General features: G+C 65.0%; 48 protein-coding genes (1 of these 48 cut by a window edge). 19 read left to right on the top strand and 29 right to left on the bottom strand.

The window, feature by feature from the left end; genetic code table 11:
- A protein-coding gene (locus tag CAG34_RS25390; protein ID WP_025338781.1) for a cupin domain-containing protein crosses the window boundary here: on the top strand, positions 1-571 show its 3' portion. Its footprint begins 23 nt before the window's first position; the window shows 571 of its 594 coding nt (coding positions 24-594); the start codon falls outside the window, past its left edge; its stop codon occupies positions 569-571.
- 295 nt (positions 572-866) lie between these two features.
- Complete coding sequence (locus CAG34_RS25385; RefSeq protein WP_025338780.1) at positions 867-1,796, top strand: DMT family transporter; 930 nt, start codon at positions 867-869, stop codon at positions 1,794-1,796.
- A 221-nt stretch (positions 1,797-2,017) separates the two neighbouring features.
- On the opposite strand, the gene CAG34_RS25380 is transcribed toward CAG34_RS25385, so the two are convergent.
- Complete coding sequence (locus tag CAG34_RS25380; protein WP_025338779.1) at positions 2,018-2,722, bottom strand: NUDIX domain-containing protein; 705 nt, start codon at positions 2,720-2,722, stop codon at positions 2,018-2,020.
- 138 nt (positions 2,723-2,860) lie between these two features.
- Here CAG34_RS25380 and CAG34_RS25375 point away from each other — a divergent pair, with 138 nt between their 5' ends.
- Positions 2,861-3,511, top strand: coding sequence for an isochorismatase family protein (locus tag CAG34_RS25375; RefSeq protein ID WP_085593130.1), 651 nt, complete (start codon positions 2,861-2,863; stop codon positions 3,509-3,511).
- Entirely contained in the window at positions 3,508-4,707 is a 1,200-nt protein-coding gene (pncB, locus tag CAG34_RS25370) for a nicotinate phosphoribosyltransferase (protein ID WP_085593128.1), read from the top strand. Before CAG34_RS25375 ends, pncB begins: the two co-directional genes overlap by 4 nt.
- 114 nt (positions 4,708-4,821) lie before the next feature.
- On the opposite strand, the gene CAG34_RS25365 is transcribed toward pncB, so the two are convergent.
- The gene (locus CAG34_RS25365; RefSeq protein ID WP_085593126.1) at positions 4,822-5,709 is read right to left on the bottom strand and encodes a LysR family transcriptional regulator; all 888 of its coding nucleotides are present in this window, start codon (positions 5,707-5,709) and stop codon (positions 4,822-4,824) included.
- 111 nt (positions 5,710-5,820) lie between these two features.
- On the opposite strand from CAG34_RS25365, the gene CAG34_RS25360 reads away from it, so the two are divergent.
- A complete protein-coding gene (locus tag CAG34_RS25360) occupies positions 5,821-6,882 on the top strand; it encodes a YeiH family protein (RefSeq protein ID WP_085593124.1) in 1,062 nt (353 codons plus the stop codon).
- A 209-nt stretch (positions 6,883-7,091) separates the two neighbouring features.
- Positions 7,092-8,465 carry a nucleotide 5'-monophosphate nucleosidase PpnN gene (gene ppnN / locus CAG34_RS25355; protein WP_025338773.1) on the top strand — a complete coding sequence of 458 codons (1,374 nt, stop codon included), beginning with the start codon at positions 7,092-7,094 and terminating at the stop codon, positions 8,463-8,465.
- Between the two features lie 417 nt (positions 8,466-8,882).
- On the opposite strand, the gene CAG34_RS25345 is transcribed toward ppnN, so the two are convergent.
- Positions 8,883-10,025, bottom strand: coding sequence for a GGDEF domain-containing protein (locus CAG34_RS25345; RefSeq protein ID WP_085593119.1), 1,143 nt, complete (start codon positions 10,023-10,025; stop codon positions 8,883-8,885).
- A gap of 165 nt (positions 10,026-10,190) precedes the next feature.
- Positions 10,191-10,334: a hypothetical protein gene (locus CAG34_RS28920; protein WP_155951618.1), complete on the bottom strand. Its 144-nt coding sequence runs from the start codon at positions 10,332-10,334 to the stop codon at positions 10,191-10,193.
- On the opposite strand from CAG34_RS28920, the gene CAG34_RS25335 reads away from it, so the two are divergent.
- Positions 10,333-10,680 (top strand): hypothetical protein, encoded by a 348-nt coding sequence (locus CAG34_RS25335; protein ID WP_178076942.1) that lies wholly within the window; start codon positions 10,333-10,335, stop codon positions 10,678-10,680. The genes CAG34_RS28920 and CAG34_RS25335 overlap by 2 nt on opposite strands.
- A 256-nt stretch (positions 10,681-10,936) precedes the next feature.
- Entirely contained in the window at positions 10,937-11,941 is a 1,005-nt protein-coding gene (locus tag CAG34_RS25325) for a DMT family transporter (RefSeq protein WP_085593114.1), read from the top strand.
- Positions 11,942-12,023: 82 nt separating this feature from the next.
- Here the strand turns inward: CAG34_RS25325 and pssA are convergent, their stop codons facing one another.
- Positions 12,024-13,352: a CDP-diacylglycerol--serine O-phosphatidyltransferase gene (gene pssA / locus CAG34_RS25320; RefSeq protein ID WP_085593112.1), complete on the bottom strand. Its 1,329-nt coding sequence runs from the start codon at positions 13,350-13,352 to the stop codon at positions 12,024-12,026.
- 210 nt (positions 13,353-13,562) lie between these two features.
- Positions 13,563-15,821, bottom strand: a complete 2,259-nt coding sequence (gene katG / locus CAG34_RS25315; protein ID WP_085593110.1) for a catalase/peroxidase HPI — start codon at positions 15,819-15,821, stop codon at positions 13,563-13,565.
- A 451-nt stretch (positions 15,822-16,272) separates the two neighbouring features.
- Here katG and CAG34_RS25310 point away from each other — a divergent pair, with 451 nt between their 5' ends.
- Positions 16,273-17,178, top strand: coding sequence for a LysR family transcriptional regulator (locus tag CAG34_RS25310; RefSeq protein ID WP_085593108.1), 906 nt, complete (start codon positions 16,273-16,275; stop codon positions 17,176-17,178).
- A gap of 99 nt (positions 17,179-17,277) precedes the next feature.
- Positions 17,278-17,874 carry a hypothetical protein gene (locus CAG34_RS25305; RefSeq protein ID WP_085593106.1) on the top strand — a complete coding sequence of 199 codons (597 nt, stop codon included), beginning with the start codon at positions 17,278-17,280 and terminating at the stop codon, positions 17,872-17,874.
- Between the two features lie 106 nt (positions 17,875-17,980).
- On the opposite strand, the gene CAG34_RS25300 is transcribed toward CAG34_RS25305, so the two are convergent.
- Positions 17,981-18,859 (bottom strand): DMT family transporter, encoded by an 879-nt coding sequence (locus CAG34_RS25300; RefSeq protein ID WP_015270753.1) that lies wholly within the window; start codon positions 18,857-18,859, stop codon positions 17,981-17,983.
- Positions 18,860-19,106: 247 nt separating this feature from the next.
- On the opposite strand from CAG34_RS25300, the gene CAG34_RS25295 reads away from it, so the two are divergent.
- Positions 19,107-19,931, top strand: coding sequence for an aldo/keto reductase (locus CAG34_RS25295; RefSeq protein WP_085593104.1), 825 nt, complete (start codon positions 19,107-19,109; stop codon positions 19,929-19,931).
- 173 nt (positions 19,932-20,104) lie between these two features.
- Here the strand turns inward: CAG34_RS25295 and CAG34_RS25290 are convergent, their stop codons facing one another.
- From CAG34_RS25290 to CAG34_RS25270, 5 genes are all read right to left on the bottom strand, one after another.
- Positions 20,105-22,201 carry a bifunctional diguanylate cyclase/phosphodiesterase gene (locus CAG34_RS25290; RefSeq protein ID WP_085593102.1) on the bottom strand — a complete coding sequence of 699 codons (2,097 nt, stop codon included), beginning with the start codon at positions 22,199-22,201 and terminating at the stop codon, positions 20,105-20,107.
- A gap of 128 nt (positions 22,202-22,329) precedes the next feature.
- A complete protein-coding gene (locus tag CAG34_RS25285; RefSeq protein WP_085593100.1) occupies positions 22,330-22,824 on the bottom strand; it encodes a GNAT family N-acetyltransferase in 495 nt (164 codons plus the stop codon).
- A 221-nt stretch (positions 22,825-23,045) separates the two neighbouring features.
- The gene (gene catA, locus CAG34_RS25280) at positions 23,046-23,981 is read right to left on the bottom strand and encodes a catechol 1,2-dioxygenase (RefSeq protein WP_085593098.1); all 936 of its coding nucleotides are present in this window, start codon (positions 23,979-23,981) and stop codon (positions 23,046-23,048) included.
- A 43-nt stretch (positions 23,982-24,024) separates the two neighbouring features.
- Complete coding sequence (gene catC, locus CAG34_RS25275; protein ID WP_013973066.1) at positions 24,025-24,315, bottom strand: muconolactone Delta-isomerase; 291 nt, start codon at positions 24,313-24,315, stop codon at positions 24,025-24,027.
- A gap of 150 nt (positions 24,316-24,465) precedes the next feature.
- Positions 24,466-25,587: a muconate cycloisomerase family protein gene (locus CAG34_RS25270; RefSeq protein WP_085593096.1), complete on the bottom strand. Its 1,122-nt coding sequence runs from the start codon at positions 25,585-25,587 to the stop codon at positions 24,466-24,468.
- Positions 25,588-25,722: 135 nt separating this feature from the next.
- On the opposite strand from CAG34_RS25270, the gene catR reads away from it, so the two are divergent.
- Entirely contained in the window at positions 25,723-26,595 is an 873-nt protein-coding gene (catR, locus tag CAG34_RS25265) for an HTH-type transcriptional regulator CatR (protein ID WP_085593094.1), read from the top strand.
- A gap of 213 nt (positions 26,596-26,808) precedes the next feature.
- Complete coding sequence (locus CAG34_RS25260; protein ID WP_085593092.1) at positions 26,809-28,143, top strand: D-serine ammonia-lyase; 1,335 nt, start codon at positions 26,809-26,811, stop codon at positions 28,141-28,143.
- 178 nt (positions 28,144-28,321) lie between these two features.
- Here CAG34_RS25260 and CAG34_RS25255 read toward each other — a convergent pair whose 3' ends face one another.
- Entirely contained in the window at positions 28,322-29,233 is a 912-nt protein-coding gene (locus tag CAG34_RS25255; RefSeq protein ID WP_085593090.1) for a LysR substrate-binding domain-containing protein, read from the bottom strand.
- Between the two features lie 97 nt (positions 29,234-29,330).
- Between CAG34_RS25255 and CAG34_RS25250 the strand changes: the two genes are divergently transcribed.
- The 5 genes from CAG34_RS25250 to CAG34_RS25230 all read left to right on the top strand — a co-directional run bounded on the left by CAG34_RS25250 (position 29,331) and on the right by CAG34_RS25230 (position 35,834).
- Positions 29,331-30,422, top strand: coding sequence for a tartrate dehydrogenase (locus tag CAG34_RS25250; protein ID WP_025338756.1), 1,092 nt, complete (start codon positions 29,331-29,333; stop codon positions 30,420-30,422).
- A gap of 194 nt (positions 30,423-30,616) precedes the next feature.
- Positions 30,617-32,215, top strand: a complete 1,599-nt coding sequence (locus CAG34_RS25245) for a BCCT family transporter (RefSeq protein ID WP_025338755.1) — start codon at positions 30,617-30,619, stop codon at positions 32,213-32,215.
- Positions 32,216-32,354: 139 nt separating this feature from the next.
- On the top strand, positions 32,355-33,476 hold the full coding sequence (locus CAG34_RS25240; RefSeq protein WP_085593088.1) for an aromatic ring-hydroxylating dioxygenase subunit alpha: 1,122 nt from the start codon (positions 32,355-32,357) through the stop codon (positions 33,474-33,476).
- A 77-nt stretch (positions 33,477-33,553) separates the two neighbouring features.
- A complete protein-coding gene (locus CAG34_RS25235; RefSeq protein WP_085593086.1) occupies positions 33,554-34,525 on the top strand; it encodes a PDR/VanB family oxidoreductase in 972 nt (323 codons plus the stop codon).
- A 229-nt stretch (positions 34,526-34,754) separates the two neighbouring features.
- Positions 34,755-35,834 (top strand): helix-turn-helix transcriptional regulator, encoded by a 1,080-nt coding sequence (locus tag CAG34_RS25230; protein WP_085593084.1) that lies wholly within the window; start codon positions 34,755-34,757, stop codon positions 35,832-35,834.
- Positions 35,835-35,972: 138 nt separating this feature from the next.
- On the opposite strand, the gene CAG34_RS25220 is transcribed toward CAG34_RS25230, so the two are convergent.
- From CAG34_RS25220 to CAG34_RS25145, 16 genes are all read right to left on the bottom strand, one after another.
- Positions 35,973-36,839, bottom strand: coding sequence for a helix-turn-helix transcriptional regulator (locus tag CAG34_RS25220; protein WP_256573578.1), 867 nt, complete (start codon positions 36,837-36,839; stop codon positions 35,973-35,975).
- 53 nt (positions 36,840-36,892) lie between these two features.
- Positions 36,893-38,305, bottom strand: a complete 1,413-nt coding sequence (locus tag CAG34_RS25215) for an aminotransferase (RefSeq protein ID WP_085593080.1) — start codon at positions 38,303-38,305, stop codon at positions 36,893-36,895.
- Positions 38,306-38,339: 34 nt separating this feature from the next.
- A complete protein-coding gene (locus CAG34_RS25210; RefSeq protein WP_025338749.1) occupies positions 38,340-39,443 on the bottom strand; it encodes a polyamine ABC transporter substrate-binding protein in 1,104 nt (367 codons plus the stop codon).
- Between the two features lie 236 nt (positions 39,444-39,679).
- The gene (locus tag CAG34_RS25205) at positions 39,680-40,381 is read right to left on the bottom strand and encodes an NAD(P)H-dependent oxidoreductase (RefSeq protein WP_025338748.1); all 702 of its coding nucleotides are present in this window, start codon (positions 40,379-40,381) and stop codon (positions 39,680-39,682) included.
- A 43-nt stretch (positions 40,382-40,424) separates the two neighbouring features.
- A complete protein-coding gene (locus CAG34_RS25200; protein WP_085593078.1) occupies positions 40,425-41,840 on the bottom strand; it encodes an aldehyde dehydrogenase family protein in 1,416 nt (471 codons plus the stop codon).
- Positions 41,833-43,023, bottom strand: a complete 1,191-nt coding sequence (locus tag CAG34_RS25195; protein WP_085593076.1) for a pyridoxal phosphate-dependent aminotransferase — start codon at positions 43,021-43,023, stop codon at positions 41,833-41,835. The genes CAG34_RS25200 and CAG34_RS25195 overlap by 8 nt, the downstream gene beginning before the upstream one ends.
- A gap of 24 nt (positions 43,024-43,047) precedes the next feature.
- Positions 43,048-44,277 (bottom strand): alanine racemase, encoded by a 1,230-nt coding sequence (gene alr, locus CAG34_RS25190; protein ID WP_085593074.1) that lies wholly within the window; start codon positions 44,275-44,277, stop codon positions 43,048-43,050.
- Between the two features lie 34 nt (positions 44,278-44,311).
- Positions 44,312-45,919 carry a 5-guanidino-2-oxopentanoate decarboxylase gene (locus tag CAG34_RS25185; protein WP_085593072.1) on the bottom strand — a complete coding sequence of 536 codons (1,608 nt, stop codon included), beginning with the start codon at positions 45,917-45,919 and terminating at the stop codon, positions 44,312-44,314.
- Complete coding sequence (locus tag CAG34_RS25180; protein ID WP_085593070.1) at positions 45,912-48,029, bottom strand: acetate--CoA ligase family protein; 2,118 nt, start codon at positions 48,027-48,029, stop codon at positions 45,912-45,914. The genes CAG34_RS25185 and CAG34_RS25180 overlap by 8 nt, the downstream gene beginning before the upstream one ends.
- Before the next feature lie 17 nt (positions 48,030-48,046).
- The gene (locus CAG34_RS25175; RefSeq protein ID WP_015270769.1) at positions 48,047-49,207 is read right to left on the bottom strand and encodes an acyl-CoA dehydrogenase family protein; all 1,161 of its coding nucleotides are present in this window, start codon (positions 49,205-49,207) and stop codon (positions 48,047-48,049) included.
- Positions 49,208-49,240: 33 nt separating this feature from the next.
- Entirely contained in the window at positions 49,241-50,035 is a 795-nt protein-coding gene (locus CAG34_RS25170; protein ID WP_013973080.1) for an enoyl-CoA hydratase/isomerase family protein, read from the bottom strand.
- Between the two features lie 355 nt (positions 50,036-50,390).
- Positions 50,391-51,797, bottom strand: coding sequence for an amino acid permease (locus CAG34_RS25165; protein WP_085593068.1), 1,407 nt, complete (start codon positions 51,795-51,797; stop codon positions 50,391-50,393).
- A 217-nt stretch (positions 51,798-52,014) separates the two neighbouring features.
- Positions 52,015-54,267 carry an ATP-binding protein gene (locus CAG34_RS25160; RefSeq protein ID WP_085593066.1) on the bottom strand — a complete coding sequence of 751 codons (2,253 nt, stop codon included), beginning with the start codon at positions 54,265-54,267 and terminating at the stop codon, positions 52,015-52,017.
- Positions 54,264-55,040 (bottom strand): ABC transporter substrate-binding protein, encoded by a 777-nt coding sequence (locus tag CAG34_RS25155; protein ID WP_085593063.1) that lies wholly within the window; start codon positions 55,038-55,040, stop codon positions 54,264-54,266. Before CAG34_RS25155 ends, CAG34_RS25160 begins: the two co-directional genes overlap by 4 nt.
- Positions 55,037-55,753 (bottom strand): response regulator, encoded by a 717-nt coding sequence (locus CAG34_RS25150; protein WP_012271826.1) that lies wholly within the window; start codon positions 55,751-55,753, stop codon positions 55,037-55,039. The genes CAG34_RS25155 and CAG34_RS25150 overlap by 4 nt, the downstream gene beginning before the upstream one ends.
- Positions 55,754-55,828: 75 nt before the next feature.
- Positions 55,829-56,473, bottom strand: a complete 645-nt coding sequence (locus tag CAG34_RS25145) for a TetR family transcriptional regulator C-terminal domain-containing protein (RefSeq protein ID WP_015270774.1) — start codon at positions 56,471-56,473, stop codon at positions 55,829-55,831.
- Positions 56,474-56,575: 102 nt separating this feature from the next.
- Here CAG34_RS25145 and CAG34_RS25140 point away from each other — a divergent pair, with 102 nt between their 5' ends.
- Positions 56,576-57,322, top strand: coding sequence for an enoyl-CoA hydratase (locus tag CAG34_RS25140; RefSeq protein ID WP_085593061.1), 747 nt, complete (start codon positions 56,576-56,578; stop codon positions 57,320-57,322).
- The last annotated feature ends 180 nt before the right edge of the window (positions 57,323-57,502 follow it).

The raw sequence follows: 57,502 nt of genomic DNA, 5'->3' as shown, positions 1-57,502 counted from the left end.
CCTTCGCCTGGAGCAGTACCTGGGCCTGCAGATCAAGCGCCAGCGCCAGGCCCAGTCCCTCAAGCTCGCCGACGTGGCGCGCATCGCCGGCATCAGCCAAGGCATGCTGAGCAAGATCGAGAACGCCCAGGTGTCCACCAGCCTCGACACCCTCAGCCGCCTGTGCGATGTGCTGGGCATGCCGATGGCCAAGCTGTTCAGCCAATATGACCAGCCCGACGGCAATGCCTTGTTGGTGAAAGCCGGTGAAGGGCTGGAGGTGGTGCGCCGCGGTACCGAAAAAGGCCACACCTACCATTTGCTCAATCACGCCAGGGGGCCGAAGAAGAACTTCGAGGCGTACATGGTGACCATGGACGACGCCAGCGAAGAGTTCCCGACCTTCGCCCACCCCGGCACCGAGTTTCTCCACTTGCTGGAGGGTGAACTGGTGTACCGCCACGGCAACCAGCTCTATCACATGCAGGCCGGCGACAGCCTGACCTTCGACGGCGAGACCCCGCACGGCCCCGAGCAGCTGGTGCAGGTGCCCATCCGCCTGTTGTCGATCATGAACTACGGCGACGAGTGACGCGGCGCAGCAAGGCAACAACCGATGTCGCGATCAGACAAGCACACGTCGCCCGCGATCGGCTTCAGAACTGTGTCTACAAAAATAATACACACATCGACCAGCCCCGCGCCGTGGGCTGATCGGTGCGGTATTCGCGAGTAAAACAGCCTCGCTTCACAATTCCAACGCTGTGGCGCCTTTTTGCACCGGGCAGTTCGTCCGGGCTCATAACGATAAAACTCCCAGTATTAGAGACCCGCGCCGCGCCAGCCGGGAGTGTTTGCGCGCGCCACATTGTGAAGACTTGACTGCCATGATCGCGACTTCAATCCCCGTAGCCGGTGCTGCCACCGGCCACCGTAACGCCCTGTGCGTTGCCCATATCGCCGCTGTGCTGTTCGGCCTGACCGGTATCCTCGGTCACCTGATCGAGGCCGACGCCAGCATCATCACCTTCGGCCGCGCCACCTTCGCCTTCATCGCCCTGGGCTTCGTCGCCGGGCTCAAGGGCACGCGTCTGCTCGACGCCCTCACCCTGCGCAACCTGCCGGTGCTGGGCCTGACCGGCGCCCTGCTGGCTGCCCACTGGGTAACCTTCTTCATCGCCGTGAAGGTTGGCGGCGTGGCAGTGGCCACCCTGGGCTTCGCCAGCTTCCCGGCGTTCATCGCCATGATCGAGCGCGGCGTGTTCGGCCAGCGTATCGGTGCCGTGCAAGGTTTGCTGCTGCTGATGGTCACGGCCGGTCTGGTGTTGGTGGTACCGACCTTCGACCTGCTCGACAAAGGCACCGTCGGGCTGCTCTGGGGCCTGGGCTCGGGCCTGGCGTTCGCCCTGCTGACCGTGGCCAACCGCCGCAACGGCTCGAGCATGAACGCGATGCAGGTGGCGTTCTGGCAGAACGTGGTGGTGGCTGCGCTGGTGGCGCCGTTTGCCTTCACTCACCTGGGCAACACCAGCCTGGCTGGCAGTGACTGGGTCAACCTGGCGCTGTTGGGCGTGTTCTGCACCGGGCTGTCGCAGTTCCTGTTCGTCAAGAGCCTGGAAGGCCTGGAAGCGCGCACGGCCGGCATGATCATCGCGCTGGAGCCGGTGTACGCGATCATCGGCGCCTGGTGGTTGTTCGGTGAACAGCCAAGCCTGCGCATGGCCGCTGGCGCTGCGCTGATCGTGCTGGCGACCATCCTGGCGGCGGCGCGCAAGGCACCAGCGGAACAAGGCGATACCAGCCGCTGCGCGCATTGATGAATGTGCTTGCCTGAACGGGCCTCATCGCCGGCAAGCCGGCTCCCACCCGGCCGCTTAGACCTCAAGCATTGTGCAGTACCTGTGGGAACTGGCTTGCCGGGGATGAGGCCAGAACAGGCAGCACAAGACAGTTACTCCCACAGGGTAAACACAGGGCTCTAGCCTGATGCTTTACCTGTGGGAGCTGGCTTGCCGGCGATGAGGTCGGGTACAGGCGACTAAGCGCCCTCAGGCAGCAGGCTGCGGTCAAACATGAACGCCCGCTCCCCCTGTGGTGTGTACTGATACAACTGCTGCGGCCGGCCCAGCCTGGGCTGGTTCTTCTCCCCGGTATCCCTGACCCACCCCAGCTCGCGCAAGCGCTCCAGGCGTTTGCGCAGCGAGGTGTTGTTCACCGCCTGCCCCAGGCACGCCTGCACCGCACCTAGCGCATCCAGCACAGTGAACTTCTCCGCCAGCAGGTACAGCGGCAGGCTGCTGTACACCGTCTTCGCCGCCAGCCGCTCACGGGCCCGCTCCACCAACAGGTTGTGATCAAAGGGCAACAGCACCTTGCGCGCCAATACGCTGTCCAAGTCGAAAAACGCCAGTTGCTCGCCCTCGACGACCTGCCCGGGTTCGAGCAATGCCAGGTAATAGGTGCTGAGTGACCACCCACGCGGGTCGCGGAAAGCATTGCCCTCGGTGCCTACCTGTTCCATGTAGCACGGTACGACCTGGGTTTTCTCGCGCAGCGCGCGTTCGGCAGCAGCTTCCAGGCTGGTGTCGGGGGTGCGGCCATTGACGATCACCCCGGGCAAGGCCCACTGGCCGGCATGCGGTTCACGCTCACGACGGTGCAACAGCACCTGCAGATGCTGAGCTTCGGGGGCCATGCGCAGGGCGACGATATCGACGCTGGCCAGGACTTCGACTGCATTCACCGGGCGACTCCTTGTTCAAGCTCACCATAATCCACCAGAGCATCTAAGTAAGGCAAGCAGAAAGCCCGTTTCAAAAGCTGCTTGACACACTTAATACACCAAGTGAATTATGTATCCATTCCAGCGAGGAGAACCGCCATGAAGATCGCCAGTTTCGATGTCGACGCCCAGAACGGCTTCACCAGCAACGTGCCGCAAGAGCTGCCGGTTCCCGAAGGCAATGAAATCGCGGTAGATCTTAATACCATGGCCTTGCGCGCCGACCTGCGCCTGGGCAGCAAGGACGCCCACCCGGCCAACGCCGCCTGGGTGGTCGCCGACCCCGCGCACATGCTGCAGCCCCTGCAACTGGCCAACGCCGACCTGACCTGGGTCAGTCACTGCGTCCCCGGCACACCCGGCTTCGAGTTGCTGCCCGGCCTGCCGGCCCCCATCGATTACGACTATTTCGTGTGGAAAGGCGTCGAGCCCGATCTGCACCCCTACGGCGCCTGCTACCACGACCTGGCCGAACGCCGCTCTACCGGGGTGATCGAGTACCTCAAGGTGCAGCAGGTGGGCGCGGTGATCGTCGGCGGCCTGGCCCTGGACTATTGCGTCAGGACCACCGCGCGCCAATTGCGCCAGGCCGGTTTCCAGGTGCTGTTGTACCTGCCGGCCTGCCGCGCCCTCACCCAGGCAAGCGCCATCGAGGCGTGTGGCGCCCTGGCCGCCGACGGCGTGATCCTCTGCGGCGACGAAGCCGCGCTCGACCACCAGCTCTCTCTGATCAAGGAGGACCGCCCATGAGCGACAGCGTTTTCGGCCCACGCATCATCCAGAACCTGCTGGACACCGACTTCTACAAGATCACCATGATGCAGGCGGTGCTGCACAACTACCCCAACGCCGAGGTGGAGTGGGAGTTCCGCTGCCGTAACGGCGAGAACCTCGCACCTTACCTGGCGGAAATCCGTTACCAGGTCGAGCAACTGGCCGATGTCAGCATCACGCATGACCAGCTCGCCTACCTGGAGAAGATCCCGTTCATCAAACCGGACTTCATCCGCTTTCTCAGCCTGTTCCGCTTCAACCTGCGCTATGTACAGGTAGGCCTGGATGATGCCGGGCAACTGGCGATTCGCGTGCGCGGGCCGTGGTTGCACGTGATTCTCTACGAGATCCCGCTGCTGGCGATCATCAGCGAGGTGCGCAACCGCTACCGCTATCGCGAGGTGGTGATCGAGCAGGTCCGCGAGCGCCTGTATCAGAACCTCGACTGGCTGAAGGCCGAGGCCAGCGCCGAAGAACTGGCCGGTTTCCAACTGGCCGACTTCGGCACCCGGCGGCGCTTCTCCTACCGGGTGCAGGAAGAGGTGGTGCACATTCTGAAGCGTGACTTCCCGGGCCGCTTTGTCGGTACCAGCAACGTGCACCTGGCCCGCGAATACCAGCTCAAGCCGATCGGCACCATGGCCCACGAGTGGTTCATGGCCCACCAGCAACTCGGCCCGCGCCTGGTCGACAGCCAGGCTGCCGCGCTGGAATGCTGGGTGCGGGAATACCGGGGGCTGCTGGGCATCGCCCTGACCGACTGCATCACCATGGACGCGTTCCTGGGCGACTTCGACCTGTACTTCGCCAAGCTGTTCGATGGCCTGCGGCACGATTCGGGCGACCCGCTGGCCTGGGCGGAAAAGGCCATTGCCCACTATGAGCGGCTGGGGATCGACCCGAAGAGCAAGACCCTGATCTTTTCCGACGGGCTGGACCTTGCCAAGGCGCTGGGGCTGTACCGGGCGTTGCATGAGCGGATCAATGTGAGCTTTGGCATTGGCACCAGGCTGACCTGCGATATCCCGGGGGTGGAGCCGATGAACATCGTGATCAAGATGACGGCCTGCAATGGGGCACCGGTGGCCAAGATTTCCGACAGCCCGGGCAAGACACAGTGCCGGGATGAGAACTTCGTGGCCTATCTGAAGCATGTCTTTCGGGTGGATTGAGGTTGCCTGTGCAGGCCTATTCGCGGGCTCGCCCGCTCCCACAGGTACTGCACCGCATTCAAGAACCGTGAGAAACCTGTGGCAGCGGGCAAGCCCGCGAAGAGGCCTGCACAGTCACCCCACCTCTTGCAGGCCAACACACAACTCCAGGAACCGCGCCGCAGCCCGCGACGGGGTGGCTGCATGCGGCACCAGAATGGAAAACCGCCGCACCAACGCCTGCGGCACAACCTGCAACCGCTGCAACGCCCCATCTTCATGCCGGATCGACATCGCCGACACAAAACCAATCCCCATCCCGGCCCGCACTGCCTCCTTCACCCCCTCCACCCCGGCAATCTCCAGCGCCACGCGCATCGCCACGCCGCTGCGGGCAAATGCCCGCTCGACGATCTGCCGCACACCCGAGCCACTCTCGCGTAATACCAACGGGTAAGCCCCCAGCGACGCCAGCGTCTGTCGCTCACTGCCAGCCAGCGGATGACCACGCGGCACGATGGCCACGATCTCGTCCTCCCGCCACGCCGTCACCGCCGTGCCCAATGGCAGTTCCTGCCCAGGCGGCCCTTCGATCAGGGCGATATCGACGCTGTCCAGCGCAGCGACGATTTCTGCCGTATTGCCGTTGGAAGTGCTCACCAGCACCTCCGGGTAGCGGGCATGGAAATCGGCAATTAGGTAAGGCAGCAGGTAGCTGGCCGGCGTGGTACTGGCGCCGATGCGCAAGGTACCGCGCTCCAGCCCGCGCATGGCCTCGCGCAATGCCTGGGCCTGACGGAAGGTTTCGCGCAGGCGCTCGGCATGGGCCAGCAATTGCTCGCCGGCTGCTGTCAGCCGCACACCACGGCCGGCGCGCTGATACAGCGGCTCGCCAAAGGCCTCCTGCAGCAGCTTGAGCTGGCCAGACACCGCCGGCTGCGACAAATGCAGGGCCTGGGCCGCATGGCTGATGTTGCCGTGCTCGGCGACGGTGGCGAACGTTATCAGTTGTTCTGGGGTCATGAATGAAAAATATCAGATAAACGGATATTTGCCATCCTAAATTACGATTTTTTATAAGCTTATAACCAGATTAACGTAAGCCATGTCGAAACACCTTTCCGGAGGACTCACATGGCCACGGCTCCGTCCAACCCCGCCTTTGCACCTACCCTCTCTACCCGAGGGCGGCTCAATGGCATCCTGTTCGTCGCGCTGTTCGCACTTGCGGTCACCCAGTTGGCCGCCCTGCCCGCCATCGCCAACCTGGGTATCAGCCCGCTGATCGTCGGTATCGTCGCCGGTGCGCTTTACGGCAATGCACTGCGTGACGGTGTACCGGCAAGCTGGGCGGCGGGTATCAACTTTTCCGCCCGCGGCCTGCTGCGCATTGCCGTGGCCTTCTTCGGCCTGCGGGTAAGCCTGCAGGAAATTGCCGAAGTCGGCTGGTCCGGGCTCATCGTGTCGTTGCTGGTGGTGTCCAGCACCCTGCTGATCGGCCTGTGGTGCGGCATGAAGCTGTTCAAGCTGGACCGCGATACCGCCTTGCTGACCGCGGCCGGCAGCGCCATCTGCGGCGCCGCCGCGGTTCTGGCCTTCGAGTCGGCGCTGCGCAGTGCACCGCACAAAAGCGCCATGGCGGTTGGTAGCGTGGTGCTGTTCGGCACCCTGTCGATGTTCCTCTACCCATTGGCGATCAATGCCGGCTGGCTGCAGCTGGACGCCATGGGCGCCGGGCTGTTCCTGGGTGGCACCATTCACGAGGTGGCCCAAGTGGTCGGTGCGGCCAGCAACGTCAGCCCCGAGGCCACGCATATCGCCACCATCGTCAAGATGACCCGGGTGATGCTGCTGGTACCGGTGCTGCTGGTGGTGGGCCTTTGGATCAGCCGCGCGCGCCAGCCGGGCCAGGCACAGGGCAACGGGCGCATCGCCATGCCCTGGTTCGCCTTTGGCTTCCTCGCGCTGGTACTGGTGAATTCGCTGCAGGTGTTGCCGGGCAGCGTGACCCAGGCGGTCAACAGCCTGGATACCTTCGCCCTGACCATGGCCATGACCGCGCTGGGGATGGAGACGCGCCTCAGCCAGATTCGCCAGGCCGGGCCGCGGGCGCTGGCCACCGGGGCGATTCTCAACCTCTGGCTGGTGTTTGGTGGCGTGGCGATTACCCTTGGCGTGCAGAAGCTGTTGGGATGACTTGAGACCGAGTCGCCTGCTTCGCGGGCTTGCCCGCTCCCACAGGTCCAGCGCAAGCCTGAAAGCAGCGCGGCCCCTGTGGGAGCGGGCAAGCCCGCGAAGAAGCCAGCCTGGTCTCAAGCTTTTTCCACTCCCCCCTCGTTGCCGTCCACATTTCTCGGTATGGTGTTGTCAAAGAAGGATGTTTTACCCGCACAGGAAAGACTTAGATGCCTCAACGCAATGTCATCAATGCATCCGTCAGCCCCAAAGGCAGCCTGGAGACGCTGTCACAACGTGAAGTGCAGCAACTGAGTGAAGTCGGTACCGGTAGCCTTTACACCCTGTTCCGCCAGTGCGCCCTGGCCATCCTCAACACCGGCGCCCATGTCGACAATGCCAAGACCATCCTCGAGGCCTATCAGGACTTCGAGGTGCGTATTCATCAACAGGACCGCGGCGTGCGCCTGGAGCTGCTGAATGCCCCGGCAGACGCCTTCGTCGATGGCGAAATGATCGCCAGCACCCGTGAAATGCTGTTCAGCGCCCTGCGCGACATCGTCTACACCGAAAGCGAGCTGGCCAGCCAGCGCATCGACCTGGAAAGCTCCCAGGGCATCACCGACTATGTCTTCCACCTGCTGCGCAACGCTCGCACCCTGCGCCCGGGCGTGGAGCCGAAGATGGTGGTGTGCTGGGGTGGCCATTCGATCAGCAGCGAGGAATACCAGTACACCAAGAAGGTCGGCCACGAGCTGGGCCTGCGCAAGCTGGACGTGTGCACCGGCTGCGGCCCGGGTGTGATGAAGGGCCCGATGAAGGGCGCCACCATTGCCCACGCCAAGCAGCGCATGCACGGCAGCCGCTACCTGGGCCTGACCGAGCCGGGCATCATCGCCGCCGAAGCGCCCAACCCGATCGTCAACGAACTGGTGATCCTGCCGGACATCGAGAAGCGCCTGGAAGCCTTCGTCCGTGTCGGCCACGGCATCATCATCTTCCCGGGCGGTGCCGGCACGGCCGAGGAGTTCCTCTACCTGCTGGGCATTCTCATGCACCCGGACAACCAGAACCTGCCGTTCCCGGTGGTACTCACCGGCCCGCGCAGTGCCGAGCCGTACCTGCAACAGTTGCACGCGTTCGTCGGCGCTACCCTGGGTGAGGCGGCACATCGCTTGTACGAGATCATCATCGATGACCCGGCGGAAGTTGCCCGACACATGGTCGAAGGGCTCAAGGCGGTCAAGCAGTTCCGCCGCGAGCGCAACGATGCCTTCCACTTCAACTGGCTGCTGAAGATCGAGGAGAGCTTCCAGCGGCCGTTCGACCCGACTCACCAGGCCATGGCCGACCTCGACCTGCGGCGCGAGCTGCCAGCCCACGAACTGGCTGCCAACTTGCGCCGGGCGTTTTCCGGTATCGTCGCCGGCAACGTGAAGGACAAGGGCATCCGCCTGATCGAGGAACACGGGCCGTATCAGATCCGTGGCGACAGCGCCGTGCTTGACCCACTGGGCCGGTTGTTGCAGGCGTTCGTCGACCAGCATCGGATGAAGTTGCCTGGCGGCGCGGCGTATGTACCGTGCTACCAGGTGGTGACCTGATTCGCCATTCTTGCTGACTTGCTGAGGCCCCATGGATGGGGCCTGCAGCTATTTGGCTTTTTGGATGTGGGCATTTGCATCGAGTAGACATTCATTCGCGATGGTGGCGCCAAGTCACCTTTCCGCCCTTACGGCGGGTCCCTTTTTGTCGTGGCAAAAAGGAACCAAAAACCGTCGGCTCCCATCATCCGGCCCCTACGCTTCGCTCCGGGGTCCCCTCGCTATGGGCCTGCTCCCGGGAGTACGCGCTGCAGGCCCCATCCATGGGGCCTCAGCGCTTGACGGGCATCCATGCCCGTCACCTCCCTCCGCAGTCCCTTCGCTCGGCCTCCTGAAGTCGCAATAGGCGGCGCCTGAACTATCGCGCGCTTAGAAGCAAAAGCAAAGGCAAAGGCAAAGGCAAAGGCAAAACTGCTACTAACTGAGGTCGGCCATCGGTCGTTCGACGAAGCGGATGCTGTCGCGCCCACCGCGCTTGGACTGGTACAAGGCGACATCCCCCTGCTCGATCAAGGCCGCAAGGCTCGTCGGCGGTTGGTCGAACAGGTTGGCGCCGATGCTAAGTGTGACCGGCTGCGGCGTAGGTACCGTCTTGCTGGCATACTGCTGGAACTGCTCGCGCAGCAGTCCACCCAGCTCCATGACCCGCTCGCTGCTCGCACCACACAGCAGAATGACGAACTCATCACCGCCCAGCCGCGCCGCCAGCGAGCGCTCGGGCAACACCGTACGAATCATCTCGCTCAGGGCAATCAGCAAGCGGTCCCCTGCAACATGCCCGTGCAGGTCGTTGACCAGCTTGAAGTTGTCGATGTCGATCAGTAGCAAGGCCCCGGGCTGCGCCGGATCCACTGCCTTGAAGAAAGGCCCCGCCCGCACCTCCAGTGCGCGTCGGTTGTACAGCGCCGTCAACGGGTCACGGGCCGCCAGGCGGGCAATCCGCTCCTCGCGCCGGTAGCGCACGGTGCCGGTCATCGACAAGGCAATCAGCATGATCGCCATCGCACCTTCGACCAACGAAACCTGAATGATCAGCCCGCCGAAGGTGGCCAGGTCAATCAGCGTACCCGGTGTGATCGCAATGATCGCCTTGGCCACATAGAACAACCCATGCACCAGCAACACATAGCGCAACTGCACCGCGCCAACACTCAGCGACTTGCCATGCGGCCGCAACAGCCAGCTGGCCTTGAGCGTCAACAGCGCCACCAGCAACGAGTTGACCATCAACATCACCTTCGACCACTGCGGCCCAACAGGCAACAGCAGCAAGGCAAACCACACCAGCACGACCGATAACCAGATACGCGACAGCCGCACCTGGGTGAAGCGCAACACCCCCACCAGGAAGAACCAGTGCGCCACCACCAGCAAGCCGTTGGCGAACCAGATACCGATCAGCAAAAAACCGATGCCACGCAGCAAGGCCAGGGTGGAACCAATCGTGATGGTGGCAAAGCCTGCGCTCCAGAACAGCAGCGACGGCTCGCGTACGCTGCGCCACTCGATCGCCAGGTACAACGCAGCCGCGGCAGCCAGAGCGATCGAGATAGTGAGCATCGTGGGTGGATCAAGCGCCATGAACGGTTTGGCCTATCTGGTTGACGAGGAAAAGGCCCGATTGTATGCGCTCGTGATGACTTTTCAGAGGAGCCTTACACCACCAGCCTGCAAATGATAGCCCAGCCCTGGCCAATACCCGTGCGAGTGAATGTCATATTGACATCAGCCTGTCATTTGCACCACAAAAACCGCTGTCGTTATGACAACACACCAGCGCAACACGCCCATCTGCAAGGGCTGCCCAGCTGGCACGAAAGCTGAACCATTCTCTTTCGCCACTACCTGCCTTGCGGAAATAACCATCATGAAAAATATCCTCCTCCCTCTGGTGATGTCCCTGTCCATCGCCCTGCCCGCCTGCGCCGACGAGGTACTCTCGGAAAGCCCCGACAACACGCTGGGCTATGGCGCCGGCGGCGTCAGCGGCCTGATGGTCGGCGCCGCGCTCGGTGGCCCGTTCGGCGCCATCGCCGGTGCAGCCCTGGGTGCATTTGGCGGCGCCGCCGTGCAACAAGGCAGCGGGCACAGCGACGCGGCCTACGTGGTACGCCATGACGACGGCAGTACCCAGCGTTATCGCTCGCCCAATGCCCGCTTCAAGCCCGGTGATCAGGTGCAGGTGAGTGGTATTCGCCTGGCCCCGGCGCAGTAAGCCATTGCCCGGACAAAAAGCTCACCAGTTGCCGCCCATGTGAGCTCAGGCGCTCCCAGTCGCGGAAACACAAACGTAGCTCCAGGGTGGCCCAGCTTTCCGCCAGGGCCACCCGACACATCGGCAGCTCCTGCACGCGCACGGCGGCTGTTCGGGCAGCATGGCCAGGTTCATCGCCAATTCCTCGATAAAGCGCTGCTAGTAGGGCTGCCTTCAGTTCAGAATAACCCTGTCTTTCTTCTGCCGCGGGTGCCCCATGAACGCATTACGCAGCCTGATCCAGCGCCAACTGCAAAGCGGCGCCCTGTACGCCGTGCTGGCGGCCCTGGGTTTCAGCTTCAAGGCCATCTTCGTCAAGCTCGCCTATGCCGCAGGGCCGGTGGACGCCATCAGCCTGCTGGCATTGCGCATGGGGCTGTCGCTGCCGATGTTCGCCTGGCTGGTATGGGCCAGCCGTGGTCAGGGCAGCGCACCGCTCAACCTGGGCGATGGGCTGCGTGTCGCGTTGCTCGGGCTGCTGGGCTACTACCTGGCCAGCCTGTTCGACTTCTATGGGCTGCAGTACATCAGCGCCGGGCTGGAGCGGCTGATCCTGTTCACCTACCCGACCCTGGTGCTGGTGTTCCAGGCCATCGCCCTGCGTGAGCGGCCAAGCCTGCGCACCTTGTCGGCCATGGGCCTGTGCTACCTGGGGCTGGGCATTGCCTTTGTCCACGACGTCAGTCTGGCCGGGGCTGGCCAGCAGGTGGTGCTGGGCTCGCTGTGGGTGTTCGCCAGTGCGGTGACCTACGCGCTGTATTACTCCGGCACCGGCATGATGCTCAAGCGCATGGGCTCGATGCGCCTGGCCGGGCTGTGCGGTACTGCGTCCTCGCTGATGGTGCTGGCGCATTACCTGGTGGTGGCACCGGTCGGGCAGTTGTGGGAGTTGCCAGGCGCAGTGTGGGCCAATGCCGGGTTGATGGCGGTGTTTTCCACGGTGTTGCCGATCTACTGGGTGGCGCTGGCGATACAGCGCCTGGGGCCGACCCATACTGCCGCGGTGGGCAACCTGGGGCCGGTGCTGACGGTGCTGGCATCGTGGGCGATCCTGAGCGAGGAGATTTCGCTGTATCAGGTTGTCGGGTTGGCGGTGGTGCTGTTTGCGGTGTCGCGACTCAAGCCGCGGGGCAAACAGGGAACAAAGGTGGCACAGCCTGGCGCGGACTCTGTAGGAGCGGCCTTGTGTCGCGAAAGGGCTGCAAAGCAGCCCCAGCAATAGCGGCGGTGACGCTGAAATCGAGGGGCCGCGTTGCGGCCCTTTCGCGACACAAGGCCGCTCCCACAAAAACGCTTGAATTCCCTCAGAGCACCCGCTTGATCAGCGGCTCCAGCCGGCTATAGCGCAGCCGCCGCAGGAACTTGCGCACTTCCTTGGGGTGCTCGGCCTTGACCCCCAACTCCTCTGCCGAGCCGATCTTCGGCGCATGCCGGCGCAACTCGGTCAACTCTGCCTCCCGTGGCCCCAGCCATTGCCCTTGCGGGTCATCGATCAGCAGGCCGTTCTCCAGGTCCAGGTTGAAGCCGCGCGGGTTCAGGTTGTTACCGGTCAGCAACGAATAGCGCTGGTCTACCCACACGCCCTTGGCATGAAAGGTATGTCCGGGGTCATTCCAGATCCGCACCTGCAGCTGGCCGCTGGCAATCGCAGCGTGGCGACGTCGGGTGAAGGCGCGCAGGTTGTCTTCGTACAGGTAGGGCAACGCGCCGCTGGCACTGAACGGCTCGCCGGGGGCGATATAGAAGTCGTTGGCCGTGCGGTCACCAACGATCAGCTCCACCCGCACGCCACGCGCCAGGGCATGGTCGAGCTCGCGCATCAGCACCCGGGGCGGGTTGAAATACGGCGTGCTGATGATGACCTGCGAGCGCGCCGCCGCCAGCAAGGCGCACAGTGCCCGGTTCAGCGGGTTGCCACGGCCCACACCCAACAGCGGGATCACCCGCAGGCCCTGCCCCGCTGCGCTGGCCGGTGCCTCATAGGCCATGCGCCGCAGCCGCGCACGCAAGCGCCGGATGTCGCCGCGCAGGCTGCGGGTGGAGGGTGGCGCCGGCAGGTCGAGGCGCGGCGTGGCGGTGTGGTGCAGCAGGCGCCGCACCAGCCCGACCATCGCGTCGGCCAGCTCTGGTGACTGGAACAGGTGGTAGCGGTCCAGGCGATAACGATCGAAACGGTGCAGGTACACGTTGTTAAGGCTGGCGCCGGTGTAGATCACGCAGTCGTCGATGATGCTGCCCTTCAGGTGCAACACGCCAAACAGCTCGCGGGTCTGCACCGGTACGCCATGGATGACGATGTCCAGCCCATGGTGCTGGCGCTGGGCCTGGTACCAGGCGGCGTTACCCGGCTGGCGCCCGGCGCCCAGCAGGCCGCGGCGGGCACGGAACCAGTCGACCACGATGGTGATTTCCAGCCCCGGCCGCGCGGCCTTGGCCTGGTACAAGGCATCCAGCACTTCCTGGCCGGCCTCGTCTTCCTGCAGGTACAGCGCAACGATGACGATACGCCGGGTTGCGGCGCGGATGCGCTCGAGCAGGCAGGCGCGGTAGGCCTTGGCATCGGGCAGCACCTGTATCGACTCGGCCGACATGGCGTAGCCTGGCAATGCCGCCAGCATGGTTTCGGGGTTCACGAACGATCACCTTCTGTGTGCAATCACTGTCGTGCATCAGCTTGCACAGGAAGATTGAAATGGTCCAGCCCTCGGAGAGCATGGGGCTGCTTTGCAGCCCTGTCGCGACACAAGGCCGCTCCTACAGGTTCGGCGCCGCATTCGGCGGTGGCTTGTAGGAGCGGCCTTGTGTCGCGATAGGGGCGCAAAGCGCCCCCATTTCTGACGAAGCTATTTCAGGTCAAAGCGATCCAGCTCCATCACTTTCTCCCAGGCCGCGACAAAGTCCCGCACGAACTTGTCCCGGCCATCACTGCTGCCATACACCTCGCTCAACGCCCGCAACTGGGCATGGGAGCCGAACACCAGGTCAACCCGGCTACCGCTCCACTTCACCTGCCCGGTCTTGCGGTCGCGCCCTTCGAAGGTTTCGTTATCCGCCGAGGTCGGCTTCCACTCAACGCCCATGTCCAGCAGGTTGCGGAAGAAGTCGTTGCTCAGGGTACCGACCTTGTCGGTGAACACGCCCTGCTGGCTGCCGCCATGGTTGGCGCCGAGCACGCGCAGGCCGCCGATCAGCACGGTCATTTCCGGCGCGGTCAGGGTCAACAACTGGGCCTTGTCCAGCAACAGCTTCTCGGCCTTGACGCTGTAGCGGGCCTTGGTGAAGTTGCGGAAGCCATCGGCCAGCGGCTCCAGCACGGCGAACGACTCGACGTCGGTCTGCGCCTGGGAGGCATCGGTACGCCCCGGGCGGAACGCCACGCTGACGTTGTGCCCGGCGTCCTTGGCAGCCTTTTCCACTGCGGCGGCGCCAGCCAGGACGATCAGGTCGGCCAGGGAGATTTTCTTGCCGCCGGCATTGAACTCGGCCTGGATCTTCTCCAGCGCCGCCAGCACCTTGCCTGTGCCCTGGTTCGCCGGCCAGTCCTTCTGCGGCGCCAGGCGCAGGCGGCCACCATTGGCCCCGCCACGCTTGTCCGAACCGCGGAAGGTCGACGCCGCCGCCCAAGCTGTGGCCACCAGCTCGCCAACGCTCAGGCCCGCCGCGAGCACCTTGGCCTTGAGCGCGGCAATGTCCTGCTCACCCACCAGTGGGTGGTCGACTTTTGGCAGCGGGTCCTGCCACAGCAGCTCTTCGTTGGGCATTTCCGGGCCCAGGTAGCGCGCCAATGGGCCCATGTCGCGGTGGATCAGCTTGTACCAGGCGCGGGCGAAGGCGTCTGCCAGCTGCTCAGGGTTGTCCTTGAAGCGGCGGGCGATCGGCTCGTAGATCGGGTCGAAGCGCAGCGCCAGGTCGGAGGTGAGCATGGAAGGCGCGTGGCGCTTGGCCGGGTCATGGGCATCCGGCACGGTGCCTGCCCCCTTGCCCTCCTTCGGCCGCCACTGGTGGGCACCGGCCGGGCTCTTGGTCAGTTCCCAGTCGAAGTTGAACAGATTGTTGAGGTACTCGTTGCTCCATCGGGTGGGGGTCGAAGTCCAGGTCACTTCCAGGCCGCTGGTGATGGTATCGCCACCCTTGCCGCTGCCGAACTTGTTGGCCCAACCCAACCCCTGCAGCTCCAGGCCTGCAGCTTCCGGCTCCGGGCCAACGTTGTCGGCAGGGCCGGCACCGTGGGTCTTGCCGAAGGCGTGGCCCCCGGCGATCAGCGCCACGGTTTCTTCATCGTTCATGGCCATGCGGCCGAAGGTGTCACGGATGTCCTTGCCCGAGGCTACCGGGTCGGGGTTGCCGTCCGGGCCTTCCGGGTTCACGTAGATCAGGCCCATCTGCACAGCAGCCAAGGGGTTTTCCAGGTTACGCTCGCCGGACAGGTCCCGGCTTTGCTCCTCTGGGTGCTTGGCTGGCTCTGCTACCAGGTCACCCTGGCCTGGCGGCTGGGCCTTGACCTGCTCATTGCCATAACGAATGTCTCCGCCCAACCAGACCTTTTCCGAACCCCAGTACACATCTTCGTCCGGCTCCCACACGTCGGCACGCCCGCCGGAGAAGCCGAAGGTCTTGAAGCCCATGGATTCGAGGGCGACGTTGCCGGTGAGCACGATCAGGTCGGCCCAGGAAATCTTGTTGCCGTACTTCTGCTTGATCGGCCACAGCAGGCGCCGGGCCTTGTCCAGGCTGACGTTGTCCGGCCAGCTGTTGAGCGGGGCGAAGCGCTGCTGGCCAGAGCCTGCACCACCCCGGCCATCGCCGATGCGGTAGGTACCGGCGCTGTGCCAGGCCATGCGGATGAACAGCGGGCCGTAGTGGCCGAAGTCGGCGGGCCACCAGTCCTGGGAGTCGGTCATCAAGGCGGTCAGGTCTTTCTTCAGGGCCTGGAAGTCGAGGCTCTTGAACGCCTTGGCATAGTCGAAACCCGGGTCCATCGGGTCGGACTTGGAGGAATGTTGGTGAAGAATTCTCAGGTTGAGCTGGTCAGGCCACCAGTCACGGTTGGTGGTGCCGCCACCTGCGGTTTGATGGAACGGGCATTTCGATTCGTTCGACATCTGCGGGTACCTTTGGGTCGGTTATCCAGATTTCCGGTCTTTGCCAGGTGTTCTTTCAGCCGAGCGCGTGGGCTCGTGCTACCCCTCATCAGGTCTACACGGGGCTTGCGAAGCTGTCACGACGGGGTTGGTGCGGTCTTGCACGCAAGTGCTGACACGCCGCCCGCTCGCGGAATTCGCGGGGCCAGGGGAAAGACTAGCCGAGCTTGGACAGAGTTCTAATAGAGTGGCTATTGAGGGGTGATAGGTTGGCTCTGTCAGGGTCATGCCTGTACTGGCCTCTTCGCGGGCGCGCCCGCTCCCACAGGACCTGCGCAGGTCTCGAGAACTGTGCAGTACCTGTGGGAGCGGGCATGCCCGCGAAGAGGCCGGCACATCCATACAAGGCAATCAGGCTGGCCACATGCTTCAATACACCGCCACCCCCTCTACTCCGGAACCCGCCCCCCTCATGAACCGCAACGACCTGCGCCGCGTCGACATGAACCTGCTGGTACTGTTCGAAGCCCTGATGATCGAACGCAACCTGACCCGGGTCGGCGAAAAACTGTTCATCACCCAGCCCACCGTCAGCGCCGCCCTTGCCCGCCTGCGCGAGCTGTTCGACGACCCGCTGCTGATCCGCAATGGCCGGGCCATGGAGCCCACGCCACGGGCCATGCAGATCTTCGCCGAGCTGGGGCCGGCCATGGATGTGATTTCCGCTGCCATCAGCCGCGCGCGCGAATTCGACCCGGTCCACAGCTGCAACGTGTTCCGCCTGGGCCTGTCGGACGATGCCGAGTTCGGCCTGTTCCCGGCCCTGCTGCAGGCCCTGCGCGAAGAGGCCCCGAACATCAGCGTGGTGGTGCGCCGGGCCAACTTCCTGCTGATGCCGGGGCTGCTGGCCAGCGGCGAGATCTCGGTGGGCGTGAGTTACACCACGGACCTGCCGGCCACCGCCAAGCGCCGCAAGCTGCGCAACATCGGCGTGCGAGTGCTGCGCGCCGATGACCGCCCGGGCCCGCTGACCCTCGACGAATACTGCGCCCGCCCGCATGTGATGGTGTCGTTCTCGGGCGACATGAGCGGCAATATCGACCTCGACCTGGCGCGCATCGGCCGCTGCCGCAAGGTGGTGCTGGCGGTGCCGCAGTTCGGCAGCCTGCGCGCCCTGCTGCGCAACACCGAGCTGATCGCCACGGTGCCGGACTATGCCGCCTGCGCCCTGGCCGACGACGGCAGCCTGCGCGCCGACCCGGCGCCGTTCGACATCACCGAGGCCGAACTGTCGATGGTCTGGAGCGGCGCCCAGGACAATGACCCGGCCGAGCGCTGGCTGCGCGAGCGCATCCTGCAGTTCATGGCCACGCAGTGATGCATCGACCTCATCGATAGCCACCATGAATGCCATCAAGTTCCGCTGCGGCCAGCCCGGGCGGAAGATGGCGGCATTCGCTGATTGATGAGGCCTCCCATGAAAACCGGCATGATCGCTGCCCTGCTCGCCTTGCTGGCCGCCCTTGGCGGTTGTGCCAGCCCTGCCGCTACCGACGCGCAGCCCTACGGGCACTTCTATTCGGCCACGGCCATTTCCAGTGTCGCCCTGGCCCCCGGCCAACGGGTGGCGGTGCTGCTGGGGCGAGACGCCGAAGCAACCCTCGAATACCTCGGCAGCCATCGCACCCAGGCAGCCGCGCCGACCCAAGGCCAGCGTGCCCCTGTTGCGCCCCTGGGCAGCGAGAGCCAGGCGTATGACTGGCTGGCGCGGTCACTGGCGCAGCAGTTTGCCGAAGTGACTTTCTATGACGACCTGGACACGCTGCTGGGTGACCACCCGGATGTGATCGTGCTGCTGGACACCGAAAGCCGTTTGGCCAGCGCGGATATCGAAAGCCGGGTGGTAGCGCGCTTTTTCGATGACCAGCTGACCTACATCGGCCGCGCTGAAGGGCGAGCCAGCAAGCGCCTGGACGATGTGGCGCGGGTGGCCGAGGATGAACGGGCGGTGCAGGCGGATGCCTTGCGCGACTTTGACGATTCGTTGCAGGCGTTGTTGAAGGGTCGCGTTTGAGGGCCCTTTCGCGGGTGAACCCGCTCCCACAGGTACAGCGCCCTGTCCACGGGCTGCGCTGTACCTGTGGGAGCGGGTTTACCCGCGAAGAGGCCACTACAGGTTGTCACTTACCCCGCTGCATCCACGCCGCCCCCAGCCCACTGAGGCAGATCACCGAGATGCCCACCAGGCTCAGGGTATCCGGCACCTGGCTATAGACAACCAACCCAAGCAACCCGGCAAACACGATCTGGCAGTAACTGAACGGCGCCAGCAAGGCCGGTGCCGCATGGCGGAAGGCCTGGGTCAGCAGCAGGTGCGCAGTCATGCCAAAGCCACCCAGCGCCAGCATCAGCAGCGCATGGTCCCAACGCGGCATCTCCCAGAAGAACGGCACCAGCGCACTCATCGCCAGGGTGTTGCACAACCCCGCATAGAAGTTGCTGGTGGTCGGGCTGTCATGCGCGGCCAGGATGCGCGTCAGCAACTGATAGAAGCAGAAGCCCAGCGCCGAACCGAACGGATACAGGATGGCCGGGGTGAACATCGCCCCGCCCGGGTGCACCACCACCAGCACACCGATGAAGCCCATCACCACCGCCACCCACTGCCCCACCGTCACCCGCTCCTTCAGCAACGGCGCCGACAGCGCGGTGACCAGCACCGGGGCCAGGAAGTTGACCGCCGTGGCCTCGGCCAGCGGCAGGTACTGCAGGCCGGTGGTGAACAGCAGGCTGGTGCTCAACAGGCTCAGGGCACGTAACGTCTGCAACAGCGGGCGGCGGGTGCGCAGCACGTTGAGGCCGGCCTTGGGCAGGAAGATGCCGGCCATCAGCAGCGTGTGCACCACATACCGCGCCCACACCACCATGATGATCGGGTACAGGCCGCCGAGGAACTTGGACAGGGCATCGTGACTGGCGAACAGGAACGTCGCCACCACCACCAGGGCGATGCCGCGCAGGGGTTGGTTGACTCCGGACAGCGGTGTGCTGGAACTCATGGCACTCTCGATGACGGCGCGGCTGGATGCGGCGCCCAGGGAAGGCCGCGCAGGCGTTGCCTGGCGGATGCAACAGCTCGGATTCTAGAAGAGATGCCAAAGAATAAGGAAGTTCAATTGCCGCCAGCCAAGGCCGACTGCAATTTCTGTTCGCTGATCGACCACTTTCCGCCCCGTGCGCATGGCCCGTGCCGTGCTGATCGCCGACCATCGAATGCGAACCCTGCCCACCCTACAAGGAATTTACATGCAAAGGCTCACCACCCGAAACGGCCTGGACCTGCCCGCGATCGGCCTGGGCACCTGGCCAATGACCGGAAGCGAGTGCACCCAGGCCGTGCGCCAGGCGCTTGAAGTGGGTTACCGGCACATCGACACCGCCACTGCCTATGACAACGAAGCCGCCGTCGGCCAGGCCCTGCGCGACAGCGATGTACCGCGCGAGCAGATTCACCTGACCACCAAGGTATGGTGGGATCGCCTGGCGCCCAAGGCCATGCGCCAGTCGCTGGAGGACAGCCTGCGCGCGCTGGGTACCGAGCAGGTCGACCTGTTCCACATCCACTGGCCCGGCCAGGACTGGGACCTAGCCCGCAGCATCGAAACCCTGGTGGCCCTGCGTGACGAGGGCAAGGCGCGCAGCATCGGCGTGGCCAACTTCCCGCTGGGGCTGCTGCGCCAGGTGGTGGAAACCCTGGGCGCACCATTGTCGGCGATCCAGGTGGAATACCACGTGCTGCTCGGCCAGCAACCGCTGCTGGACTACGCCCGCCGCCACGACCTGCTGCTCACCGCCTACACCCCGCTGGCCCGTGGGCAGGCGGCGGCGCAGCCGGTAATCCAGGCGATCGCCCGCAAGCATGGCGTACTGCCCAGCCAGGTGGCGCTGAAGTGGTTGCTGGACCAGGACGGCGTGGCGGTGATCCCCAAGGCCGGCAGCCGCGAGAACCAGCTGGCCAACCTGGCGGCGTCGAACGTGCAACTGGATGACGAGGACCGCGCTGCGATCGCCGGGTTGCCGAAAGACCAGCGGGTGGTGAGCCCGGCGTTTGCGCCGGACTGGAACAGCTAAGCCTTGATCAAGCCTTGAAAGCTTGCACGGCCCATGTGGGAGCGGGTTCACCCGCGAACACCGGCGCAGCCGGTGCCAGCCACCGTGTCGCCTGCTTCGCGGGTGAACCCGCTCCCACAGGTACTGCGCCGGGCCGATCGGCTGCGGTGATTCTGCAGGCCCGCGCAAGGGCACTATGCCGGCGTTATGACCTGCTTCAACCGCTCGTTCGCCGGTGCCGGTCGCCCGTACAGGTAACCCTGGAAGTGCGAGCAACCCTCCGCCGCCAACCGGCGCATCTGCTCCTCCGACTCAACCCCCTCGGCCGTGGTCTTGATCATCAGGCTGTTGGACAGGTCGGTAATGGCGCGGATGATCGACATCGCCTCGCGGCTGTCGCACATGTCATGCACGAACGACTTGTCGATCTTGATCCGGTCGAACGGGAACGAACGCAGGTAGCCCAGCGAGGAATACCCGGTGCCGAAATCATCCAGCGAAATGGACACGCCCAGGTCCTTCAGTGCACGCAGGGTACGCACGTTTTCCTCGCTGTTGCCCAGCAGCACCGACTCGGTGATCTCCAGCTCCAGCCGCTGTGGCGGCAGGCCTGAGTCGGCCAGCGCCAGGGCCACGGTGTGCACCAGGTTGGCATTCTTGAACTGCACCGCCGACAGGTTGACCGACACCGTCTGCTCACTGTCCCAGCTGGCCGCCTCCTGGCAGGCCAGGTTCAGCGCCCGGTTGCCCAGTTCGTGGATCAGCCCGGTTTCCTCGGCGATGGGGATGAAGTCCATGGGCATGACCATGCCGCGGGTCGGGTGCTCCCAGCGCAGCAACGCCTCATAGCCGGTAACGCTGCTGGTCTGCTGGTCGACCACCGGCTGGTAGTGCAGCTGCAACTGGCCCAGGTGCAGCGCGGTGCGCAGGTCGGTTTCCACCAGGCGGCGCTGGCGGGCGGCGACGTCCAGTTCGACGTTGAAGCACTCGTAGCGGTTGCGGCCATTGCGCTTGGCCTCGTACAGCGCCATGTCGGCGTAGCCCAGCAGTTGCTCGGCCTGGTCGCTGTCATCAGGCGCAATGGCAATACCGATGCTCACCCCCACCGTGAACTGGTGCCCCTCGATCTGGAACGGTGGGCAGATCGCGTTGATCAGGCGCTGCGCAGTGTTGCATGCGGCCTCCCGGCCCTCCAGGCCGGTCAGCACCACGGCAAACTCGTCGCCGCCCAGGCGGGCCAGGGTGTCGTGTTCGCGCAGTTCGCGCCGCAGGCGCTTGCCCAGCGCGCGCAGCAGCTTGTCGCCAAAGGCGTGGCCCAGCGAATCGTTGATGTTCTTGAAGTTGTCCAGGTCCAGGCACAGGGCGGCGGTCAGCTTGGCGTGCTCGCTGTCACGCACCAGCGCCTGGCGCAGGCGTTCGTTGAACAGGGTGCGGTTGGGCAGCCCGGTCAGCGCATCGTGGTGCGCCATGTGGTGGATCTGCGCGTGGGCGGCCAGCTCTTCGGTGGCGTCTTCGGCAACGAACAGCAGGTAGTCGGCCTGGCCTTCACGGTTCTGGCTGAGCAAGGTGCGGCTGCGCAGGGTGCGTGGGCCGCAGGCCGTGTCGACCCGGGTTTCGGCGGCATGGCCCTTGGTGCTGCGGGCGCCACGGGCCAGTTGCTGTTCCAGGTAACCGGCAACACCCGGTGCCAGGCATTCGCCGGGCAACTGCCCGGTCATGCTGCGCTGCGGCCCGCCGAACAGGCGCTCGGCCTGCTGGTTGGCCAGCAGGATGCGCTGGCTTTCGAGGTCCTGGACAATGACGCTGGCGGGGATGTTGGCAATCACCGAATCAAGAAACTGCGACAGCTTGGTCATTTCCTGGCTGTACTGCTCGGCCAGTTCCTTGGCCTGCAGCAGTTCCAGCTCTTGCCGGTGGTGCTCGGAAATGTCGCGGGTGACCTTGGCGAAGCCCACCAGTTGCCCGGCATCGTCGTACACCGCGTCGATCACCACATGGGCATGGAAGGTCGTGCCGTCCTTGCGCAGGCGCGAACCGGTCTCTTCGAAGCGCCCGGTGCTGCGCGCCTGCTCAAGGTTGAGCGCGGGCAGCCCGGCGGCGCGCTCGGCATCGGTATAGAACAACGAGTAGTGCTGGCCGACGATTTCCTCGGCCAGGTAGCCCTTGGCGCGCTGGGCGCCGGGGTTCCAGTTGGCGACGATTCCTTCGGGGGTGAGCAGGTAGAAGGCATAGTCCACCACACTCTGGATCAACAGCCGGTACATGATGTCGGGGCTTGCGACTAGCGACATGAACTTTACCTGGGCCTTCGAAAGGCGTGAAAAGGATTGGTGGCATTATGCCTCCGATGACGATTTTGTGAAGTAGCTCACAAAAAGCCACGATCCCTTCAATTTGCGAACGAAGGCTGGCAACCCCCTCAATGGCGGGCGCCCGTCACCAGGAAATTGAGCAAGCCCGCTTCGTCATCCAGGGCTATGGGCTGCGCCGGGCGCGACAGCTCGGCCAGCACGGCATTGCAGAAGGCCACGGCAGGCATGTCCTGTGTGTAACAGCGCATCAGCCAGTCGCCCTCGCCGCCCAGCAGTTGCAATGCCACCGCCCGGCCGATGCCCTGCCGGCGGTACTTTTTCAGGATGAACAGGTCGGCCAGTTCGAACGCGTCGATGCCCGGCAGCTCGCTGCGTTCGACCAGCACGAAACCGGCGATGAAACCATCTGCCAGCACCAGGTACGCGCCCCAGCCATCGGCCTGCCAGTAACGTTGCAGGTGCTCGTCATGGATATAGAAGCGGCCGTCCACTTCGACGTCTTCCTGCTCCCAGTCCGAGGACTCGTAGGCATAGAACTGATAGAGGTTGCGAATCAGCGGGGCCTGGTCGGCAGTGGTTGCCAGCAGTTCGATGGGCAGCATGGTGCGTGGGCTCGGGTAAAAAGGCGGATTCTAGATCAACAGCCCCTGGCAGCAAAAAGCCCAGGCCCTCCCCGCACGGAAAGGCCCAGGCCAAAACCAGTCATCGATTGCTAGGCGCCCCTGTGGGAGCGGGCATGCCCTCGAACACCGGCAAAGCCGGTGCCATACACCGCGGTGCCTCTTCGCGGGCACGCCCGCTCCCACAGGGATCCCTTCAGGGCTCAGCTGTTTTGCAACGCACGCGGGCGGTGGCTGCGCGCCTCGGCGTCCGGCGCCTTGGCCGCCTGCAGGTGGAAGTCGAACGCCAGCTCGGCAAAGCGTTCGCCCTCTACGCCGCGATCACGCGCCGCCGCCGCATCCTCGACAAAGCGCAGCTCGCCGACCAGTCCGTCACGGGTGGCATAGGCAAAGTCATCCCACAGGTACTTGTCCCCGGCCAGGTTTATCTGCGTGGTCAGATGGCGGTGCCCCGGCGCCGAGATGAAGAAGTGCACGTGCGCCGGGCGCTGGCCGTGACGACCAAGCAGGTCCAGGCATTCCTGGGTTGGCCCCTGCGGGTCGCAGCCGTACCCCGACGGCACGATGGAGCGCGCACGGTAGCGCCCTTCGGCATCGGTGATGATGCGCCGGCGCAAGTTGTACTCGGACTGGGTGGAGTCGAAGTACGAATAGGTGCCCTGGGTGTTGGCGTGCCACAGATCAACGGTGGCGCCGGCCAACGGCTTGCCTTCGGCATCGAACACCTGGCCCTGGAGGAACATCACCACGCCTGGGTCGCTGCCGTCGTCCATGCGCGCTTCGCCCTGCGCCAGCGGCGCCCCCGCCACATACAGCGGGCCTTCGATGGTGCGCGGGGTGCCGCCAGTCAGGCCGGCCTCGGCGTCCTTGGCATCCTGCAGCAGGTCGAGGAAGTGCTCGATGCCCAGCCCCGCCGCCAGCAGGCCGGCTTCGTTACGGCCACCCAGGCGGTTGAGGTAGTCGACGGCATGCCAGAACTCGTCTTCGGTGATTTCCAGGTCTTCGACCAGGCGTGCAGTGTCCTGCAGCACACGCAGGATGATCTGCTTGAAGCGTGGGTTGCCTTCGGCATGGCCCAGGCCGGCCACTTCCTTGAAGAACGCCTGAACATCGGCAGTATGGGAAATTTTCACGGTCATCGTGCTTGCCTCATCTTGTTCTTGTCAGGTAGACAGGTGCGACTCAGCGGTCGTCGCTGTGAATCGACGAGGGGTGCCGGCACAGGCCGTCGACCTCGATGTCCATGTACGGGAACAGCGGCAGCTGCATCAGGGTGTCGTGCAGCGCCTCGACGCTGGGCACGTCGAACACGCTGTAGTTGGCGTAATGCCCGGCAATGCGCCACAAGTGGCGCCAGGTGCCTTCGCGCTGCAGGCGTTGGGCCAGTTCCTTTTCGTCGGCCTTGAGCCGGGCGGCCTTGGCCGGGTCCATGTCGACCGGCAGTTTCACGGTCATCTTCACGTGGAACAGCATGCTGGTATCTCCTTTCTCTGATTTGGCGCGAACACTGTGGGAGCGGGCGAGCCCGCGAACACGGGCGAAGCCCGTGCTATCCACCGCGTCGCCTGCTTCGCGGCTAAAGCCGCTCCCACAGGGGTTGTGTGTTCTTTCAGCCAGCGTGGCTCAGCTGCGGGCGAAGCGCGCCAGGCGCTGTTCGTCCAGGGTCAGGCCCAGGCCTGGGGTACGTGGAATGTGCAGCTGGAAGTCGCGGTACTGCGGCGGCTCGTTGACGATTTCTTCGGTCAGCAGCAGCGGCCCGAACAGCTCGGTGCCCCAGGTGAGCTGGCGCAGGGTCAGGAAGGCATGAGCCGAAGCCAGGGTGCCGATCGAGCCTTCGAGCATGGTCCCGCCATACAGGGCGATGCCGGCAGCCTCGGCGATTTGCGCGGTGCGCAGCACGGCGCGCGGGCCACCGTTCTTGGCTATTTTCAGGGCGAAGATGCTGGCCGCGCCAATGGCGGCCAGGCTGAAGGCGTCCTCGACGCTTTCGATCGACTCGTCGGCCATGATCGGCGCAGGGCTGCGCTGGTTCAGGCGCACCTGGCCGCTGCGGTTGATGCGCGAAATCGGTTGCTCGATCAAGTCGATGCCGTTATCGCCAAGCACCTGGCAGGCACGGATGGCCTGGGATTCGTCCCAGTACTGGTTGACGTCGACCCGCACACTGGCACTGTCGCCCAACTCGCGCTTGATCGCCACCACGTGCTTGAGGTCCTGGGCCAACGGGTTGGCGCCGATCTTCAGCTTGAACACCCGATGCCGGCGAATCTCCAGCATGTGCAGGGCTTCGGCGATGTCGCGGGCGGTGTCGCCGCTGGCCAGGGTCCAGGCCACTTCCAGGCTGTCGCGCACGCGGCCACCCAGCAGTTCGCTGACCGGCAGGCCCAGGCGCTTGCCCTGGGCATCGAGCAAGGCGCTCTCGATACCCGACTTGGCGAAGGTATTGCCCTTGGCCAGCTTGTCCAGCTTGAGCATGGCGGCGTTGATGTTGTCTGCCGGCAGGCCGATCAGCGCCGGCGCCAGGTGCGCATCGATGTTGGCCTTGATGCCCTCGGGGCTTTCGTAGCCATAGGCCAGGCCGCCGATGGTGGTGGCCTCGCCGATGCCTTCCACGCCATCACTGCAGCGAACACGCAATACCACCAGGGTCTGCTGCTGCATGGTGTGCATCGCCAACTTGTGCGGGCGAATGGTCGGCAGGTCGACGATAATTGCCTCTATACGTTCAATCAGCGCGCTTGTCATTGTTGCCAGGTCCCGTTGTTTCGGGCTGCCAGCCGCAGGCCCGAGTGGTGCATTTACTTGCTTGTTCAAGGATTGCGCGAGACCCTGATAGCCGTCCAATATCGAATGAATCTCCCACCATACCCTGGAGGTCTGATGGAGCTGCGCCACCTGCGTTACTTCAAGGTCCTGGCCGAAACCCTGAACTTCACTCGCGCCGCCGAGCTGCTGCACATTGCCCAGCCACCGCTGAGCCGGCAGATCAGCCAACTCGAGGACCAGCTCGGTACCTTGCTGGTGGTGCGCGAGCGCCCGCTGCGGCTGACCGAGGCGGGCCGCTTCTTCTACGAGCAGAGCTGCACCGTGCTGCAGCAGCTGGAGAACATCAGCGACAATACCCGCCGCATCGGCCAGGGCCAGCGCCAGTGGCTGGGGATCGGCTTTGCCCCCTCGACCCTGTACAAGGTGCTGCCGGAGCTGATCCGCGAGCTGCGCCAGGACAGCGAGCTGGAACTGGGCCTGAACGAGATGACCACGCTGCAGCAGGTGGAGGCGCTGAAAAGCGGACGCATCGACATCGCCTTCGGGCGCATTCGCATCGATGACCCGGCCATTCACCAGCAAGTGCTGTGCGAGGACCCGCTGGTGGCTGTATTGCCCAAGGGCCACCCGCTGGCGAGCAGTCCGCTTACCCTTGCCCAGCTGGCTGGCGAGGCGTTCATCCTCTACCCGGCCAACCCGCGGCCCAGCTATGCCGACCATGTGCTGGCGCTGTTCGCCCACCACGGCATGAGCATCCGCGTCAGCCAATGGGCCAACGAACTGCAGACCGCCATCGGCCTGGTGGCCGTCGGCGTAGGCGTGACCCTGGTGCCGGCGTCGGTGCAGCAGCAGCACCGCACCGATATCGAATATGTCAGCCTGCTCGACAGCGGCGCCGTCAGCCCGATCATCCTCAGCCGGCGCAAGGGCGATGTGAGCCCGATCGTACAGCGCTGCCTGGCATTGATTGCACAACAGGCCGAATGAGGGCGCGCTCCTGCAGGATCGACAGTCTGTCTAGATACCTGAAGCTTGCGCGGACCCTGTGGGAGCGGGCGTGCCCGCGAACACGGGCGAAGCCCGTGCCAGCCACCGTATCGCCTGTTTCGCGGGCACGCCCGCTCCCACAGGGTCCCCGCCAATCCGCAGGAACGGCCTGATATCGCCCCTGGTCATCATCAACCAACAGGAAAAACCAGCATGATTCACGGCAAGACACTGCAAGCATGGTGCAGCTCCCACCCCCTGATCGAAGACCTGGTGGCCCTGCGCGAAACCCGTTGGTTCAACCCGCACATCGCTCCTGCCGCCCGGGCCCTGGCCGATGTCGGCCTGAGCGCAGCCGATGTCAGTGCCGCCAGTGCCCGGCTGGCACGCTTTGCTTCCTACCTGGCCAGCGTGTTCCCGGATACCGCCGCCACCGGCGGCATCATCGAGTCGCCACTGCGCCCGCTGCCCACCCTGCACGCCACCTTGCTGCAGGCAGCGGGCCTGCCAGCCAGCGGTTCACTCTGGCTCAAGGCCGACAGCGAGCTGCCGATCTCGGGTTCGATCAAGGCCCGCGGCGGTATTCATGAAGTGCTCAAGCATGCCGAAGACCTCGCTCTGGAGGCCGGCCTGATCAGCCTCGACAGCGATTACCGGGAACTGGCCAGCGACCAGGCCCGGCAATTCTTCAGCCAGTACAAGGTTGCGGTCGGCTCGACCGGCAACCTCGGCCTGTCGATCGGCATCATGAGCGCCAGGCTGGGCTTTCAGGCAACCGTGCACATGTCGGCCGATGCCCGCCAGTGGAAGAAGGACAAGCTGCGCGCCCATGGCGTGAAGGTGGTCGAGTACGAAAGCGACTACAGCGTGGCAGTGGAGCAAGGGCGCCAGCAGGCGGCGGCGGACCCGAGCTGCTACTTCGTCGACGACGAGAACTCGCCACACCTGTTCCTCGGCTATGCAGTGGCGGCCGAGCGGCTGGCCGTCCAGTTCGAGGCCGCGGGTATCAAGGTGGATGCCGAGCACCCGCTGTTCGTCTACCTGCCCTGCGGGGTCGGCGGCGGCCCGGGTGGCGTGGCGTTCGGCCTGAAGCTGATCTGGGGCGACCATGTGCACTGCATCTTCGCCGAGCCCACCCACTCGCCCTGCATGTTCCTGGGGGTGTATAGCGGTTTGCATGACGCCACCAGCGTGCAGGATTTCGGCATCGACAACCTGACCGCCGCCGACGGCCTGGCGGTGGGCCGCCCTTCCGGCTTTGTCGGCAAGGCGATGCAGCGTTTGCTCGATGGCTATTACACGGTCAGCGACGAGGCGCTGTACCGGCTGTTGGTGCTGGCCCATGACCAGGAGAACGCGCGGCTGGAGCCTTCGGCGCTGGCGGGGATGCCGGGCATGGTCAGGGTGCTTGAATCGCCTGAGTACCTGGCGCGCATGGGTCTGTCGGCTGGGCGCATGGACCGGGCCACGCACCTGGTGTGGGGGACCGGTGGCAGCATGGTGCCGGAGGCAGAGTTTGCGGCCTATCTGGCCAAAGGAAGGGGCTGAGGAATCGTCTCTGCTTTGATGCTTGTGGGAGCGGCCTTGCGTCGCGAAAGGGCCGCACAGCGGCCCCGGCAATCCATGCGACACCGCTGACATCCTGGGGCTGCTTTGCAGCCCTTTCGCGACGCAAGGCCGCTCCCACAAAAAAGCAGAAGCATACCGGGCAGGATTCGAGTTCGACCTAACCCGGCAGGCTATAACGCTCGGCAAAGTACTGCCGGAAAAAGTCCACTGCCACTCGCACCTTGGCCGAACTGGCCAGCGGCGTGGTGTACACCGCCCAGATATCCGCCGGCTGGTGATAGTCCTCCAGCACCTGCACCAGGCGCCCGTCCTGCAGGCTGTCGTGCACATCCCACCAGGAACGCAGCAATATCCCGCGCCCGTCCAGGCACCACTGGTGCGCCACTTCGCCATGGTTGCTCGACAAACCGCCGGTTACCCGCACCCCCTCCTCACCCTCCGGGCCCATCAGCTGCCACACGCCAAACGGGTGGTCGCGCTCCTTGATCACCAGGCAGTCATGACTGGCCAGGTCGCCCAGCACCTTGGGCGTGCCGCGCCGGGCCAGGTACGCCGGCGCGGCGCACAACACCCGGCGGTTGCGCGCCAGCGGCTTGGCAATCAGGTTGGGAGCGATGGCGTTGCCCACGCGAATATCCAGGTCGACGCCTTCGGCGATCAGGTCCACCAGGCGGTCATGCACGTCCAGGCGAATGTCCAGCCGCGGGTAGCGCTCGGCCAGCTCCGACAAGGCCGGCGCCACGAAGCGCCGGCCCAGGCCCAGGCTGCTTGCGATGCGCAGTTGCCCGGCCGGCTCGCGGTGCTGGGCGCTGATGTCATCACCCATGCGCTGCACCGCATCGAAAATCTGCAGCGCCCACTGGTACACCCGCTCGCCCTCCTCGCTCACCGTCACCCGCCGGGTGGTGCGGTGCAACAGGCGCACTTCCAGGGTTTGCTCGAGCATGCGAATGCGCTTGCTGATGTAGGCCGCCGACATGCCCAGCTCATCGGCCACGGCCGCGAAGCTGGCGCGCTTGGCCACTTGCAGGAAGATGTTGAGGTCGTCGAGGTTGGGTAGATTATTCACGTAGCGTGTTCCAAGAATCCATGAATGGCTAGATTATCTCCGGATCAAGCCCTTATAGCATGGCCAGCACCTGTTCCCTAGACAACGAGTGCACCCCATGAGCAAGACTTTCAGAATCGCGGCAATCCCCGGCGATGGCATCGGCAACGAAGTACTGCCTGAAGGCATTCGCGTGGTCGAGGCCGCTGCGCGCAAGCACGGCCTGGACATCAGCTTCGAGTTCTTCGAGTGGGCCAGCTGCGATTACTACCTGGCCCACGGCAAGATGATGCCGGACGACTGGTTCGAACAGCTCAAGGGTTTCGACGCCCTGTACTTCGGCGCAGTGGGCTGGCCTGACAAGGTACCGGACCACATCTCCCTGTGGGGTTCACTGCTCAAGTTCCGCCGCGACTTCGACCAGTACGTGAACATCCGCCCGGTGCGCCTCTTCCCCGGCGTACCTTGCCCACTGGCTGGCCGTGAGCCAGGTGACATCGACTTCGTGGTCATTCGCGAGAACACCGAGGGCGAGTACTCGTCGCTGGGCGGGCGCATGTTCGAAGGCACCGAGAACGAGTTCGTGCTGCAGGAGTCGGTGTTCACCCGCCGCGGCGTCGACCGCATCCTCAAGTACGCCTTCGATGTGGCCCAGACCCGCCAGCGCAAGCATGTCACCTCGGCCACCAAGTCCAACGGCATGGCCGTGAGCATGCCGTACTGGGACGAGCGCACGGCGGCGATGGCTGCCAATTATCCGGAAATCAGCTGGGACAAGCAGCACATCGATATCCTCTGCGCGCGCTTCGTGCTGCAACCGGACCGCTTCGACGTGGTGGTGGCCTCGAACCTGTTCGGCGACATCCTCTCCGACCTCGGCCCGGCCTGCGCCGGCACCATCGGCATCGCGCCGTCGGCCAACCTCAACCCCGAGCGCAAGTTCCCGTCGCTGTTCGAACCGGTGCACGGTTCGGCGCCGGACATCTACGGCAAGAACATTGCCAACCCGATCGCGATGATCTGGTCCGGTGCGCTGATGCTCGACTTCCTCGGCAACGACGGCGCCGACCCGCGCTATCGCGCCGCCCACGACGATATCCTCAAGGCCATCGAGCAGGTCATCGCCGCCGGTGACGTGACCCGCGACATGGGCGGGCAGCAGTCCACCCAGCAAGTGGGCCAGGCCATCACCGCGCTGGTCGAGGCCTGATCCACCAGGGCCGATTGTCAGAAGTGTCTGACAATCGGCCCTTTGGCTCTTGCGAGCGGCGTGGATTGTATGCAAAATCTGTTAACCATTAGATATTCGTAAACCAAAGGTTAACGTCCAAGGAAGGAGTGGTACTGCAACACCCCGGATGCCTGCCGGGTAAAACAAGTACGCCAACGTCCCAGGAGACGATGATGTCGCACAAGAATAAAAAGATTGATGTGTTCCTGATTACCGTGAGCCTGATTGCCGTGCTGCTCACCGTGATCGGCCTTGCAGCCTTCCCCGCCCAGGCGGAAAGCGCCGCCAACCAGTTGTTCGAACTGTCCACCCGCACCTTCGGTACCAGCGTGCAGGTGCTGGTGTTCGGCAGTACCCTGGCCGTGCTGTACCTGGCCTTCAGCAAGTACGGCAACATCCGCCTGGGCAGCGGCAAGCCCGAATACGCCACCGCCACCTGGGTGTTCATGTTCATCTGCGCCGGCATGGGCTCGTCGACCCTGTACTGGGGCGTGATGGAATGGGCCTACTACTACCAGACCCCAGGCCTGAACATCGCCGCGGCCAGCCCCAAGGCGCTCGAGTACAGCGTTGGCTACTCGTTCTTCCACTGGGGCATCAGCGCCTGGTCGATCTATGCCCTGGCCTCGCTGGCCATGGCCTACCACTTCCATGTGCGCAAGAAGAGCGGCCTGAACCTGGCCTCGATCGTCGAAGCGGTGACCGGCTTCAAGGCTACCGGGCCGGTAGGCCGTAGCGTCGACCTGATCTTCCTGCTGACCATGATGGGCGCGCTGACCGTGTCGCTGGCCCTCACCGCCTCCACCCTCACCCGCGGCCTGCACGACCTGGCCGGCACCCCGGACACCTTCACCGTGCAACTGCTGGTGATCGGTGGCGTGGCAGTGATGTTCTCGCTCAGTTCCTACATCGGCATCGATGGCGGCCTGCAGCGCCTGAGCAAGATGGTGTGCATCGGCGCGCTGGTGTTCGCCGCGGTGATCCTGCTGGTCGGCCCGACCCAGTTCACCATCAACAACACCGCCAACTCGATTGGCCTGATGATCCAGAACTACGTGCACATGAGCCTGTTCACCGACCCGGCCGGCGACGGTGCCTTCACCCGCAACTGGACGGTGTTCTACTGGCTGTGGTGGGTGTCGTACGCACCAGGCGTGGCCATGTTCGTGACCCGCGTTTCGCGCGGCCGGCAGATCAAGGAAGTGGTGCTGGCCCTGCTGCTGGGTGGCAGCTTCGGTTGCTGGTTCTTCTTCGGCGCGCTGGAAAGCTACAGCATGCACCAGTTCATCACCGGTGCGGTGGATGTACCGAAGATGCTCGCCGAACAAGGCGGCGAATCGGCCGTGACCCACCTGCTGCTGGCGTTGCCATGGGGCCAGGTGTTCCTCGGTGTGTACCTGTTCATCATGGCCATCTTCTGTGCCTCGCACATGGATGCCGCAGCCTATGCGGTAGCCGCCACCAGCACCCGCAACCTGCGTGAAGGCGACGACCCGACACCGACCCACCGCCTGTTCTGGTGCGTGGTGCTGACCCTGGTGCCACTGGCCATGCTGTTCGCCAAGGCCTCGCTGTCGACCATGAAGACCGCCGTGGTGCTGACCGCCATCCCGTTCATGGTGATCCTGCTGGTGAAGATCTACGGCTTCTTCAAGTGGATGATCGCCGACTACGGCCAGGTATCGGCCCACCTGATCGACGAAGAAGCGGCCCGCATGGCTGGCGAAGAGCCAACCGAGCAAGCCCCGCGCAGCGCCGCTGCGGTGCACTGACCGATGCTGTAGAAGCGAGCTTGCTCGCGATGGGGCTGCCAAGCAGCCCCAGGATAGCTGCAAATTTTTTTGCCTGATCTGTTAACCAACAGATACGCGTTAACCAATAAATACAAACCGAGCTTGTGAGAAACCTGTCATGAACGACTTCAAACGCCTGCCCGCCGATTTCTGCGCGAATGCCGACGAGGCCTTCACCATCCCCGCCAATTTCTACACCCAGGCCGCGGTGTTCGAGCACGAGAAGGAAGCGATTTTCGCTCGCAGCTGGATCTGCGTGGGCCACCGTAGTGAAGTGGCAGAGAACAACGCCTACATCACCCGCGAAGTGATTGGCGAAAGCATCATCGTCGTACGTGGCCGTGACAGCGTACTGCGCGCGTTCTACAACGTCTGCCCGCACCGCGGCCACCAGCTGCTCAGCGGCAGCGGCAAGGCCAAGAACGTCATCACCTGCCCTTACCACGCCTGGACCTTCAAGCTCGACGGCGAACTGGCCCACGCCCGCAACTGCGACAACGTGGTCAACTTCGACAAGGAAAACTCCACCCTGGTGCAGCTGCGCGTAGAGGAATACGCCGGTTTCATCTTCATCAACATGGACATGGACGCAGGCTCGGTAGAAGACCAGTTGCCAGGCATGCAGGCACGCATGCGTGAAGCCTGCGCGGTGATCGACGACCTGCACCTGGCCGCGCGCTTCGTCAGCGACACCCCGGCCAACTGGAAGTCGATCGTCGACAACTACCTGGAGTGCTACCACTGCGCCCCTGCCCACCCGGGCTTCTCCGACTCGGTGGACGTTGGCCAGTACAGCCACAGCCTGCACGGCAACTGGACCCTGCAATACGGCCTGGCCAAGCCTTCGGAGCAGTCGTTCAAGTTCGACGAGAATGTGAAAGACCCATCGTTCGCCGGTTTCTGGGCCTGGCCTTGCACCATGTTCAACGTGCCGCCAGGAGCCAACTTCATGACCGTGATCTACGAGTTCCCGGTCGATGCCGAAACCACCCTGCAGCACTACGACATCTACTTCCTCAACAAGGACATCAGCGAAGAGCAGCAGAAGCTGATCGACTGGTACCGCGAAGTGTTCCGCCCGGAAGACCTGCGCCTGGTCGAAAGCGTGCAGAAGGGCCTGAAGTCCCGTGGCTACCGTGGCCAGGGCCGGATCATGGCCGACCGCGAGCGCAGCGGCATGAGCGAACACGGCATTGCCCACTTCCACAACCTGATCGCCGTGGCCCACCTCGACGATTGATGGCAACCGCTCCACGTTTTTTGCACGTAAAGGTGCGCGGCAGGGCCTGCCGCGCACCCAGGCAGTCGAGGTGAACCATGGCCAACACATATGAAATGTTCAGCGTGCAGGTTACCGCAGTGGAACAAGCCACGCCGCTGATCAAGCGCTTTACCCTGGCCCGCGAAGACGGCGCGGCGATGCCCGCCTTCACCGGTGGCAGCCACGTCATCGTGCAGATGCACGGCACCGACGGCAGCCAGTTCAGCAACGCCTACTCGTTGATGAGCGACCCGCGCGACACCCGCAGCTACCAGATTGGCGTGCGCCTGGAGGAGCAGTCCAAGGGCGGCTCGGCGTTCATGCACCAGCAGGTGGAAGTGGGCACCCGCCTGACCATTTCCTCGCCCAACAACCTGTTCGCGCTGGACCCGACCGCCGGCCGCCATGTGCTGATTGCCGGCGGCATCGGCATTACCCCGTTCCTGGCGCAACTGCATGAACTGGAAGGCGCCAGTGCCGACTACGAACTGCACTATGCCTTCCGCGCGCCGGAGCACGGGGCGTTCCAGGACCAGCTGGCCAACGGCCCGCACGCCGCCAACACCCGTTTCTACATCGACAGCCTCGACCGCAAGCTCGACCTGGCCGCCCTGTGCGCGGGCCTGGACGAGCAGGCGCACCTGTACGTGTGCGGCCCCAAACCACTGATCGACGCGGTCATCGCCTGCGCCGCCGAGGCCGGCATTGCCGAGCACCGCGTGCATTGGGAACAGTTTGCCGCCACTCCGGTCACCGGCAGTGCCTTTACCGTGGTGCTGGCGCAGTCGGGTGTGGAGCTGCAGGTGGAAGAAGGCATGACCATCCTGCAGGCCATCGAGAAGTCCAAAGCCGCCAAGGTCGAGTGCCTGTGCCGCGAAGGCGTGTGCGGCACCTGCGAGACGGCCATCCTCGAGGGTGAAGCCGAGCATTACGACCAGTACCTGAGCGACGAAGAAAAGGCTGCCCAGCAGAGCATCATGCTGTGCGTCTCGCGTGCTCGTACTGCCCGCTTGGTGCTCGACTTGTAATAACCGCCCGGCTGATGCTGCCTGTACTGGCCTCATCGCCGGCAAGCCAGCTCCCACAGGTACTGCACATGGCTTGAAGGCGATGCGGTCGATGTGGGAGCCGGCTTGCCGGCGATGAGGCCAGTACAGGCAACACAAGGTCGAGAGAGAGGACCACTGATCCGTCAACCAAAAGTTGACAGCTTGGGTATACTGGCAGGCTCTTGGCCCAGATCAGGACACCCTGCCGATGTTGGAAAACAGCTTCGCCTTCCGCCTCAAGGAACTGCTCGAGCATCACAAGCTGACCCTGCAAGCCGTGGGCACGGCCTTGGGCATTTCGCGCACTGCGGTGCACAAGTGGACCCGTGGCGGCGAGATCGACTACGACAACCTGCGCAAGCTGGCCGACTTTCTCAAGGTCAACTGGATCTGGCTGCGCTATGGCGACGAGGCACTGCAGAACATCCAGCAACCACAGGTGGTCGAGCTGCCGATGACCGACCTGCGCCGGCGCCTGACTGCCGAGATCATGGAAAGCGAAACGCGCATGAAACTGGCCCAGGAAGGCGCACGCATCGTCACCTGGGAATGGAACCTGATCAGTGACGAGGTCACCTACTCGCCCAATGTCGAGCAGGTATATGGCTGGCCGGTGCACCATAACGAAGACTTCTGGAAACACCTGCCGGGCGAAGACGTGCAGCACATGCAGGCGATGTATGCCGAGGCAGTGGCCAAGGGCAACGGCTGCGAGTGCGACTTCCGCATCACCCGCCCCGACGGTGAAGTACGCTGGATCTCCTCCCGCGCCACGGTGGTACGCGACAGCGCCGGGCGATCGGTGAAGATGGTCGGCATCAGCATGGACAACACCGAGCGCCAGATGGCCCAGCAGGCCTTGAGCCAGAGCGAGGAACGCTTCCGCACGATCTTCGAGCTGGCCTGGGGTGCCCTCGCCTACATCGACCCCGACGGCACCTGGCAACGGGTCAACAACAGCCTGTGCGAGCTGCTGGGCTACCGTGCCGAGGAACTGTACGGCATGACCTTCCAACAGATCACCCACGCCGATGACCTGGCGCAGAACCTGCAATTGCTGCAGCGCATGCTGGCTGGCGAAACCGAGCGTTACGAGGTGGAAAAACGCGTACGCCACAAGAACGGCGAGTACATCTGGGTACGCGCCCGCACCTCGCTGCAACGCCGCGACAACGGCGAGCCGGAGCACCTGATCAGCGTGTTCGAAGACATCAGCGCCGAGCGCCAGGAGCATGAGCGGCTGCAGGCGCACATTGCCGCACTCGAAGCCCGCCTGGCTGCTTCGTGACAAGGCTTACCCGAAAACCCAAGTCTGTCGCGATCCGTGTGGGAGCGGGTTCACCCGCGAACACGGGCGAAGCCCGTGCCATCCACCGCGGTGCCTGCTTCGCGGGTGAACCCGCTCCCACAGGGACCGCGCCAGCTTTCAGATTTGAGTAAGGCAGTTGCTCCTTTGCTGCCAGGCCGGCAAATGATCGCCGCGCAGCCAGTCGATAAACCGCGCAAACAACTCCGACTGCGAGTTGATCTCCAGCTTCAGGTACAGATTCTTGCGGTGCATGCGCACGGTTTCCGGCGAGATGCCCAGCTCCAGCGCGGTGGACTTCACCGAATGCCCACGCAAGATCATGTGCGCCACCTCCCGCTCACGGTCGGTCAGCACCTGACAGCCGAAACTGTCGAACGCCGCCTGCAGGCTGCCACGCTCCGTCGATGCGGGGCCGGGCTCCAGATGGTGCCGGGCGTAGCGCCCCAGCAGCTCGCGTACCATCGGTTCCAGCGCACGCAGCAGGTCGATCTGCCCTGTACTCAGCCGCGTGCCGCTGCAGCCCTGGAACAGGCTCAGCGACAACTTGCGGCCAGCGCTGAGGTCGACGATGTAGTAGCTGTCTTCACTGCAACCGGTACCCAGGTAATAGGCCTTGTAGTAGTCGCTGTCGAAGAAGTTGTCCGGGGCGATTTCCTGCAGGTGGTAGAAGCCCTCGGCCAGGCCGCTCTGCACGGCCAGGCAGAACGGGTCGAGCAGGTAGCCGGCAGTGAAGTAGCGCTCCAGCACGGCGGCGCGGTGCAGGTCGGGGATGCCTTGCTGGTACAACAGTTGCGGTGCCCGCCCCTGGCACTCGAGGCTGATCATCATCGATTCCACCTGCACCAGCTGGCCGATGGCGGCCGCCACATGCGCCAGCGCCTCGGGCGTTTCGCTGTGGGCCAGTGCGCGCTGCAGCGCCGCATGCCATTGCTGCAGCGCGCCCAGTGAAAGGGTAAGCGGGGTGTCGGGAGAGGCCTGGGTCATGCCCGGCAGTCTAGCCTGCCAGGCACGCCCGCGCACAGCCCTTTGCGCCAGGTTCATCGGCCCTGGTACAGGCCAAGCGCCGTGAGTTCGCGCGCGGTTTCGATGATGCACTGGCGCAGGGTTTCGACGATCTCGTCCACTTGCGCATGGGTAATGATCAGCGGCGGCGACATCACGTTCAGGTGCATGATCGGCCGCACCAGCAGCCCTTTGGCCTGGGCCTTGCTGTGGATGCGTTCGCCGATGTTCACCTCGTCGGCGAACAACGCCTTGCTGGCCTTGTCGGCAACGAACTCGACACAGGCCATCAGCTTCATGCAGCGCACATCCCCCACCAACGGCAGCTCGCGCAGGCTTTGCAGGCGCTGCTCCAGGTAGCCGCCAACGTCCTTGACGTGCGCCAGCAAATGCTCGCGCTCGATGATCTCGATGTTCTTCAGCGCCGCGGTGCAGCACACCGGGTGGCCGCTGTAGGTGAAGCCGTGGGTGAAGCAGCGGCCCTTGCCCGGCTCGGCGATCACCTGCCAGATGCGCTCGGAGAAGATGCACGCCCCCAGCGGCAGGTAGGCCGAGGTCAGGCCCTTGGCGGTAGTGATGATGTCGGGGGTGACGCCGAACAGTTCCTCGCTGGCGAAGAAGGTGCCCAGGCGCCCGAACGAGGTCACCACTTCGTCGGCGACGAACAGGATGTCGTAGGTCTGGCACAGCTGCCACATGCGCTGGAAGTAGCCCTTGGGCGGAATGATCACCCCGCCCGAGCCCATGATCGGCTCGGCGAAGAACGCCGCCACGTTGTCGGCCCCCAGCGAGAGGATCTTGTCCTCGAACTCGGCCACCAGGAAGTCGAGGAACTCGGCCTCGTCCATGTCGTGCGGGGCGCGGTACGGGTTGGGGTTGGACACATGGTGGATCAGGTCGTGCTGATAATCGAACTCTGGCACCCGGTCAGCGGCCTTGTTGCCGATCGACATGGTCAGGGTGGTGGAGCCGTGGTAGGCGTTGTAGCGGGCGATGATGTGCTTCTTGTGCGGCTTGCCACGGCAGTTCTGGTAGTACTGGATCAGCCTGTAGGCAGTGTCGACCGCGGTCGAGCCGCCGGTGGTGAGGAACACATGGTTCAGGTCACCCGGCGCCAGCTGCGCAAGCTTCTGGCACAGCTCGATGGCCACATCGTTGGCCATGTCGGAGAACGGGTTGGAATAGGCCAGCTGGCGTACCTGGTCGGCGATGGCCAGGGCCATTTCCTCGCGTCCCAGGCCAATGTTGGTGCACCACATGCCGCCGACGGCATCGAGGAAGCGGTTGCCGTGGGTATCGCGGATGTAGGCGCCCTCGCCGGCAACGATGTTCAGCGCGCCTTGCTCGCGGTGCTCGTCGAACACGTGGTAGCCGTGCATGTAGTGGGCCTTGTCGGCTTCCACCAGCGGGTCGTGGGCAATGGCGAATGCTTTGCTTGGGGTGGCCATGGGCAGCTCCTTGGCAGTGATCGTTGGGCAGTGTTCAGAAACCGGTCTTGACCGTGCTCCAGACCCGGGTGATGGCGCGCATGTCCTTCGGGCTCTGGGTTTTCTGCGCGAACAGGCGCTCGCGGGTTTGCGCGTCGGGGTAGATGGCCGGGTCCTGGCGGATCTCGTCGCGCACCAGCGCGGTGGCGGCGGCGTTGCTGTTGGCGTAGTGGATGTAGTCGGTGACCTTGGCCATGGTCTGCGGCTGCAGCAGGAACTCGATGAAGCGGTGGGCGTTGGCCGCGTGCGGCGCATCCTTGGGGATGTACAGGTTGTCGAACCAGATCAGCGAGCCTTCCTGGGGGATGAAGAACGACAGCTTGATGTCCTTCTTCGCTTCCACCGCGCGGGCCTGGGCGGTGGCGTAGTCGCCGGACCAGGTCAGGGCCAGGCAGACATCGCCGTTGGGCAGGCTGGTGAGGTAGTTGACCGAGTCGAACTTGCGAATGTACGGGCGAATGCCCAGCAGCAGTTGTTCGGCCGCCTTGAGGTCGGCCGGCGATGCGCTGCGTGGGTCCTTGCCCAGGTACTGCAGGGCCAGCGGGATGACTTCGGTCGGCGCGTCCATCAGGGTGACGCCACAGTCGGCGAAGCGCGAGACGATACTGGGGTCGAACAGCATGGCCAGCGAGCCGATGGGGGCATCGGGCATGCGCGCGGTGATCTTGTCGACGTTGTAGGTTACCCCCGAGCTGCCCCAGGTGTAGGGCGCCGAGTATTTCAGGCCGGGGTCGTAGCCTTGCAGGTTGTTCACCACCTGCTGGTCGAGGTTGTGCCAGCTGGGCAGTTGCTGCTTGTCCAGCGCCTGGAACACCCCGGCGCTGATCAGCGGGGGTACCAGGGAAGCGTTGAGCATGACCAGGTCGTAGCCGGAGCGGCCGGTGAGCAGTTTGGTCTGTACCGTTTCGTAGCCGTCGAAGGTGTCGTAGATGACCTTGATGCCGGTGGCCTTCTCGAAGTCGGCCAGGGTGGTTTCGCCGATGTAGTCGGTCCAGTTGTACAACCGCAACGTGTTACCGCTGTCCACCTCTGCCGCCTGGGCCAGGCTGGCGCCAGACGCCAGCAGCAGACCGCCAATCACCTTCAGTACCTTGCGCATGGCAACTCCATCGTGTGAGTGCTCGGGATCGAGCCGATGGGGGCACTATCGAGGGATTTGCCGAAGGGGGACATACCCCGAATGTGTGGGTGGTCGTTTTTTTGGCAGGTGAATTTTGTATGAAGGCCACAGGCCCAATCGCCGGCAAGCCAGCTCCCACAGGTCCTCCACAGTCCTGAAGCCCTGTGATTTCCCTGTGGGAGCTGGCTTGCCGGCGATTGGGCCAGAACAGTCAATCACGCCAGCGGGTAAAGCGCCTCATCAAACTGCTCAAGGCGCGGGAAAACCAGTGGCTGGTCGTCCGAGAGCTGCTCCAGGCGCTGCCGGTACTGCTGCAAAAACGCCTGCCGCGCCTCGTCACTGATGTACGGCACATGCCAGGCCACGAACGGCGGCAGCACCTCGAACCCCACGTAGGCCAGCGTGCCGCGCAAGATCGGCCGCAGCATGTCTTCCAGCGGCCCATGAATCGCCCCGTCGCCAAACATGTGCTCGCGCCCGCCCAGGGTCACGGTCACCAGCGCTTTCTTGCCCGCCAACCCGCCCTGGTCGTAGAAGCGCTTGCCGCCATAGCACACCCCCGACACCAGCACCCGGTCGATCCAGCCCTTGAGCATGGCCGGCGCCGAGAACCAGAAGATCGGGAAGTTCAGCACCAGCAAGTCCGCCCACAGCAGCTTGTCCAGCTCCTGCTGGATATCCGCGGCAATGGCACCACGCTTCACCCCCTGGCGCTGCTCCAGGGCATATACCAGGTATTCGGGGTTCTCGCGCTGGCTGAAGTCATCGGCACTGGCCACCGGGTTCCAGCCCATGGCGTACAGGTCGCTGACCTGCACCTGGTGGCCCTGGGCGCGGAAGGTTTCCACGGCCTGGTCACGCAGGGCAGCCGTGAACGATTGCGGCTCGGGGTGAGCGTGGACGATCAGTACATTCACAAACATTCTCCTCACACAAAACAGGTTGTCTTCCAGCTGTGGCTCAACACTGCACCGCTTTCACCTCGACGAACTCCGCCAGGCCCTCCTCGCCCCACTCGCGCCCGTTGCCCGACTGTTTGTAGCCACCAAACGGTGCCTGGTAGTTGAACCCGCCACCGTTGATGAAGCACTGCCCGGCGCGTATCTGCCGCGCCAGGGCCAGGCCGTGCTCGCGGCTACCGGCCCACACCGCGCTGGACAGGCCGAACGGCGAATCGTTGGCCAGGGCCAGCGCCTGGGCCTCGTCGGCATAGGGGATCAGGCACAGCACCGGGCCGAAGATTTCCTCCTGGGCGATGCGCATGCGGTTGTCGACATCGGCGAACAACGTCGGCGCCACGTAGAAGCCGCGCTCGAAGCCGGCCGGCGTATCACCGCCGCACAGCAGGCGCGCGCCCTCTTCCTGCCCCAGGCGAATGTAGTCGAGCACGGTGCGCCGCTGGCCTGCCGAACACATCGGCCCGAGGAAGCTGGCCGGGTCGCGCGGGTCGCCCATGACCAGCGCACGGGTCTCGGCCTCGGCAATCTCCAGCGCCTCGGCGTAGCGGCTGGCCGGCAGCAGCATGCGGGTCAAGGCCGTGCAGGTCTGCCCCGAGTTGATCATCACATCCTGCACGCCATGGCGCACCGCCGCGTGCAAGTCGGCGTCGGCGGTGATCAGCAGCGGCGACTTGCCGCCCAGCTCAAGGCACACCCGCTTCACCGTCGGCGCAGCCGCCTGGGCCACGCGCACCCCGGCGCCGGTGGAGCCGGTGAACGACACCATGTCCACCTGCGGGTGCCGGGCCAGGGCCTCGCCGACCTTGGCCCCCGGCCCGCTGACCAGGTTGAATACCCCGGCCGGCAGGCCGATGGCCTCGATCATCTCGGCCAGCAGGAACGCATGCAGCGGTGTTTCCTGGCTGGGCTTGACCACCACCGTGCAGCCGGCGGCCAGGGCCGGCGCCAGCTTGCCGATCATCTGGTGCAGCGGGTAGTTCCACGGGTTGATGAACGCGCACACGCCAACGGCCTCGCGGTACACCAGCGAGTTGCCGACTTCGCGCACCTCATCCATCAGCCCGGCCAGTTCGGCGTACTGCTCCAGCCCGGCAATCGGGCCCTCGACCTGTACCGCCTGGCACCACTGCACCGGCATGCCCAGCTCATCGGTGATGAGCGAGGCCATTTCCGCCGCACGGCTTTTCAGCTGTGCGGCCAGCGCCGTTATGAACCCGGCACGTACGCTGGACGGCGTGCGCGACCAGCCATCGAAGGCCCGCCGCGCAGCCATCACTGCCCGTTCGACATCGGCCTCGGCGCCCAGCGGCACGCGGCCGATGGCCTGTTCGGTGGCCGGGTCGATCACCTCGGCCATGCCCTGCCCGCTCGGTACCTGCCAGGCGCCGTCGATGTAAAGCCGCGCATACTCACGCATGGGCCTGCCCCTGCATCAGTGCGGCGGCGCAGCGGGCGATGCGCCGGCAAGCGTCGGCCAAGGCCTCGTCACCCAATACCAGGCCCAGGCGGATATGCCCGGCAGCGCTGGGGCCGAAGGCTTCGCCAGCGAGCACCGACACGCCCTGGCTGTCGAGCAGGCGATCGGCGAAGGCCTGGGCGCTGAGGCCGGTCTCACGGATGTCGACCATCACGAACATACCGCCATCGGGCTTGAGCACCTTGATGCCCGGGCAGTCGGCCAACTGCTCGCACACCAGGTCGCGACGCTGGCGATAGGCTTCGCGCATGACATCCAGTTCCGGGAGTTGTTGCTCCAGCGCCACCACGGCGGCGTCCTGGATGAAGTCCGGCGAGCCGTACAGCATGCACAGGGCGAGGTTTTCCAGGTGGGTGGCAAGCTCGGTCGAACCGACCACCCAGCCCATCCGCCAACCGGTCATGGCATGCGACTTCGACAGGCTGTTGAGGGTGGCGGTGCGCTCGGCCATGCCCGGCAGGCTGCCAGGGCTGACATGCTCGCCGTCGTACAACAGCTCGCTGTACACCTCATCGGAAATCAGCCACAGATCGTGGGCGATGCACAGCTCGGCCAGCGCTTCCCAGGTGGCGCGCGGCAGGCTCGCCCCCGAGGGGTTGTGCGGGCTGTTCAGGGCCAGGGCGCGGGTGCGCGGGGTGATGCGCGCGGCCACGTCACGCGGGCACACGCGAAAGCCGTTCTCCGGCTTGACCGGCACCGGCACCACCTTGGCGCCACAAGCCCCGAACACCGCCTCATAGGTCACGTACATGGGCTCGGCGACAATCACCTCGTCACCCGGGTCGAGCACGCACTGGGCCACGCAGTACAGCGCGCACTGGGCACCCGCCAGCACCGTCACCTGGTCGGCATCGACGGCCTGGCCGCTGCGCTGGCGGTGGCGGTTGGCAATGGCCTGGCGCAGCGCCAGCTTGCCGCGCACATCGGCGTAATGGGTGTGGCCCTCACGCAGGCTGTCGATGGCCGCCTCGACGATCGGCGCGGGGGTGTCGAAGTCCGGGTCACCCACCGACAGCAGCAGGATATCCTTGCCCTCGGCCTGCAGCGCCAGGGCGCGGTAGTGGATGTCCCAGGCCGCAGCCCCGTCGCCGGCGATGCGTTGAGTGAGCTTGGCGTAGCGCATGGCAATCTCCCTTCATTGGCGGTTTCAGTCGACGAGAATCTTCGGGTTGGAACTGCCCCATACGGTGTACAGGTCGGCGAGCAGCGCGCCGTTGATTTCTTCCATTTCGGCCTGGGTGATTTCACCCCCGGCCTGTTTGCCGAACAGCACCACTTCGTTGCCACCCTTCACATCGGGGAAGTCGGTGACATCGACCATCAACGTGTTCATCGACACCTTGCCCACCACCGGCACACGGTGGCCGTTGATCAGCACATGGCCCTTGTTGGTGAACACCCGGCGGTAGCCATCGGAGTAGCCGACGGTGATGTTCGCCAGGCGCGAATCACGCGCCAGGGTGAAGGTGCGGTCATAGCCGACGGTGTTGCCTGCCGGGTAGCTGTGCACCGCTGCCACGTGCGACTTGAACTGCATGGCACGTTGGTATTCGGTGTGCGTCGGCACGGTGTCGCCGAACAGCGCGCCGCCGGTGCGCACCATGTCCAGGCGCGCTTCCGGCACTTCCAGCGTAGCGAAGGAGTTGGCGGCGTGCAGGGTGAGCTTGCTGCGATCAAGTTTGGCGTGCTTGATCAGCCAGTCGGTCTGCTCGTTGAACGCTGCCAGGCCTTTGCGCACATCGTCCTTGTCTTCCACGGCGAAGTGAGTCATCAGCGCGACCAGCTCGAGGTGCTTCTGGTCGGTGATCTGCAGCGCTTCACCCCGGCCGGACCAGGTGGTCATTTCCACGCCGTTGCGGCTCATGCCACTGGAATTGAGCGCCATGTGAATGCGCAGGGTCTTGCCGTGGCGTTCGGCGATGGCATCGAGCTGGCGGGCGAACTCGGCGCTGCCGACCAGTTCTTCCATGTCGTACTGCAAGGCATCTTCCACTTCGCTGAGGCTGGCCAGGCGCACCCGCACCAGTTGCCCGGTGAAGCCGCTGGCGCGGACCACGCGGGCCTCCTCGTTGCTGGCCACTGCCACGCAAGGCACGCCCTGGGCGATGATCGACGGCATCACCAGGCCGATACCGTGGCCATAGGCGTCGGCCTTGAGCACGGCGCACAGCTTGGACTTGCCGCCCAGCTCGGCCTGCAAGGTACGGATGTTGTGTTGCAGCGCGCCGGCACTGATTTCGACCCAGGCGTTGCTGTTTTGCGCGGTCAGGGCGGCGGTGCCGTTGTCCATCGACAGGGGGGGTGCGGCGTACAGCGGGGCCTGGCCGGTGATCAGCAGAGCGAGGGATGCAGCCAGGAGGGTACGGCGAAATGGCATGGTGGTTTCTCTTGTTGTTCGTGGTGTCTGCGGCTTAGCAGACGCAGGTGTGTTTGAGTTCGATGAAGGTGACGCCGGGGGTGGCGAAACCGCTGGCCAGATCGGCCTGCAGCGCGTCCAGGTCACGCGGCTGGCGCACCGCGCAACCGAAGGCGCGGGCCAGGCCGATGAAGTCCGGATTGCGCGGCAGTACGCCGACCGGCTCGATGTCCAGGCCGAGCATGTCGTCGCGGATCTGGCCGAGGGCGTCATTGTTCCACAACAGCACGACCAGCGGCCGGTCCAGTTCCTCGACTGCCGTGGCCAGTTCCTGGGCGGTGTAGAGGAAGCCGCCGTCGCCTACCAGCACCAGACCTGGGCGGTGGTCACTGGCGAACATGCCGCCGATGCCGGCCGGCAGGCCGTAGCCGAGGGTGCCGTAGCCGGTGGGGTGCAGCCAGCTGCGCGGCGCCCGGCTGGCGAAGGCGTAGTTGCCGGTGTAGGCCAGCTGGGTCATGTCGCTGCTGATGAAGGCATCGTCGGGCAGCACGGCGGCAATGCGGTCGAGGATTGCCTGGTGCACGGCCTGCAGCGGCGCATGCCCGCTGCGAATGGCCTGGCGCAGGTTGGCTACGGCTTCGCTGGCCTGGGCCGGGTCACGGTCCAGCGCTGGCAGGTGCTCGAGCAGGCCGGCCAGGGTTTGCCGGGCATCACCGTGCAGGGCTATGGCACAGGGGTAGAAGTCGTTGAACTTGCGCGGGTCGATGTCCACGCGCAGCAGCTCGCCGCTGATCGGCAGGCGCTTGCGCCAGAAGTCGGTGTCGGCCATTTCGGTACCCACTGCCAGCACCACGTCGGCCTGGCTGATCAGCTGCCAGCCGGGCTCGACGCACAGGCTGGCGCCGGCATTCAGTGGCGCGTCCGCTGGCAGCAGGCCCTTGCCGGCCACGCTGGTGAACAATGGCGCTGCCAGCCGAGTGCTCAGCTGCTGCAGCTGCTCGGCCGCGTGCAATGCCCCACCACCGGCAATGATCATCGGGCGCTTGGCGGCGGCCAGCTTCACGGCGGCCTGGTCGAGGATGTCGCGGCACGGCTGGCCACGCCCGGGGCGGCGCACCACCTCATTGCTCCAGTCACGGCTGACCGGCGCGGCCAGTACATCCACCGGCACCGAGATGTGCACCGGGCGCGGCCGTTCGCTGTCGAACACGGCCCAGGCACGAGCGATCAGCTCGGGCAGGTCGTCGCCGCGCAGGGCCACGGCAGAGAACGCGGTAATCGGCGCGGTCATGGCGCGCTGGTCCTGGGTTTCGTGCAGGCAGCCCCAGCCCTTGCCCAGGCTGGCAGTGTGGTTGACGCTGGAAATCACCAGCATCGGGATGGAGTCGGCGTAGGCCTGGCCGATGGCGGTGGCGGCATTGGTCACGCCCGGGCCGGTGATGACGAAGCACACCCCCGGTTTGCCGCTTACCCGTGCATAGCCGTCGGCCATGAAGCCGGCGCCCTGCTCGTGGCGGGTCAGCACATGGCGGATGCCGCTGCCCGGCAGGCCGCGGTACAGCTCCAGGGTGTGCACGCCGGGGATGCCGAATACCGTCTCCACGCCGTAGTTGGCCAGCAGGCGCACCAACGCCTGGCCGGCGGTCGGGGTGTGCTTATTCATGTCGTTCTCCTTGCGCCTGGCCGAGGCGGATCAGCGCGTCGACCGCGGTGGTGCCATGGGCACCGACCATCAATGGGTTCACATCCAGCTCCAGCAGTTGCCCGGCGTTTTCGCAGGCGTAGTCGGCCACCGCGCGGATAGCCGCAACCAGTGCGTCGAGGTCGGCGGCCGGGCGGCCACGGAAGCCTTGCAGCAGGCTGGCACTGCGCAGGCCGAGCAGCGCGCTGCGGATGGCAGCGTCGGTGGTCGGCAGCAACAGGCTGACACTGTCCTTGAGCAACTCGACCAGCACGCCGCCGGCGCCGATCACCAGGGCCAGGGCGAAGTCGTGCTCGCGCTTGATACCAACGATCAGTTCGGCCAGCGGCGGCTCGGCCATCGGTTCGAGCAGCACCTGGTCGAACGCTACCTGCGGGGCGTAGGCGGCGATGCGCTGGCGCATCTGCACCAGCGCAACCTCGAGGGCGGCGGCATCGCGCAGGTTCAGCGCCACTGCACCGGCCTCGGTCTTGTGCGGCAGTTGCGCGCTGACCGCCTTCAGTACCAGCGGATAACCGACGCGGGCGGCATCTGCCACGGCGCGCTCGGGTGTGCTCAGCACCCCTGCCGGTACCGGCAGGCCGAAGGCACGCAGGGCTTGCTTGGATTGCCATTCGTCCAGCAGGTGGCTCTCGCCGCCAAGGGCCTGCGGGCACAGCGGCACCCGCGTGGCCTCACCCTGTTCCAGCAGCCGCTGGCGGTTGCGCTGGTAGGCGACGATGCGGCCCCAGGCTGCCAGGCCATCCTCCACGCCCTGCAGGGCGGCAATGCCACGCGCGTGCAAACGCTCGCGCGCGCAGGCGGGCAACAGCTCCGGGAATGCCGAGGTGACGAAGCCGATCTTGCCGTGGCGCTCCAGCGCATCGCAGTACAGCGCCAGCAGCAGGTCGCATTCCTTGCGTTCGCCGGTGAACGCCGCCGGGTAGTCCAGCACCAGCATGGCCGCGTCGGCTGCGCCGCTCAGGGTGCTGTCGAGCATGCGTTGCAGGGCCGCTGCATCACCCCAGATGGCAGTGGTGAAATCCAGCGGGTTGACCAGGTTGGCATAGGCCGGCAGCACCTCGGCCAACTGCGCCACCTGCCCTTGTGCGAGCTTCGGCAGGACCAGCTGGTTGCGCTCGGCATAGTCGGCGATCAAGCCGGCATCGCCACCGGAACAAGCCAGGGCGATCAGCTCGCCATTCACCGGCAGGCGGCCACAGGCGGCGGCCTTGAGGGTTTCGACGAAGCTCACCGGGCCGCTGACGCGGATCACGCCCAGGCGCTGGAACAGGCTGTCGTACAAGGCATCGGAGCCGGACAGCGAGCTGGTGTGGCTGAGCGCCAGTTCGGCGCCGATCTGCGACACGCCGGTCTTCAGCGCAATGATCGGCGTGCCCTGCTGCAATGCCTTGCAGGCGGCACGGGCGAAACCCGGCACGTTCTTCAAGCCTTCCAGATGCAGGCCGATGGCGGTTACCCGTGGGTCGTCGAGCAGCACGTCCATCAGCTCGGCCACGCCCAGTTGTGCCTGGTTGCCGACCGAGGCCATGTAAGCCACCGGCAGCGAACGGTCGCTCATCGACAGGTTGTAGGCGAAGTTGCCGCTCTGGGTGAGGATCGCCACGCCCTTCTCCACCTGCTGGCCACCATGGGCCACCGGCCACAACGCAGCGCCGTGCAGGTAATCGAGCAAGCCGTAGCAGTTGGGGCCGAGCAAGGCCATGTTGCCGGCGGCGGCGAGCAGGCGCTGCTGCAGCTGGCGGCCCTCTTCGCCGCTTTCGGCAAAGCCCGAGGCATAGCAGATGGCGCCACCGGCGCCGCGTGCGGCCAGCTCGGCAACGCACTGCAGGGTCAGTTCGCGGTTGGTGGCGATGAACACCGCATCCGGGGCATGGGGCAAGTCGGCCACCCGTGCTACACAGGGAATGCCTTCGAGGCTGTCATGCTGCGGGTTGACCAGCCACAGCTCGCCACCAAAGCCACCTTCGGCGCAGCGCTTGAGCGCCCGTGCCATGCTGCGCCCGCCGACGAAGGCCAGGTGCCGGGGGGCCAGCAGGCGCTTGAGGTTGTCACGAATCGAATGCGACATGGGTGTTCTCCTGGCGCTCAGCGCAGCAGCGGGCGCAGCAGTTCGCGGGCGATGATGTGCCGCTGGATTTCCGAGGTGCCTTCCCAGATGCGCTCGATGCGTGCGTTGCGCCAGATGCGCTCGACCGGGCCTTCATCCATCAGGCCCATGCCGCCGAATATCTGCACGGCTTCGTCGGCAACCTTGCCCAGCACCTCGCTGGCGAACAGCTTGGCCATGCCGGCCTCGCCGTCGGTCATGCTGCCCTGGTCCATCTTCCAGGCGGTGTGCAGGGTGAGCATTTCCGCAGCGCGAATCTGCGTGGCCATGTCGGCGAGCTTGAACGACACGCCCTGGTAGCTGCCGATGGCCTGGCCGAACTGCTTGCGGTCGGCGGCCCATTGCAGCGACAGGTCGAGGGCACGCTGGGCCTGGCCCACGCAGTTGGCGGCGACCATCACCCGGCCGGCGGTGAGCCAGGCGTTGGCCACCTCCCAGCCCTTGCCGACCTCGCCCAGCACCTTGCTGGCCGGCACCCGGCAGTCGTCGAAGAACAGCTCGTAGGTGTGGTAGCCACGGTTGCTCACGCACTTGGGGCCACGGCGGATGGTCATGCCCGGCGTGCCCCGGTCGACCAGGAAGGCGGTTACCGCATTGCGCTTGCGCCCGTTGTGCTCGTAGGTATCGGTGACGGCGAAGACGATGGCGAAATCGGCGTGGCCGGCATGGCTGATGAAGTGCTTGCTGCCGTTGATGACGAAGTCGTCACCCTGGCGCACGGCACGGGTCTTGATGGCGTTGGCATCGGAGCCGGCGCCCGGCTCGGTGAGGGCGAAGCAGTCGATCTTCTCGCCCTGCACGCAGGGCAACAGGTAGTCGTTGATCTGCTCGTCCTTGCAGGCCATGAGGATTTTCGATGGCCGCGCGACGAACACGTGCAGGGCCCAGGACACCTTGGACAGTTCGCGCTCGATAAGCGCCTGGGACAGATAGTCCAGGCCACCGCCGCCGACCTCCTCGGGCATGTTGAAGGCATAGAACCCGGCGGCGATGGCCTTGCCGCGGATCTGCGCAGCCAGCTCGGGCGACACGGCATCGGCGCGGTCCACTGCCTCCTCATGGGGCAGCAGCTCCTTGGCGACAAAGCTGCGTACCGCTTCCACCAACATTTCTTGTTCTTGGGTCAGTTGGAAATTCATCTGCGAAGGTCCTGGTGAGGGTCGGTTATCGGGTTACTGGCCAGTGAAACGGGGGGCGCGGCGTTCCACCGAGGCTTGCAGCGCCTCGGCACCGTCCTGGCTGCGGCCGCACAGCAGGCCGGCCTGGCGCTCGGCCTCCAGCTGCTCGGCCAGGGTGCGCCGGGCGCCGTCGCGGATCAGCCGCTTGGTCTGCGCGTAGGCGAAGGTAGGGCCATTGGCCAGGCGCCCGGCCAGCTCGGCGGCCACGGCGGGCAGCTGCTCGTCGGCACAGACTTCGCTGACCAGCCCGGCCGCCAGGGCACGCTCGGCACCCCACAGTTCATCGAGGAACAACAGACGCTTGGCCTGCTCGCTGCCGATCAGCCGTGGCAGGTGCCAGCTGGCACCGGCGTCGGGGCTGTAACCCATGCTGGTGTAGCCGGCCTTGAAGCGCGCCGAGGCCGCGGCGATGCGCAGGTCGCAGCACAGGCTGAGGTCCATGCCACCGCCCACGGCGGTGCCGTTGATGGCAGCGATGGTGGGCTTGTCGAGGCTGTGCAGGCGCAACATCAGGGCGTGGGCGGTTTCGGTCCAGCCGTAGCTTTCCAGGGTGCCCTGGGCCTCGGCCGCGGCCCATTCGGCCAGGTCGGCACCGGCGCAGAAGCTGCGCCCGCTGCCGGTCAGCACCACCACGCGCACGGTCGGGTCGCTGTTGCAGGTTTCCAGCAGGGCGTGCAGTTGCTTGAGGGTGGGGATGTCCAGCGCGTTGCGCTGCTCGGGGCGGTTGAGGGTGATCCAGGCAACGCCGGCTTCGACCTTGCTCAACAGTGACGACGACGGGGTGGTCATGGGGGGCCTCGGTGTTGTTGTGATGGTTTGAGAGGGCTTGATGAGGGAGATACTAAACGAGTGTTCAACAAGGCGGCAATTGGGTGGGGATTGGGCTGTAACAACGCCTAAAAACGATATATGTCGTTGTTTTTATTATTTTTATTTGTTGTATCAAGATTGAGGTAGGAGGTGGATGTTACAACTTTGTACAACTGACGGATTGCTGGGGGCGCTTTGCGCCCCATCGCGACACAAGGCCGCTCCTACAGGGGAATCGCGCATAGGCCCGGCCTCGCGCGATCTCTTGTAGGAGCGGCCTTGTGTCGCGATGGGCCGCAAAGCGGCCCCGGCAATCTTCAGCCCAACACCCGAATCAAACCCCTGGCACGCTCGGCTCGAAAGCCCCCTGCCGACGGCGGTTGACGAAGAAGTACGCCGCGTAGCACAGGGCAATGAAGCCAAAGCCCCAGTACAACGACGGCCGCTGGGTTTCATCCAGCGCCAGGAACACGAACAGCGAGCTGCACAGGGTGATACACAGCAGCGGCACCAGCGGGTACAGCGGCGCCTTGTACTTCAGGTCCTGCAGTTGCCCACCGTCACGCAGGTAAACTTTGCGGAAGCGGTACTGCGCCAGGGCGATGACGATCCAGGTCACGGTGCCGGACATGCCACTCACCGCCATCAACACCATGAACAGGGTGTCGGCGGCAATGAAACTGGTCATCAGCGAGATCAGCGCAAAGCACAGGGTGATGCTCAGCGCCCGCAACGGCACGCCACGCTTGCTCAGTGGCGACAGGCTTTTCGGCGCCATGCCGCTCTTCGACATGGCCCAGAGGATGCGCGTGGAGGCATACAGCCCGGAGTTGCCCACCGAGAGGATGGCGGTGAGGATGACGAAGTTCATCAGGTCGGCGGCAAAGGGAATACCGACCATGTCGAACACCTGCACGAACGGGCTTTCCATCAGCCCGGCCTGCTCGAACGGCACGATGGCCGAGAGCACGGCAATCGCCAGCACGTAGAAGATCAGCACGCGGAACACCACGTTGCGCACGGCCCGTGGGATGCTCTTTTCCGGGTGCTCGGTCTCGCCGGCCGCCACCCCCATGATTTCACAGCCCTGGAAGGCATAGACCACGGTCATCATCACCGCGAACACCGCCGACAGGCCATGGGGGAACAGCGACTCGCCCACCAGGTTGTCCAGCATCGGTGCCGGCGCCCCGCTGCTCAGCGGGATGGCGCCGAAGATCACCAGCAGGCCGATGATGATGAAGCCGAGGATGGTCGCCACCTTGATCCCCGAGAACCAGTACTCCGCCTCGCCGAAGGCACGGGTGGCCAGGGCGTTGAGGCCGAACAGCACGACCACGAACAGCGCCGACCAATACCAGATCGGCACCTCCGGGAACCAGCGGGTCATCAGCATGCCGGCGGCGGTGAACTCCAGGCCCACGGTGGTGGCCCAGCTCATCCAGTACACCCAGCCGATCATGAAGCCGGTGGCCGGGCCGATGAACTTGGTGGCGTGGGCCTGGAACGAACCGGACACCGGCATCTGCACCGACAGCTCGCCTAGGCAGACCATCACCAGGTACATCAGCAAACCCGCGACCAGGTAGGCCAGGATCGCGCCTATCGGGCCGCCCTGGTTGATGGTCACGCCCGAGCCCATGAACAGCCCGGTGCCGATCACCCCGCCCAGCGAGAGCATGAAGATGTGCCGGCTTTTCAGCGCGCGGGTGAGCTGGATCTTTTCGCGGTTGTCAGTCATGGCGCACCTCGCCTTTGCGGCTGGTGCCAGGCCGCGCGGGGGTGCCGCGCGGTGTGGTAGGAAGGAGGGGCTGAGCGCTACGGCATGTCATTATTCTTGTCTCCAATAAGCCTCATGGACCGCGTGCAACACGGTTGCCATGGATTATTGGAAACGGATGTAAGGTGCCGTTGTACGAACGGATCGAAGATGTAAAAAGTCGTAAGTTTTTTGTACGTCAGCTCTGGATCAACTGTTCCAGGGTGGCGCGGGCCTGGGCAAGCTCGGTGGCCAGCGGCGCGCCGAGCGCTTTCAATGCCTGTTCGTCATGCTGCCGGGCAGCGTCCTCAAGGCGTCGCAACAACGCAGCCAGGCCAGAAAAACCCAGGGAGTCGCAACTGCCGGCCAGGCGGTGGGCCAGGTGCAGCACTTCGGTAAAGTCCTGGGCCGGCAGCGCCTCGGCCAACGCGGTGGCGTGCTGCTCCAGCGACTGGCGCAGCACCTTCAACAGGCCTTGCAGCTTCTGTTCACCCAGCAGCGAGCGGTGGGTGTCCAGCAATGACCAGTCCATTGTCGCGTCGACGCCCGCCACTTCAGCGGGCGCCGCTTCGGCCAGCGCCCGGCGCAGGTTGTCCAGCCGCAGGGGCTTGGCCAGCACTCCCTGCATGCCGGCATCCAGGTACCCTGGCACTTGCCCCGGTTGCACGCCAGCCGTCAGTGCCAGGATCCGGCTGTGGCGGTTCGGCCCGGGCGTGGCACGCAGTTGCCGGCACAGTTCCACCCCGCTCATGCCGGGCAGGTGCACATCGAGCAGGATCAGGTCGAAGCGCCGCTGTGCGCAGGCCTGCAGGGCTTGCCCGGCGTCCTCGGCAAAGCTCACCCGGTGGCCATCGCGCAGCAGCAACCCACCGGCCACCTCGCGGTTCAATGCCACGTCCTCGACTACCAGGATATCCAGGCTGGCCAGGGGCGAAGGGGCTGGTGAGTTGGCCTGCACTGGCTGCCCGCGAGCCATGTCGAGTTCGAACCAGAAGCAACTGCCCTGCCCTTGCACGCTGTCCAGGCCAATGCAGCCCCCCAGTTTTTCCACCAGGTGCTTGCAGATCGCCAGGCCCAGGCCGGTGCCGCCGTAGCGCCGGGCCACCGCCTCGCTGGCCTGGACGAAGCGGTCGAAGACCCTGGCCTGCACAGCCGGCTCGATGCCGATGCCATTGTCGCTGACCGACACCCGCACGCGCTGCGAGCCCTGGTCACTGGCCAGTACCTGCACCGCAAGCCGCACCTGGCCGTGTTCGGTGAACTTGATGGCGTTGGCCAGCAGGTTGCTGAGCACCTGGCGCAGGTACTGTTCGGCACCGTGCTGGTACTCGGCCAATTGCTCGTCGATGTCCAGCTGCAGGGCGTCGCCATTGTCCCTGGCCATGGGTTCGAGCAGCGCCAGCACTTCCTGGCACAACTGGCGTAGCGAAAAACCGACCAGCTCGGCGCGGCTTTCGCCCTCCTCGAGCCGGGCGAAATACAGCACTTCGTTGAGAATCGCCAGCAGCCCCTCGCCGGCCTTGTACAAGGCCTCGACGCGCTGGCGGTCGGCCGCCTCCAGCCGGCCGCCGCGCAGCAGCTCGGCCATGCCGAGAATGCCGTTGAGCGGTGTGCGCAGCTCATGGCTCATGGTCGCCAGGAAGCGTGACTTGGCCAGGTTGGCGGCTTCGGCCTCGTCCTTGGCCCGGGCCAGGCTGGCGGTGCGCCGCTCGACCATGGCCTGCAGTTCGTCGCGCTTGTCCTGCAACGCCAGGCGGTCGCGCTCGCGGCGCTCGATGTCACTGAGGATGGCGCGGCGCATGTCATCCAGGGCATTGGCCACGGTGTCGATCTCGTCCGGGCGCGTCGACGGCCGGCGCCCCAGGCGCAAAGGTTCCTGCCACTGGCCGGCACCAATACGCCGGGCGAACTCGGCCATCACTTGCAGGTGGCGGGTGACCAGGCGGTAGAACAGCCCCGACAGCGCCACCGCCAGGCCACACAGGAACACGCCCATCCACAGCAGGCTGGCAAGGCCAGTGGCATACAGGCGCCTGTGCACCGCGCCCAGGTCGATGCTCACTTCCAGCTCGCCCAGGTGCCTGGCCGGCCCCGAGGGCGGCTGGTAATCGAGGGGGAAGCGTTCGATGCGCAGCGGCCCCTTGGGCTCGGCGGCGCCGCGCAGCAGCTGGAAATCGTCGCTGACCAGGCGCACCCGGGCAACATCGGAAAAGTCCACCAGACCGCGCAGTTGTGTATCCAGCTGTGCCTCGTCCAGGTCCCACAGGCTGCGCTCCAGGCTGGCCAGGTAACCGGCGCGGATCAACGCCATGCGCGCCTCGATATCGCGCATCTCGCGGCGGTATTCGAAGTACAGCTGCACCGAGCTGGCCAGCACGGTGAAGCACAGGCTGAACAGCAAAATGAACAGCAGCAGGCGGCGCAGCAAGCCATCGGTGTGCAGGCGGATCATCGGGAGTCCGCCGGCAGGTTGACCATGTCGCGGTAGGTCACTTCGCTCTGCTCCAGCCAGCGCTCGATCTCGCCGGCCTGGTTCATGCGCAGCAACTGCGCGTCGATTTCGTCCATATACTGGCTCAAGGGCGATTGCCGTGATATCGCAACGCGCAGGTAGTCCACGCTCAGGGCCGTGGGCAATACGCGGATGTCCTGCGCCCCGGGCAGGTTTTCGATGAACAGCTGGCCGGTGCGCCGCTCCTGGATCACGTAGTCGATGCGCCCACGGATCAGCTTGCCGAAGTTCTGCTGGCTGGACGACACCCGTTCGATGTTCTGGTGGCGGGCGACGAAGCGGTCGAAATCGGCGCCGTAGCTTTCGCCGTACAGCAGGCCACCACGGTAGCTGGCCAGGTCCTCCAGGCGCTGGAACTGCACTGGCCGCAGGCGGTTGTAGAACACCGCCACTTCCTCACGCACCACCGGCACCGTGGAAAAGCGCATGCGTTGGTCACGCTGGTCGCTGTTGTAGGCCAGCACCACGTCCACCCGCCCGGCGGCGGCGTCCATCAGGCAGCGCTTCCAGTTACCCAGCACCACGGTCTGCACTTCGTAGCCCATGCGCGCGAACAGCTCTCGCACCACGGTGGGGGCCAGGCCACGCACCTGGTGGCCGTCACTCCAGGAAATCGGCGGGTACACCGGGTAGTCGCAATAGCGCACCGGCTGCTTTGCACTGGCTTGCACGGCGAACAATGCCAAGGCCAGCACCCAGGCGCTGCGGGTCATGCCGCCACGCTGGCGGTGAACAGGTAGCCGGTGCCGTGAATGGTGATGATCAGCTGGGGCTCGGCCGGGTCGTCGTGCAGCTTGCGCCGCAGGCGGCCGACCAGCACGTCGATGGAGCGGTCGTTGGGCACCCACTCGCGGTTGCGGATCTGGTCCATCAACTGGTCGCGGCTGAGGGTGTGGCCGCTGTTGCGCAGGAACACGCTGAGCAACTGGAACTCGCCATGGGTCAGCAGGGTTTGCCCGCCACGGGCGTCGATCAGGCGCCGGCGGTCGGTGTCCAGCGCCCAGTCGGCGAACTGCTTCAGCGATTGCGCGCAGGCCGGCGCCGGGTGCACCTCGCGGGCATGGCGCACGCGGCGGATCAGGTTCTTGGCGCGGGATACCAGTTCGCGGGGGTTGAGCGGCTTGATCACGTAGTCGTCGGCGCCGCATTCCAGGCCGACGATACGGTCGATGTCGTCGTTGCGGCCGGTGATGAGGATGATGCCGACCTCCGAACGTACCCGCAGCTCGCGGGTCAGGGTGAGGCCGTCCTTGCCGGGCAGGCGGATGTCCAGCAGCACCAGGTCGACATCCTGGCTGCCGAGCAGGGCTTCGGCCTTTTCCGCGGTGTCGGCGCAGTGCACGTCATAGCCTTCCTGGGACAGATAGGCCTGCAGCAAGTCACGAATAAGCGGATCGTCATCGACGATCAATACCCGAGGCGTCATTGCGTGTCGTCTCTTTTTTTTATTGGTTTGTTCTACACACTCGCGACAGCAGCGTACTCGTTACTGAACAGGCGATCAACAGCCCTCCGGCAGGCTGAAGCGGCGCCGGCCACCGGCCTGCAGGCCATCGACCCAGGCCTCGCAGATCAGCACGCCCTGCTCGGGGGTGAAGGTACCGGGGTTGAGCCCCGACTCCAGCCACAGGCCATCGAGCAATGCGCTCAGGCTGATGGCTGCCAGGTCGGCATCGAAGCCCTGCCAGCCCTCCTCCCCGGCCAGCGTGGCCAGCAGCCCGCTCAGTTCATTGCGGTATTCGCCATAGGAATGGTCATGCACCTGGTTGATCGCATCGGCGGTCTTCACCGCGCCCCAGAACGCCAGCCAGGCGTCGAGCAATTGCGGGTCGAGCAGCTCGGCGCAGAACGAGGCGCGGAAGAACGCCGACAACCGCTCGCGGGCATTGGGCGCGGCCTGGGCCATGGCCTCGCGCAGCAGGCCCATCACCCGGCCGGTGACCGCCATGTAGGCTTCGGCCACCAGCTCATCCTTGCCGGCGTAGTGATGGCTGATCAACCCGACCGAGACCCCGGCCTCGGCCGAAATCTTGCGGATCGACGCGCCCTGGAAGCCATGGCGCTTGAGGCATACCAGGGTCGCCTCGACCAGGTTGGCTTTGCGCAATTCCGGCAGCATGCGGTGGTAGCGGGCTTCCTGGTTCATCGACGGCTCTCGGGCTAGGGGCTGGACTGAACGACTGTACAACAAGCCGGACTGCGTGATAAACCCTTGGCACCCATGCCCACAACAACAAAAGCGGCTGCCATGAACGACCTGATCACACGTGACCTGGACCAGGGCCTGCTGACCCTGACCTTCAACCGCCCCGACAAGCTCAATGCCTTGAACACCGCCATGTACCAACAGCTGGGCGACCTGCTGCTGGCGGCAGGTGAAGACCCTGATGTCGAAGCCATCATCATCACCGGTGGGCCGCACTGCTTCAGCGCCGGCAATGACTTGCGCGACTTCCTCGACAACCCGCCCGCCGACCTGGACAGCCCGGTGTTCCGCCTGATGCGGGTGGTGATGGGCCTGGACAAACCGCTGATTGCCGCGGTCAGTGGTGCGGCGATAGGTATTGGTGCCACCTTGCTGTTGCATTGCGATCAGGTGCTGGTCAGCCGTACGACCAAGCTGCGCATCCCTTTCGCGCCGTTGGGCGTGTGCCCGGAGTTTGGTTCCAGCCTGCTGCTGCCGCGTTTGCTTGGCCATGCCCGGGCGGCTCGCCTGCTGCTGGCAAACGAGTTGCTTGATGGCGAACGGATGGTGGCCTGGGGGCTGGCCAATGAACTGCATGAAGACGGTGAGCAGTGCCTGGCTGCTGCCCGGCGCCTGGCGCGGCAGCTGCAAGGCTACCCGCAGGCGGCGCTGCGCATCAGCAAGCGGCTGCTCAAGGACGGCCAACGGGCCGAGCTTGAGGCGACAGTGGCGCGGGAAAGCCGGTTGTTCATCGAGTGCTTGCGCACTGAAGAAGCGCGAGCGGTGTTGCGAGGGTTGATCAAAGATTGAAACCCAGGGGCCGCGTTGCGGCCCATCGCCGGCAAGCCAGCTCCCACCTCGACTGCATCGGCCTCAAGCCTTGTGCAGTACCTGGACTGCCCCCAAGAAGTTGGACACCAATCCAACCCTTGGGGGATCTATGGGTAAATACACAGAGCAGTTCAAGCTCACCGCTATCACCGCTTACCT

Source organism: Pseudomonas sp. B14(2017), from assembly GCF_002113255.1.
GTDB lineage: Bacteria > Pseudomonadota > Gammaproteobacteria > Pseudomonadales > Pseudomonadaceae > Aquipseudomonas > Aquipseudomonas putida_Z.
The sequence above is the reverse complement of the archived record's forward strand: the minus strand, read 5'-3'. Positions and strand labels throughout refer to the sequence as shown.

Bases quoted from the DNA above. Each gene is read 5' to 3' on its own strand.
- CAG34_RS25385 (WP_025338780.1), top strand. From the start codon at position 867: ATGATCGCGACTTCAATCCCCGTAGCCGGTGCTGCCACCGGCCACCGT.
- CAG34_RS25375 (WP_085593130.1), top strand. From the start codon at position 2,861: ATGAAGATCGCCAGTTTCGATGTCGACGCCCAGAACGGCTTCACCAGC.
- pncB (WP_085593128.1), top strand. From the start codon at position 3,508: ATGAGCGACAGCGTTTTCGGCCCACGCATCATCCAGAACCTGCTGGAC.
- CAG34_RS25365 (WP_085593126.1), bottom strand. From the start codon at position 5,709: ATGACCCCAGAACAACTGATAACGTTCGCCACCGTCGCCGAGCACGGC.
- CAG34_RS25360 (WP_085593124.1), top strand. From the start codon at position 5,821: ATGGCCACGGCTCCGTCCAACCCCGCCTTTGCACCTACCCTCTCTACC.
- ppnN (WP_025338773.1), top strand. From the start codon at position 7,092: ATGCCTCAACGCAATGTCATCAATGCATCCGTCAGCCCCAAAGGCAGC.
- CAG34_RS25345 (WP_085593119.1), bottom strand. From the start codon at position 10,025: ATGCTCACTATCTCGATCGCTCTGGCTGCCGCGGCTGCGTTGTACCTG.
- CAG34_RS25335 (WP_178076942.1), top strand. From the start codon at position 10,333: ATGAAAAATATCCTCCTCCCTCTGGTGATGTCCCTGTCCATCGCCCTG.
- CAG34_RS28920 (WP_155951618.1), bottom strand. From the start codon at position 10,334: ATGATGGTTATTTCCGCAAGGCAGGTAGTGGCGAAAGAGAATGGTTCA.
- CAG34_RS25325 (WP_085593114.1), top strand. From the start codon at position 10,937: ATGAACGCATTACGCAGCCTGATCCAGCGCCAACTGCAAAGCGGCGCC.
- katG (WP_085593110.1), bottom strand. From the start codon at position 15,821: ATGTCGAACGAATCGAAATGCCCGTTCCATCAAACCGCAGGTGGCGGC.
- CAG34_RS25310 (WP_085593108.1), top strand. From the start codon at position 16,273: ATGAACCGCAACGACCTGCGCCGCGTCGACATGAACCTGCTGGTACTG.
- CAG34_RS25305 (WP_085593106.1), top strand. From the start codon at position 17,278: ATGAAAACCGGCATGATCGCTGCCCTGCTCGCCTTGCTGGCCGCCCTT.
- CAG34_RS25300 (WP_015270753.1), bottom strand. From the start codon at position 18,859: ATGAGTTCCAGCACACCGCTGTCCGGAGTCAACCAACCCCTGCGCGGC.
- CAG34_RS25295 (WP_085593104.1), top strand. From the start codon at position 19,107: ATGCAAAGGCTCACCACCCGAAACGGCCTGGACCTGCCCGCGATCGGC.
- CAG34_RS25290 (WP_085593102.1), bottom strand. From the start codon at position 22,201: ATGTCGCTAGTCGCAAGCCCCGACATCATGTACCGGCTGTTGATCCAG.
- CAG34_RS25285 (WP_085593100.1), bottom strand. From the start codon at position 22,824: ATGCTGCCCATCGAACTGCTGGCAACCACTGCCGACCAGGCCCCGCTG.
- catA (WP_085593098.1), bottom strand. From the start codon at position 23,981: ATGACCGTGAAAATTTCCCATACTGCCGATGTTCAGGCGTTCTTCAAG.
- catC (WP_013973066.1), bottom strand. From the start codon at position 24,315: ATGCTGTTCCACGTGAAGATGACCGTGAAACTGCCGGTCGACATGGAC.
- CAG34_RS25270 (WP_085593096.1), bottom strand. From the start codon at position 25,587: ATGACAAGCGCGCTGATTGAACGTATAGAGGCAATTATCGTCGACCTG.
- catR (WP_085593094.1), top strand. From the start codon at position 25,723: ATGGAGCTGCGCCACCTGCGTTACTTCAAGGTCCTGGCCGAAACCCTG.
- CAG34_RS25260 (WP_085593092.1), top strand. From the start codon at position 26,809: ATGATTCACGGCAAGACACTGCAAGCATGGTGCAGCTCCCACCCCCTG.
- CAG34_RS25250 (WP_025338756.1), top strand. From the start codon at position 29,331: ATGAGCAAGACTTTCAGAATCGCGGCAATCCCCGGCGATGGCATCGGC.
- CAG34_RS25245 (WP_025338755.1), top strand. From the start codon at position 30,617: ATGTCGCACAAGAATAAAAAGATTGATGTGTTCCTGATTACCGTGAGC.
- CAG34_RS25240 (WP_085593088.1), top strand. From the start codon at position 32,355: ATGAACGACTTCAAACGCCTGCCCGCCGATTTCTGCGCGAATGCCGAC.
- CAG34_RS25235 (WP_085593086.1), top strand. From the start codon at position 33,554: ATGGCCAACACATATGAAATGTTCAGCGTGCAGGTTACCGCAGTGGAA.
- CAG34_RS25230 (WP_085593084.1), top strand. From the start codon at position 34,755: ATGTTGGAAAACAGCTTCGCCTTCCGCCTCAAGGAACTGCTCGAGCAT.
- CAG34_RS25220 (WP_256573578.1), bottom strand. From the start codon at position 36,839: ATGACCCAGGCCTCTCCCGACACCCCGCTTACCCTTTCACTGGGCGCG.
- CAG34_RS25215 (WP_085593080.1), bottom strand. From the start codon at position 38,305: ATGGCCACCCCAAGCAAAGCATTCGCCATTGCCCACGACCCGCTGGTG.
- CAG34_RS25210 (WP_025338749.1), bottom strand. From the start codon at position 39,443: ATGCGCAAGGTACTGAAGGTGATTGGCGGTCTGCTGCTGGCGTCTGGC.
- CAG34_RS25200 (WP_085593078.1), bottom strand. From the start codon at position 41,840: ATGCGTGAGTATGCGCGGCTTTACATCGACGGCGCCTGGCAGGTACCG.
- CAG34_RS25195 (WP_085593076.1), bottom strand. From the start codon at position 43,023: ATGCGCTACGCCAAGCTCACTCAACGCATCGCCGGCGACGGGGCTGCG.
- alr (WP_085593074.1), bottom strand. From the start codon at position 44,277: ATGCCATTTCGCCGTACCCTCCTGGCTGCATCCCTCGCTCTGCTGATC.
- CAG34_RS25185 (WP_085593072.1), bottom strand. From the start codon at position 45,919: ATGAATAAGCACACCCCGACCGCCGGCCAGGCGTTGGTGCGCCTGCTG.
- CAG34_RS25180 (WP_085593070.1), bottom strand. From the start codon at position 48,029: ATGTCGCATTCGATTCGTGACAACCTCAAGCGCCTGCTGGCCCCCCGG.
- CAG34_RS25175 (WP_015270769.1), bottom strand. From the start codon at position 49,207: ATGAATTTCCAACTGACCCAAGAACAAGAAATGTTGGTGGAAGCGGTA.
- CAG34_RS25170 (WP_013973080.1), bottom strand. From the start codon at position 50,035: ATGACCACCCCGTCGTCGTCACTGTTGAGCAAGGTCGAAGCCGGCGTT.
- CAG34_RS25165 (WP_085593068.1), bottom strand. From the start codon at position 51,797: ATGACTGACAACCGCGAAAAGATCCAGCTCACCCGCGCGCTGAAAAGC.
- CAG34_RS25160 (WP_085593066.1), bottom strand. From the start codon at position 54,267: ATGATCCGCCTGCACACCGATGGCTTGCTGCGCCGCCTGCTGCTGTTC.
- CAG34_RS25155 (WP_085593063.1), bottom strand. From the start codon at position 55,040: ATGACCCGCAGCGCCTGGGTGCTGGCCTTGGCATTGTTCGCCGTGCAA.
- CAG34_RS25150 (WP_012271826.1), bottom strand. From the start codon at position 55,753: ATGACGCCTCGGGTATTGATCGTCGATGACGATCCGCTTATTCGTGAC.
- CAG34_RS25145 (WP_015270774.1), bottom strand. From the start codon at position 56,473: ATGAACCAGGAAGCCCGCTACCACCGCATGCTGCCGGAATTGCGCAAA.
- CAG34_RS25140 (WP_085593061.1), top strand. From the start codon at position 56,576: ATGAACGACCTGATCACACGTGACCTGGACCAGGGCCTGCTGACCCTG.